Here is a 42,678-nt window from a genome sequence, read left to right as displayed (position 1 = left end):
ATAAGCGACTTGCGAGGGCAAGTTGCCGGGTGCTTGCACCCGGCTTTTCTATTCGATGGCGGCGGGCAACACTCGCGCGCCGCCGCTCCGCTTATTTCCCACCCAGGCGCTGCTTCAATTCCGTCGACTCGATCCGCGCGATCTCGACCACCTTGCCGTCGCGTACCTGCGTGACGATCACCGGCAGCAGGATCTGCTGCGACGTGCCGTACTGGCTCTTGCCGCCAAACGCGCTCGGACCGAAGCTCGAATCGAAGACGATGGTCGGCAGCACCTTGGCGACGGCGGTTGCATCCACACGGCCCGCTTTTTCGAGCCCCGCTTTCAGCGCCATCACGCCGTCCCAGGCGGACAGGTCCGTGAGGTTCAACGGTTCGTGGAAAATCGGCTGGAAGCGCGCGTCGAGGTCGCGCTGAATCGGTGTCGCGCCGGATGACGAGAACACCGCGTCGAGCCCCATGTAGAGTCCCTCGAGCGTTTTTCCTCCGGTGTGAATCAACGCATCCGATACCGTCCCCGCGGAAGCGATCCGCACGCCGTTCCAGCCTTGATCCGATAACGCACGATACAGCACGCCTACATCGCCCGGCGGCGCGCCGAGCGTGTCGATCACATCGGGCTTCAGTTGCGCGGCGCGCGTGGCCACGGGCTGGAACTCCGTCGTGCCACGTTCATACGTGAACTGCCCGACGATCTTCGCACCGAGCTTTTCCCAATGCGCGGTCGCCGCCTTCGCGACTTCCTGATCCGCGCTATCGTTCGGGCTGATCAGGGCGACCGTGCGGATCGTCGGATGCTGCTTCATGACCAGTTGATAGAGCGGCTCCAGAAACTCCGTCGGCGTGTTCATGGTCGTGAACGTGAGCGGGTATTTGGGGCCTTTGATCGCATTGGACCAACTGATGGTGAACATCAGCACGTTCGATCGCTCCGAGATGCTTTGTGTGGCAACGACAGCCTGCGTCGACATGCCAAGTATGATGAACTTGATGCCGTCGCGATTGAGCATGGTCTGCGCGACCTTCACGCCGTCCGCGGCGGTGTATTTGTTGTCGTAGGACGTCAAGGCCAGCTTGTACGTCTTGTCGCCGACATGAACGCCGCCATGACTGTTCACGTACTGCACCGCCTGCTTGCCGACCCACTCGGAGCCCAATCCCCAACTGGCTCCCGCGCCCGACATCGGCACGGTCATGCCGAGCGCGATGGTGTCTTCCGCCTGCGCGGCGTTCACCAGCCCAAAGCCAAGTCCCGCCGATAGCGCGCATGCCGCGAGCAGGCGCGGTAAGCGCGGCAGGTGACGCGGCAAAAACGGAAAGTGTTGCGTTCGCAACGATGTCATGTTCAACGCCAGTTCATCAGCCATGTCTTCCTCCAATGTGTCGGCCACGCTTCGTGCTTTTTCGGCGCGAATCGACCGCTTTGTTGTCATGCACCGGCGACCACGGCGCTCAAGCTGATTGCACTCGCCGTTTGCCTACTCTGTCGATACTTCGACATCTAATATTATTCGAAGTTAAGTTGCAAACGGCACAATGTCAATACGGCGGCGCACCTATAATTCCGCGCACTTCGTCCCGACTGGAGGCGACCGGACTGTACGGGCCGGCTGCGTTGACTTGGGGAGCAAACGGGCGGTGTATGCTATGCGCTTTGCTCACTTCAATCGACCAAGATGGCAACCACGAAAAACGATCGAGAAAAGCCGCCGCTACCGATGCCGATCAACTGGCGCGACGCCGTCCCGAACGATCGCCTCGCCCACGTCATCAAGGACGCGCAACGCGCCATGGCGCGCGGACTGCAGATCCGGCTGATGGAGCATTCGGTCTCGTTGGGACATTGGCCGTTCCTGCGCATCCTGTGGGAGCGCGACGGCCTCACGCAACGTGAATTGAGCGAACTGGCGGGCTTGCGGGAACCGACCGCCTATAGCGCGTTGCAGGCCATGGAAAAGCTCGGCTACATCACGCGCCGCAAGCTGCCCGACAATATGCGCAACATCTGCGTCTACCTGACACCGAAGGGCAAGGCGCTGCAAAAGACGCTGATTCCTCTCGCCGAGGATCTGCACGAAGTGGCGGTACGGAATATTCCACCGAGAACGCTTGCCCAGTTTCGCAAGACGTTGCACACCATCATCAAGAACCTCGAGGACGACGAGATCGAAAAGGAACGCCGCATGCCGCCGTCCCGCAAGCTCGGGTGATGGAACTCAGCGCACGCAACCGACGCTGAGCCGCGCCTGGGTGTCTGCGTTGGCCGCATACAAGGTATGGTCGCGCACGTCGGTCAATCCGAATGCGCGTGCCAACGCCTCGCGCGCCGAGGCCGTCTCGCCGGGTATTCGGCCCTGCACGATGACGACGGCGTCCGGCGCGCAATAGCGCTGCGCCTGGTACAAGGCGAGGTTTGCGTCGTCGCGCAATTGCGAACTGTCGCAGGTCGCCGCATCGCGCACTAAAATCGACACGAGGCCGCTGGCGCTGCGAGCGAGAATCCAGCCGGCGTGGTATCCGCATGAACCCGCCGGCTCGGCGAACACGCGAATCAATCCACTCAGGTGCTGGAAGCGCGGATCGGCCGCGAGCATGTCGGTTGCCTGCGCCGGTAGCCCGTCGCCATCCGTCCAAACCGCAAGCGTCGAATCCGCACGGTGCGTCGCGCGCATCGTCATGCCTGTTTCGCCGATCAGGAACAGCCCTTCGCGGCCCTGCGCGTGCGCGCGGACCGTCAGATAGTCTTGCATGTCCATCGCGTCTCCCGTCTCCTTGAACTGACTCTGGCCGAATGGCTGTGGCGGCACTTCGCGCGGCACGATCACAGATCGAGTACGAGCAACTCGCTTTTCGCACGCGATACGCACGCCGTCAGAAACTCCTGCTGTTCGTCGGCGCCGAGAATGCAGTCGCGATGATCAACCTCGCCTTCCAGATATCGCATCTTGCATGTGCCGCACAGCCCGGCTTCGCACGAGGTCTGAATCGGCAGATGTGCTTCCCGTAACACGTCGGCGATGCTCAGGTTCGGCGCTACCGTCAACCGTTGACCTGTGCTCGCGATCTGGATTTCAAAGCTGCCGCTGGGGTCATGCGCCGCGTCCGATACCGCCGATTCGAGCACCGGCGGCGCGCTGAAATGCTCGCAATGCACGCGTTCACGCGGCCAGTGCGCGGTCGCCTCGGCGCAAGCCCGCATGAAACCCGCTGGACCGCAGTAGTACACGTGCGTGCCGCGCGTCGCTTCTTCGTCGAGCAGACGCCGCAAGTCGAGTCCTTTCGATGGATCACCGCCGTCGAAGTGCCAATGCAACTGATCCGCGTCGAGCATGGCTTCGAACTCGTCGTAAAACGGCGCGGCACTCCGCTCGCGGGCACAGTAATGCAGCGCGAAGTCAGCGCCATCGAGCGCGAGCCGATGCGCCATCGACTTCAACGGCGTCACGCCGATGCCGCCAGCCAGCAGCAGAACGCGGGTAGCCCGTCCGTCGAGCATGAAATGATTACGCGGCCGGCTGATGCGCACGCGCTCTCCGGCGCGCAAGCGCTCATGCATCGCTTTGGAGCCGCCCCGCCCGCGCTCGTCGCGAAGCACCGCGATGACGTAGCGCCCCCGCTCATCCGGCGGGTTGCACAGAGAGTATTGCCGCACGAGGCCGTCGCCGAGATGCACGTCGATATGCGCGCCCGCGTCGAACTGCGGCAGATCGCCATCGTCCGGATCGACGAATTCGTACGACAGGACGTTGCGCCCTTCGTAGCGAATCTGCCGGACAAAGACGGTCAGCGTCGTCGATTCCAGGGTTTGTTCGAAACCGCCTTCTGCCATGATGTCTCCGCTTTGCGGCACCGAGTGCCGCATGCTGCGCTGGTTTTCGCGTTAGGTGGTGCAATGGCGCTTACGACTCTGCCCGTGCTGCCTGATTGGCGGGCGCGCCAGCGGTTCGCCCGTTGACCTCCAGTTCGAGCGCCGCCATCTTGTCGCGCACGAACGCGGTCCGCGTTTCGCCTTGCAGCTTCTCACTTTCGATCAGGATCGCCACCACGCCCTTGGACAGCTTGCGCCGCCGCGCAATTTCCTCTTCGACGGTCGCCGCTTCCGGCATGTCGAACACATTGCCCGAGCAAAAGCTGTTGGGCGCCCCGCCGACCGTGCGCAGCCACTCGGCAAACTGCTGCGGCCCGGCGGCCGGATTGCTGCCACGCACGGCGTCGCGCAGCATCTTGCGGAACAGATAGAGGCCAGCGTCGAGCTTGGTGGGATGTTCGAGCGTGTGCACGGCAATGGGACGCTGGCTGATGATGGCCTCGTAATCGCCAGGCGCGTATTGCGCTTGCTTGTAATGCTCGCGTTCACGGTGGTTAGTCGGGATGGGCGGCATTTCGTCTATCGAATATTTGCCGAAACGCTCCGGACGGCGCATTGCCACCTGTCCTTCGAGAAAGTCGATCGACTCGTAGCCGACCCATTCTTTTTTCCCGACGCCGCGCGTGTCGATGCCGGGGCCCATCACGCGCCAGCCGATCATCTTGCTGTTCTCGTCGTCCACGGGCACGGTCCAGCGCACGATATGAAAGCGGCTGAAGAGTTTGCGTGCCGAGCCGTCTTCCGACGTATACGCATGCAGGCTCAGGTTCGGCAACACCTGATGCTGCACGCGCACGAACATCCGTTCCTTGTCGACGCGCCGCGCGCCCGCACAGGCCAGACTGCGGCCCTGTTGCACTGGGATGAATTGCATGTCAGGCGCGACTTCCATCGACGCGGCGCCGACCTCGTCGAACGTGGTGCCCTGGAAGCGGCCGTCCACCACGTTTTTGCCGGCGTGCAAGGCGGCCGTGTGGAAATTGTCGGCCGCATTGTCCTGCACCTGCAACCAGTTGCAATGCTGGAAGTTGCTGAACGGCACCAACTCGTCGCCAGGCAGCACGGTGAAGTCGCCTTCCCATTCGGGAAACGGCGGCTCTTCGTCCGGCGGTCCCATGTAGGCGAAGACGAGCCCATTGCGCTCGACAGCCTTGTAAGCGCCCTGCCGGATCGAGCAGGCGTACTTCTCGGCCTCCGCTTCCTCGCCTTTGGGAAACGGCACGTGCAAACAGGTTCCGTCCACGTCGAACACCATGCCGTGATAACAGCAGCGGATGCCGTGTTCCTGGATCGCGCCATATTCGAGCGATGCGCCGCGGTGCACGCAGTGCGCATGCAGAACGCCGACCCGCCCGCTGCCGTCGCGGAAAGCCACCAGTTCCTCGCCGAGAATTTTCAGGAAGCGCGGCGTATCGGTCAGTTCCATCGCCATGCAGACGGGATGCCAGAAGCGCCGCATGTATTCGCCCGTGGGCGTGCCTGGGCCGGTTTCGGTCAGTTCGGGATCGTGATCGGGCACCTTGTTGGTGTAGTAGCCACCATAGGGCACGAGTTTCTTCACCACAGCACCGCCGCTGCTGCCGCCATCGTCCATCTTTTCCGACTTGATCGCCATGGGAACCCCTCCGATTATTGACGCCGCGCCAGACGGCAATCTGCCTGGCTACTGAACTCCGAACTCTGTATACAGAGATTAGAAGCGTTGTAATCAGATGCCTATACGGGTTAACGCGCTGTCCAGCGCTTCGCGCTTCGACAGACACCGGCGCACCATGCGTTGACCACGTCAGGCCGGCACTGTAGTCTGTATCCAAAGTACAGAGAGCGCCATGCCCATCAAATTCGACAAAATTCAGGTTCGCCCCGACTTCGTGGACGAGGTCTATCGCGTGCTGCTCGATGCCATCAGCGACGGGTCGCTTGCACCCGGCGTGCGTCTCACCCAGGAGGAGATCGCCGAGCAGTTCGCGGTGTCGCGCTCGCCGGTATTGCAGGCGTTGCGTTTGCTGAAAAAGGACGGCCTCGTGCAGGATGCGCCGGGCCGCGGTGTAGTCGTCGCGCCGCTCGACGTCGAGTGGATCGGTCACCTCTATGAAATACGTGGCGCGCTTGACTCGCTGGCCGCGAAACTCGCCGCGCTACGCCGCAGTACGATCGATCCCGCGCTGATCGCCCAAGGGCGGCGCGCGTCTAAAGGCAAGGACGTCAAGGCCATGATCGATGCCGACGCCGCTTTTCACAATGCCATCTATCAGGCGTCCGGCAATCCGCTGATTGGCGAAAGCGCCCTTCTGCATTGGGTCCACTTGCGGCGTGTGATGGGTGCGGTGCTGCAATCGTCGAACCTGCGCGACGCGATCTGGGACGAGCACGCCGCGATCGCGCAGGCCATCGCGGCCGGCGACGCGGCGCGAGCGGTCGAGTTGACCGAGCATCATACGAGCCGCGCGCGCGCCAATCTCATCGAGCGACTGGAACACGTGCTCGCCGCGGGCCAGGCCTCCGCCTGATTCAGCGCGGCGGAGTCCGGTGGCGCCGCGACGCAGGAATGAATCAACGAACGCATCGCGATAGACGTTTCCTGCTGACCGTTATGCTCCGTCCGGACCCGACGCTTCCGACAATACAGGTGTCCTATCGTCCCCGGTGCGCAATGACACCATCACGCGCCCGCATACTGTCCTCTCACGCCCTTCATTGCGCTACAAATCGCGCTGACATGGCGGTGATCCGTGCCACAGCATCCGCCCACCACGTTCATGCGCGGCAACAACGCGTTCAGCGCCCGATACTGTGCGCCGAGCTCCTCCGGGTTGCCGTCGTCGAGGTCGGCGGATTCGTCGAGTTCGGCGTGACTGCGCCGTGACGCGTTCGCCCGGATGCCGTGAATGCGCTCGAGCCACCCGCCTCCATCGCCCAGCACGGTTTCGAAGTGCGATGGGTGCGCGCAATTGATCATGTAATACGCGGCATAGGCGCCGGTTTCCGCGTCGGCGCGCTCGATAACATCGCGCAGCGCATCGCCCGACGGCAAGCGTCCGTCCATTTCGAGCGTGAACGAAATCGCCACGGGCATGCGGGCTTGCCTAGCGGCATCGATCACGCCGATGCCTTCTTCCGGATAGGTGATCGTGAAGGCCGCGACCATGTCCGCCTCGGTCGCCGCCAGCGTGTCGATCTGTGGCTGGTGATAGGCTCGCGCCTCGTCGCGGGTCATGCGTGTATCGATCCGGTAAGCATCGCCGCGCGGGCCTAGACAACCGCTGATGACAATCGGCGTATCCGGCGTTTCGAACTCGGCGCGCACGTGCACGAGCAGTTCGATCGCCTTCCGGTTCGCCTGCGCGAGCGCGGCCTCGGAATAGCCCAGCTTGCGGCCCCAGTCCGCATTCGCGCGCCAGGTCGGCGCTTCGAGCACGAGACCGATACCCTCCCTGCTCGCAAGACTCGCATAGCGCCGGAAATAAGCGTCGAGGCGCGCGGTGCCCGCGGCGTCCTTCAGCAGATCGAACGCGGCGAAGCAAGGCAACTCCATGCCATCGTGAAAGATCAGCGTCGTCTCGATGCCGCCGTCGGTCATGAAAAGCGCGTCATCGAGTTGCGGAAGATGAGTGCGGTACTGGCTCATGGTCATGCTCCGTCAATGAAGTCCACGTCAGGGAAGTCGTCGGCAAGGCATCGGCGGGGCATCCGCCGAGTGAAAGAAGGAGATAAAACATGAGCGTCCGGGCCCCCGCTCCTGCGGGGAGTGCTGGCGCCAGCGCCTTCCTTACACTTTAATAACATTGCGACGGAGCCACGATACGGCGAGCGTGCGCCCGACGCCAAAGCCATTTCGGCAACTTACCGGACAAAACGGCCATGAACGACCGCTCACCCGTGCGCATCTGCATCCTGGCGCTGCCCGAGACGTCGGCATCCGTCGTGTACGGCATGTACGACATGTTCATGTCGGCGGGGCGCGACTGGGGTCTCATCGTCGAGGGCACGCCGGGGCGCGCGCCCATCGCGCCCTGCGTCGTGTCGCGCCACGGAGCCTCGTTCGTCGCCGCCAATAACGTGCGCATCACGGCGGACGCGCCGCTCGATGCCTGCGCGGATGCCGACGTCATCTGCGTGCCCGAGCTGCTGGTCCCGCCCGGCGAGCCGCTCGCGGGCCGCTTCGACCACGAAATCGCCTGCCTCAAAGGCTGTTACGCGCAGGGCAAGATTCTCGCAACGGCCTGCTCGGGCGCGATCCTGCTCGCAGAAGCCGGCCTGCTCGACGGCCTCGACGCGACGACGCACTGGGCGTACTGCGATTTCATGGCACGGCGCTATCCGTCGATCAAGGTACGCGCGCATCGGGCGCTAGTCGCATCGGGCGATGGCGAGCGGCTCATCATGGCCGGCGGCGGCACGTCGTGGCTGGATCTGGCGTTGTATCTGATCGCGCGGCTGGCGGGCATCGAAACCGCAATGCAGACGGCGCGCATCAATCTCGTCGACTGGCACGATGTCGGCCAGCAGCCGTTCGCGCGGCTCGCGCGCACGCGGCAGGCGGAAGATGCCGTCATCGCGCGCTGTCAGTCGTGGATCTCCGATCACTACGCCCAGCCCTCGCCCGTCAGCAAGATGATGGAAATGAGCGGCTTGCCCGAGCGCTCGTTCAATCGCCGCTTTCAGCAGGCGACCGGCATGTCGCCGCTCGCTTACGTGCATACGCTGCGGCTGGAAGAAGCCAAGCAGATGCTCGAAACCGACACCCAGCCGATTGAAGCCATTGCCAATGAAGTCGGCTACGAAGACGCGGGATTCTTCAGCCGCCTGTTCAGACGCAAGGTGAGCCTCACACCGGCGCAATACCGCCGACGTTTCGGCGCCATGCGTGAAGCAATCACCTACGTCAAGGAGAATCGATGACGATCGCGACGTGCCGGACGTGGACTTGCGATTCACCGTTTATGCTTCTCATCGGCGTTGACCTGACGCACCTCGCGGCCGGCTCGCGTCCTGCCGACGTGCTTACGCCAGTCCGCCCTGGCAGACATATTTCAGCGTGGTGTAGTCGTCGAGACCGTAGCGTGAGCCCTCGCGCCCGTAGCCCGATTCCTTGACCCCGCCGAATGGCGCCGCTTCGCTCGAAATGGCGCCCTCATTCACGCCGACAATGCCCGCCTCCAGCAGTCGCGAAACGCGATCGATACGCCGTACGTCCTGGCTATAAAAATACGCGGCGAGGCCGAATGGCGTCTCGTTGGCAGCCTTGAGCGCGTCGGCTTCGGTGTCGAAGCGGAACAACGGCACGACCGGCCCGAACGTTTCCTCGCGAAACAGCAGCATGTCCGCGGTCGCATCGGCCAGCACGGTCGGCGCGAAATAGTTGTGCCCCACGTCGGTCAGGCGCTTGCCGCCGGTCAACGCGTGCGCGCCCTGAGCAAGCGCATCCTCGACATGGCGCACGATCTTGTCGATCGCGCGGGCGTTGATCATCGGGCCGATCTGCGCGGCCTCGTCCGTGGCTGGCGCGACCTTGAGGGCGGCCACGCGCGTGCTCAACACGTCGGCGAAACGATCATAAATGGCCGACTGCACGTAGACCCGATTCGGACACACGCAGGTCTGTCCGCCGTTACGGAATTTCGATGCCATCAGGCCCGCCACCGCGGCCTCGATATCCGCATCGTCGAACACGATGAAGGGCGCATTGCCGCCCAGTTCCATGGAAAGCTTCTTGAGCGTGCCCGCCGATTCGCGAGCGAGGTATTTGCCCACCGCCGTCGAGCCGGTGAACGATATCTTGCGCACCCGTTCGTCGGCGAGCCAGTCGCCCACCGCCGGGGCTGCATGCTCGCGCGATGCGGTGACTATGTTGATCACGCCGGCCGGCACGCCCGCCTCCTGCGCCAGCTTCAGCAGCGCCAGCGCGGTGAGCGGCGTATCCTCCGCCGGCTTCGCGACGACGGTGCAGCCCGCCGCCAGCGCCGGCGCAATCTTGCGGGCGATCATTGCGAGCGGAAAATTCCACGGCGTGATGGCGGCGACCACCCCTACCGGCTCCTTCAGCGCAGTCATCCGTTTGCCGCGCTGCTGCTGCGGAATGATGTCGCCGTAAATGCGCGACGCTTCCTCGGCGAACCACGCGACGTAAGACGCGCCATACGCCACCTCGCCGCGCCCTTCGGCCAGCGGCTTGCCCTGCTCGAGCGAAATCAGCCGCGCCAGGTCCTCACCGTTCGCAACGATCGCGTCGTACCACTTGCGCAGGATCGCGCCGCGCTCCTTGGGCAGCTTTTCGCGCCAGCCGGGAAATGCGCGGCTCGCGGCATCGGTGGCCGCGCGGGCATCCGCGGGTTGGCTGTCGGGCACATTGGCGATCACCTCGCCCGTTGCCGGGTTGTGAACCGCGAATGTTTCGCCGGACAGCGCGCTTTGCCATTCGCCGTCGATGAAATTGAGCGGGCTGAGCAGCGCCGGACGATCGAGGCTTGACTGTAGATCCTTCATGGCGGATTCCTGGAGTGGATGAGGGAGATGCATTGCTGCGACCGGCAACTGAAGTGCGCCAGATGTTTCGCTGCGCGGCGGCAGGCATGATCAGTGACGCACGGCATCGACGAAACGGTTCGTGTAGGTGGACGGTATGTCGATCCGCCCTTTCGCATCGGCTAGTTCCTTGTCAAACTTCGACAGGATATTGAACACCGCTACCGGGCCGGCTGGATCGAAACGGCCGTCGGCGGAGAAGATCGGTTGCGAGTTTTTGTAGGCCGCGACGAAGGTCTGGCGATTGCCGAGTTGATAGGCGGTGGGCAGCGCGTCAGTCACTTCATCGGGTGTCGCCGTTTGCAGGAATTTCTCGGCGCGCACGATCGCGTTGACGACAGCCTGCACGGTATGCGGATTCTTTGCGATGAAATCCGCCGTGGTCAGGATCGCGGCTTCCGGATATTGCGCGCTGCCGAGCGCGGCCTGCACGCCACTGGCGGTGCGCATGTCGGCGACGACGTTGAGGTCGTGGCTGTCGGTCAGCATCGTAATGACCGGATCGACGCTGATCAGTCCATCGATCTGGCCTTGCCGAACCGCGGCCGCGGCGCCGGCCTCGGCACCCACGCCGATTACCGAAAAACTCTTCAGATCGACGCCGGCCTTCGACGCCAGATAATCGAGCACCAGATTATTGCTGGAGCCGGGCGAGGTCACGCCGAGCTTCATGCCGCTCAGGTCCTTCATCGACTTGAACTTCGCCGCGCTTTTGCTCGAGATGCCGAACACGTAGCCCGGATAGCGCGCCATCAGTGCAACCGCGACGACCTTCTGGTTTTTCGCGGCCATGGTCAAGGTGTTCGAATACGCGCTGGAGCCGAAATCGGCCGTGCCGCCGAGCATCGACTGCAGCACTTTCGGGCCGCCCGGAAACATGCTGCGCTCTACGTCGAGCCCCTCGTCCTTGAAGTAGCCTTTGCTGATCGCGATGTCGACCGGCAGATAACCCATCACCGCGCCCACCGTGGCGATGTCGATATGCGTCTTCTCCAGGGGCGGCGCGGCTTCGCCGGCGGCCGATGCCAATAGCGCGGTCAGCAGCAGCGTCATCCGTGCGGCCGACACTGCGGCCGCCGGAATGGCAAAGCGGCCCCGGCTCATGATGCGCTCTCCTGCCCGGCCAGATCGAGCTTATAGGTCGCGGCCGCCGTCTCGCTGAAGAGTGCGCGTTTTTCGTCCTCGGACGCGCTGCTGGCGATTCGCTTGAACGCATTCCACAGCACGTGGTAGCTGAACATCCCTTTGTCGACGGGGAAATTGCTCTCGAACATACAGCGTGTCACGCCGAACAGTTCGATACAGGTTTCCACGTAGGGCCGCAACGTATCGGCGAGCAGCGCGGAGGTGGGCGGCAGGTCATCCTGATCCAGGTGAAAGCCCAGCACCGGCATGCCGCCGCCACCAAGCTTCACGCGGGTATTCGGCAGCGCGGCGAGCCGCCGCATCGACTCACGCCACTCGCTCAGCATGGCATTGCGCGCCTCCGGGCTCGACGCGTGGCGCCCCACGCCCACCGGTCCGCCGAAATGATCGATGACCACGATCACATCGGGAATCGCGCGCGCCAGCGCGTAGCATTCGTCCAGTTGCGTGTGATAGATCCACATGTCCAGCGCGAGCCCGTAGTCGCCCAGCCGCGCGGCGCCCTGCTGAAACTTCGGATCGAGCATCATGTGGGCGGTCGTCCGCGCGGTGGTCGAGGTCACTGCGGGATCGTCGTGCCAGACCAGCGAATTGCGGATCCCCCGCAGCCGTCCGCCGGAAACCGCAAGCATCGCTTCGAGCACCGGCGCCACGTTATCGCCGAGCGCGAGGCTGGCCGCGCCCACGATTCCCGCACACAGTTGCGTGCTGCCGTAGGTGCCCGACGCTCCCATCGCCGCCACGCCGTTCGCGAACTCGACTTCGCCGAGCGTGGCGAAGGCCGGGTCGCCCTGCGCACGCAGCATCGAGCGGCTCTGGATAAAAACCGTCGCGGCGATCCGGTGGCCACTCGTCACATCGTCGAGCAGATCGTGCGCCAGGTAGCGCGCGCCTGGCCGGTCCCACAAATGATGATGCGGGTCCACGATCAACCGCTCCGGCTCGATGATCGTTTCGTTGCGCAGCGCGAGCCACGCAGGACGAACCGGCGCGTGCGGATCCGTGGGTAAGCGGGAAGAAGGTTTGCTGGCATTCATGACGGGGACCCCGCTCATTGCAATGGCTTCTTGAAGCGGTTTATCAGCGCGCGGGTTCCATCGGCCAGAATCGCCGCGTCGGCGCCGACCGCGACGAACATCGTGTCCAGATCGATGAACCGCTGCGTATCGTCGGCGTTGAAAGAGACGATGCCCGCCGGCTTGCCGGCCGCGGCGATTCTGCGCAACGCGTCTTCGACCGCGGCGCGTACTTCGGGGTGGGCGGGATTGCCGGGATGCCCCATCGACGCCGCCAGATCGGATGGTCCGACGAAAATGCCATCGACACCCTCCACTGCGGCAATCGCTTCGATCTGCCTGAGCGCGCCGGCTGTTTCGACCTGCACCAGCAGGCACATCTCGTCTTTGGCCTTCGCGATGTAGTCGCTGCGCGCGCCGAATCGGGAAGCGCGCGCCATGCGTGCGCCGACGCCGCGAATGCCATGCGGCGGATAGCGCGTCATTGAAACCAGTTCGCGCGCCTGCTCCGCCGTGTCGACCATCGGCACGAGCAACGAGCGTGCGCCCGCATCGAGCAACTGCTTGATGATCCACGCCTCGCCAACCGGCGGACGCACCACCGGCTCGACCGGAAACGCCGCGAGCGTCTGCAACTGCGCGAGGATCGTGCGTAGATCGTTCGGCGCGTGCTCGCCGTCGATCAGGAACCAGTCGAAGCCGGCGGTCGCGCAGATTTCAGCGGCCACGCTGTCGGCCATGCTGAGCCATAAGCCGATCTGCCGCTGGCGTGCCGCGATGGCGGTCTTGAATGCGTTCGGATGCTGCATGTCGAATGGTCTCCAATGAGTTACGGTTTCTTGACGGTGGCGGCTTCCACAAAACTATTCGTATAGGTCGACGGCAAATCGATCCGGCTACGCGCCCCCGCGATCAGCGGGTCCGATCCGGCCAGCACGTCGAGTACCGCCGCGGCGCCCTTCGGGTCGTAGCGGCCGTCCGTGGAATAGACGGAACGGGTATGCTCGATGGCCTTCAGATACATGGCGCGGTCGCCCACCTGATACGACTTGGGCAACGCATCGGCAATCTGCGCGGGGGTCGCGGTCTGCAGGAATTTCTCCGCACGCAGCATGGCGTTGACCACCGCCTGAACGGTATGCGGATTCTTCTTGATGAAATCGGTGGTGGATATCACCGAGCCTTCCGGATAGGTGCTGCTGCCGATCGAGGCCATCACGCCCTCGCCGGTGCGCAGATCGGCGACCACCTTCAGTTCATTGCTCTCGGTCAACATCGTGATGGTCGGATCGATACCCACGAGCGCGTCGAGCTGTCCTTGCTTCACCGCGGCCGCCGCGCTGGCTTGCGCGCCGACGCCGATCACCGCATACGATTTGCGGTCGACGCCGTTACGAGCCGCAATGGCATCGAGAATCATGTTCGTGCTCGAACCCGGCGAGGTCACGCCGATCTTCATGTTGGCGAGACTTTTCAGCGACGTATATTTCGCCTGCCCCTGCCTGGTGATGCCCAGCACGAACGCGGGATATTTGATCATCAGCACGAACGCCTGCAGGTGCTGGCCGTGCGCGGCCATGGTGAGCGTGTTCGAATAGGCGCTCACCACCATGTCAGCACTGCCGCCGAGAAGCGCCTGCAAAGTTTGCGGACCGCCCGCATACATGCTGCGTTCGACGTCGAGTCCTTCGTCCTTGAAATAGCCCTTGGCGAGCGCGATTTCGAAAGGATAGTAGGAAATCACGGAACTGGTGGTCGCGATGTCCAGATGGGTTTTCTCCAGACCGCCCTGGGCGTGGCTGAGCGTGGCAATGCCGAGCGTCAATAGCGCGCAGCACAGCGTACGGAAAGTGTTTTTCATGTCGGTGTCTCCTTGTATTTGATATCGGCCTGTCTACCGCTTTGCATATGTCAGGGCGGTGCGCTTGTGCGTGCCTCGAACGCGGCGATCCGGTCGGCGAACTGCAAGGTGTAGTCCACGCCATCGATCCCCAGCAGCAGGCATTTGCGATTGAACGGATCGACTTCGAGCCGGTAGTCGGCATCCCGCGTGCCGACGATCTGACGCTCCAGATCGATCGACAGCGTCGTACCCGGCGCGTCTTCCAGCATCGCGAGCAGGCCGGCGACCACCTCCGGCGGCAGCACCACGCACAGAACACCGTTTCTGACGCAGTTGTTGAAGAAGATATCGCCAAAGCTCGCGGCAATCACCGCGCGAATACCGTAGTCCGCAATCGCCCAGACCGCCATTTCGCGCGACGACCCGCAACCGAAGTTCGGTCCGGCAACCATGATTTGCGCGTCGCGATAAGCGGCCTGGTTCAGCGCAAAATCGGCCCGCTCGTTGTCGTGGTCGTCAAAACGCAAGTCGTGGAAAAGATACTGGCCGAAGCCCTCCGCGCGTTGCTTGCGTAAAAAGCGCGCGGGAATGATCTGATCCGTGTTCACGTTCGAACTGGCAATAGGCAGCGCGACGGCTTCGACGCGCAAGAACGGTTGCATGCACGGCTCCCTAAAGAAATTGACGCACGTCGGTCAGATGCCCGGCGATCGCAGCCGCCGCGGCCATGGCCGGGCTCATCAGATGCGTACGCGATTCCGGCCCCTGGCGGCCGACGAAATTGCGGTTCGAGGTGGAGGCGCAACGTGCCCCTGGCGGCACGGTGTCGCCATTGGTCGCGAGGCACATCGAGCAGCCCGGCTCGCGCCACTGGAATCCGGCCGCCACGAAGATGCGATCGAGGCCTTCGGCTTGCGCTGCGAGCTTTACCTGCGCCGAGCCCGGCACGACCAGCGCCGTGACGTGGGCGGCGATGGTTTTGCCCTTCACGATCGCCGCCGCCGAGCGCAGGTCCTCGATGCGCCCATTGGTGCACGAACCGATGAACGCATAGTCGATCTTCACGCCGTCGAGCGGCTCGCCGGCGCGGAGGCCCATGTAGTCGAGCGTGCGCTCGATCACCGCGCGACGTTCCGGCTCGCCGGCGCTTGCCGGGTCCGGCACCGCGCCGCTGATCGGTAACGCATCCTCGACGCTGTTGCCCCAGGTGACCATGGGCGCGATGCGGGTGGCGTCGAGCGAAACCTCGGTATCGAAGGCGGCGTCCGGGTCGCTGAAAAGCATGCGCCATTGCGCCAGCCGAGTGTTCCAGTCTTCCCCCGCTGGTGCGAACGGCCGGCCTTTTATGTAGGCGAAGGTGGTCTCGTCGGGTGCGATGATGCCCGCCCTCGCGCCTGCTTCGATCGAGAGATTGCACAACGTCAACCGCCCTTCCATCGACATCGCCGCAATCGTGCTGCCGGTGTACTCGATCACATGTCCCGTCGCGCCCGAGGCGCCGATCTTCGCGATCAGCGCGAGCGCCACGTCTTTCGCGCTGACGCCGCGTCCGAGTTCGCCGTCGATCGTCACACGCAGGGTGCGCGGCATGCGTTGCCATACGCTTTGCGTCGCCAGCACGAGCGCGACGTCCGACGCGCCGACACCGAACGCCAGCGCGCCGAGCGCACCGTGCGTCGAGGTATGGCTGTCGCCGCACACAATGGTCATGCCCGGCAGACTCAAACCTTGCTCGGGCCCGACGACATGCGTAATGCCATGCCGCGGATCGTCCATGCCGAATAGCGTGATGCCTTCGCGCTGCGCGTTGCGGGTCAGCGAGGCGACCATATCACGCCGTTCGGGGCCGTCGACGTCGTCGAGCGTGCGCCCCGTGGTCGGCGCGTAATGATCGGGCGTCGCGAACGTACGGTCGGGACGGCGCACGGTGAGGTTCTTCGCGGCGAGCACCTGAAACGGGTTGCGCGAGCCTTCGTGAATCAGATTCCTGTCGATATAAAGGAGACTCTGGCCGGTATCGTCGCGCACGACTTCATGGCTGCTCCAGATCTTTTCGAACAAGGTCTTGCCTTGCATGATGGACACAATCCGTCTCCGTTAGTTGTCGGCGCGCGCTTTGGCCGATGCGCCCGAGGCCGGTTGCCAGATCAGCAGGCGCCGCTCGATACGCGTCACCAGTGTGTCGATCAGCAACGCGAAGACGGTCAGCACCACGATGCCGGCGATCACCGCATTGATGTTGAAGGACCCTTCGGCCTCCAGAATCAGATAGCCGATGCCGCGCGCCGAACCGAGGTATTCCCCCACCACCGCGCCGACGAACGCCATGCCGACCGCATTGTGCAGGCTCGAAAAAACCCAGCTGGCCGCCGACGGCAGATACAGATAGCGCAGCATCTGGCTGCGGCTCGCGCCCAACATCCGCACATTCGAATGCACCACCGGACTGACTTCGCGTACGCCCTGAAAGACGTTGAAGAACACGATAAAGAACACCAGCGTCGTACCCAGCGCGACCTTCGACCAGATGCCGAGGCCGAACCACAGCGCGAAAATCGGTGCGAAGATCACCCGTGGCATCGCGTTGGCGGCCTTGATGAACGGATCCAGCAGACGCGCCAGAAAATCATTCAACGACAGCAGTAAACCCACTACCACCGCCGCGCCGGTCCCGACCAGAAACGACAGCACGGTCTCCACCAGCGTCACCCATAGATGCGGCAGAATTTCGCCGCTCTGGAACCATCGCCAGACCTGTACGAACACCGGCCCCGGATCGCCGAAGAAGAACACCGGCATCACGCCGAGGCTCACCAGCAGTTGCCACAGGCCGAGCGTTGCAGCGAGCAGCAACAGACGCCACAGCAGCATCAGATCGCGCGGCGCACGCGTGTTTGTCGGGCGCTTCGTCATGCGCATGGCGCCTTCGATCGGTTCAGCGTTTGCTCTGTTCATAGCCTTTCAGCACCTCATCACGAAGAACGTCCCAGATCTGGGTATGCAGCGCCACGAAACGCTCGGAATTACGGATTTCGGACACCTCGCGCGGGCGCGGCAAATCGATCGGAAACTCTGCGATCGGCCGCGTGCCCGGTCCCGCCGACAAGACGACGACGCGGTCCGACAGCGCGATGGCTTCATCCAGATCATGGGTAATGAACAGCACCGACTTGCGGTCCGCCTGCCATAGCGCGAGCAGTTCGGATTCCATCAACTGGCGCGTCTGGATGTCGAGCGCGCTGAACGGTTCGTCCATCAGGATGAGCGGCGGATCGAGAATCAGCGCCTGGGCGAGTGCGACGCGTTTGCGCATGCCACCCGACATCTGATACGGAAACTTGTGGCCGTGCCCCGCGAGGCCGACGCGCGCCAGCCACAGTTCGGCGCGCTGTCCGGCTTCGGCGCGGCTGACGTTGGCGAACTGCAGGCCCGCGGAGATGTTGTCGATCGCGCGCCGCCACGGCATCAGCGCTTCGCCTTGAAACAGATAGGTCGCGTGACGGTTGATGTCCGTCACCTCGCGGCCGAAACTGAGCACCCTTCCCGACGATGGAAACAGCAGACCCGCCGCCATGTTGAGCAAGGTCGACTTGCCGCAGCCGGTCGGACCGACCACAGACACGAACTCGCCGGGCGCGACGCTCAAGCTCGCGTTGTCGACTGCCGTATAGCATTGCTTGCCGGACGCATGCGAAAACGTGCACGTGACGTTTTCGAACGCGAGCGCGGCACCGGCCTGCGCGGCCGCCGGTGTCGGCAACGCATCTGCGCGTCGCGTGCCGGATGCGCCTGATTGGACACCCGGCAGCGCGGATTGGATCAACGCGGAACGAATCATGGCCGTCAACCCGCGAGTGCCGCGACCACCGCATCGCCCATGGCGCGCGTGCCGACCTGGGTGCAACCCGTTTCCATGATGTCGCCGGTACGCGTGCCCGCCGCGACGACCCGGCGCACCGCCTCCTCGACGAGCACCGCTTCCGTCTCGCGTTTGAGCGTGTAACGCAGCAGCATTGCCGCGGAAAGAATCGTGGCGAGCGGGTTGGCGATGTCGCGCCCGGCAATGTCGGGCGCCGAGCCGTGGATGGGCTCGTACAGCCCCTTGCCGCCGGGCGCCAGCGAAGCCGACGGCATCATGCCGAGCGAGCCCGCGAGCATCGCCGCTTCGTCGGAGAGAATGTCGCCGAACATGTTGCCCGTGACAATCACGTCGAAGCGCGTCGGTGTGCGCAATAGCGCCATCGCGGCAGCGTCGATATAAAGATGCGTGAGTTCCACATCCGGATATTCGCGGCCCACTTCCGTCATGACGTCGCGCCATAGCTGCATGGTCTCGAGCACATTGGCTTTGTCGACCGAACATACCCGCCTGTTGCGCTGCTGCGCTGCTTTGAATGCGACGTGGGCAATCGCCCGCACTTCAGATTCGCGGTAACGCATGGTATTGATCGATTCGCGCTCGCCATTCGCGCTTTCCACCGGACCGCGCGGTTCGCCGAAGTAGATATCGCTCGACAGTTCGCGCACGATAAGCATGTCGAGTCCGTCGATCACTTCGGGCTTGAGCGTCGACACGGACGCGAGTTCCCGGATCGGCCGGACCGGCCGTAAATTCGCGTTCAGACCGAGTGTCCTGCGCAGTTGCAGCAACCCTGAGCGAACCTTATTCTTGCGCAGCCACTGTTCATACTCGGGGCCGCCTACCGAACCGAACAGGATGGCGTCGCAGCGTTGCGCCATCGCCAGCGTTTCGTCGGGCAGCGGCTTGCCGGTCGCCTCCACACCGCTCATGCCGATGGCCCCATACTCGAGTTCGAGTTCGAAGCGCCCGTTCGAGACCGCTTTCAGAACCTTGACGGCCTCGGGAACGATCTCCCGGCCCACTCCATCGCCCGGCAATACGGCAACCTTCATTGCGTGTCTCCATGATTAGTTGGGTACAGCGGCGCAATGCATCGAGCACGCCGCTGTTCTGGCCTCGATATTAGGAACAGCGGCACGGGCTCGCTATTTCTGTTTGACGAAGGGGGCTTGTCGATCGGCGACGCTCACAGCCGGCGTCAGCGATCCGGCGGGTGCCGCGAGGACCGGCGAAAGGACGCCAACGCCTTACGTCATCGGAGCGCGGCGTAAAATGACACAGGCTGTACGCGCGAGCCGCGCAGAGGATGCGCGGCGACCATGGCGCTCCTTCAACGCGATATTCCTGGGGAAAGCACTAACGCCGGCTGTGCTTTGATGTGTCGAAACAAACCGGACGCGATCACCTCGGCGGTCAACGTTCGGGCAGGGAACCTGTATGAGAATCGATCTTTACACGCTGCAACTGTTTGTCGCCGTCATGGAGACCAAGAGTCTCACGCAGGCCGCCGCGCGCGAGCACATAGCGGTGTCGGCCATCAGCAAGCGCATGTCGGACCTGGAAGCGATGCTCAATCAGCGTTTGTTCGAGCGTCGTCCCACCCGGCTCGAACCCACGCGGGCCGCCCATGTCCTGCTCCGTCACGCCAACACGATTCGCCGCAACATCCAGCAGCTTGAAGTGGAGATGACGGATCTGTCGGAAGAAGTACGCGGTACCGTCCGGATTGCCGCGAGCATCGCGGTGGTCACACAATATCTGCCGCAGCAATTGCGTACATTCTCCGGATTGCATCCCGGCGTCAGTGTCGAACTCACTGACAGTCTGAGTCCGCACGCGATCAAGCTCGTTGCCGACGGGCAGGCGGACATCGGCATATTCGGCGATCCGTTCGCGGCAAACGGCTTGAGCACGCTGCCTTATAACGAAGAGAGGCTAGTTGCGGTGCTGCCCGTGGGACATGAACTGCTAGCGCGGCCGAGCCTGAGCTTCGCCGAGATGCTGCCGTTCGAGTTTGTTTGCCTGCGCAGCGAAAGCTCGTTGAGCACACTGCTTTTCGCAGCGGCGGCCCGGCTTGATCGGCAGATCAGCCGGCGCGTCCAGGTAAGCGGCAACGAAGCGGTCTGCTGCATGGTGGAGATGGGCATGGGCATTTCGGTGTTGCCTGCGCCGTGGCTCGAGCGCCACCCGAGTTTCGCCGGTATCGAAACCCGGACGCTCGATGAGCCTTGGGCGCAACGTCACCTTCACCTATGTTTCAATGGCGACCGGCATACGTTGAATGTTCCGACGCAACTGCTGGTCGAACATCTTCGTAAGGCAGACTAACCAGCGCTTGCTGCAGCACATCTTGCTCGAAGCACGCGAATCATGTGCAGGCCAGTGCCAGATTGATGGACCGGCGTCGTGAAGCGGTGAGCAAGACGAGATCGCTTTGTCACGGCCACCGCTTTGCTGCCGTCGTTATCAGCTTTCCGCTTCGCTGATATTTCCGGTTGAGCCTGAGCCTGCGCGACGTTGAGGCGTTATTGCTCAAGCGTGGTGTCGTGGTCACGTACGACACGGTCCGCCGCTGGGCGAGCTTGTCGCCCAGACGGCCAGCAAACTCTCCAACTGCGCCCTTCGCCAAACCGGGCATGATCATCAAGGGAATAAATCTGCGGCACTGGCTGTTTTACCAAGACTCTCATAGTCTAACGAGCTAACTACATGCCATCCATTAGGATCCCGCGGTTTCTTCACAATCCGTCGCAAGCGAACGCGCAGCCAGGTTTCCAGTGGACGTCGACCCAATACCATGGCTCTGCCGTACAAAGTCGCGATCATCCCGTCCGGCGACGGTCAGCGCGTCTCCATAGCTCCTGGTTCATTCGGAGCGCGGGTGTACGCTGGCACGAACGGCGCAAGTGCGTCGAACCTCGTGCGCGCGCAGGGCGCCCAACAGGTTGGAAGGACAAGCGCACCCGTTCCATTGACAGGCAACGTGTCCAACTTCAATGCGGCCGCGTGGGCAACCGCCCAGATGCGGTTTCTCGATGGCGATATCGGTTCGCCATCCATGATTCGTTGGAATCCGGGCAAGTACGACTCGCCGGACGGACATCGCCCTCCCTTCATTGGACTAGCCCATGAACTGATTCACGCACTGCGCAGCCTGAAGGGCGCGACCGCCGTCTATGCTGAAGCCGACGAGCGCGCGGTGACCGGCCTTCACCCGTATCCGGCAGGCCCGATCACGGAGAACGCGATCCGCGCCGACCACGGCATCGCGCCACGAACCCGGTATTCAGGCCTCCAACCGGGCGCACTGACCACGTGAACACGGTTAAAGTCGAACTGCCTGTGCCAGGTTTTCATGGCTTGATTAGGAAGCGATCTCTTCCTATTATACAACCCATGGACAAATCAGTCACACCTTCTCCGGGACCTCGCAGCCCCGGACGCCCACGGGAGTTCGATCTCGATCACGCGCTGGACAAGGCCATCGGCACGTTCAGCGAGAACGGCTATTACGCCACCTCGCTCGGCAAGCTCACGGCTGCGATGGAGATCGCCGAGGGCAGCCTCTACAAGGCCTTCCGGGACAAGCGCGGCGTCTTCCTGGCCGCATTCGAGCGCTACGTCATGCTGCGCAGCGAGCGGCTGGCGCAGGAGCTGGCAAACACACGAACCGCACGCGACAAGGTCAGGGCCATGCTCGCCGTCTATGCCGAAGCCAGCCACGGCAAGACCGGCCGGCGCGGCTGCCTCGTCGTGGGCAGCGCTGTCGATCTCGCAAGCACCGATCCCGAAATGGCGAAGCGCGTCGCCGCCGTGCTCGCGAGCCAGGAAAGGCGTCTCGTCGAGTTCATTCGAGAGGGACAAGAAGATGGCTCCGTTTCCTCGCTGGTCGATGCTGCCGTCACCGCCCGCCTGCTGCTGTGCGTGGTGCAGGGAATGCGCGTCCTGGGCAAGACCGGCCGCTCCCGTGAGGAGATGGCAAGTCTCGTCGATAGCGCGTTGAAGCTGCTCGACTGAGCATTTGCCTAATTTGGAAGAGGTCTCTTTCTATATGAAACCGGCCACGCCAACCGACCTCCGCGAAACCAGTCCCACCAGGCGGTTGGACGCGACCGCTGATCACCCAGACTCGACCAGGAGTACACCATGTCGCATGACGTCGTTCAAACCTCCGCCGCGGACACGTTGCCGCCCTTCGACCCTGCGACGTTCTGGACGCAGTTCCACCACGATACCGTCGTTATCAAGGGCGTGCGGCTGCATTTCGTCGAAGGCGGCCGCGGCGCGCCGATCCTGCTGCTGCCCGGCTGGCCGCAGAGCTGGTACGCATGGCGTTATGTGATGCCGCTGCTTGCCAAGGCCGGCCGACGCGTGATCGCGCTCGACCCGCGCGGCATGGGAGACTCCGATCGGCCCGCCTCTGGCTACGAGATGCGTACCGTGGCCGCCGAGCTTCATGGTTTCGTCGAGGCGCTGAAACTGACCGCCGACGGGCCTGTCGACATCGTCGGTCACGATCTTGGCACCTGGATCGGCTATGCCTATGCGGCCGAATGGCCGGGCGACGTGAAGCGGCTCGCCGTGTTCGACGCGGCGCTGCCCGGCATCACCCCGCCGCCTCCGGCCGGCATTCCCTCGGCGGAGGCGAATGTCAAGACCTGGCACCTGGCCTTCAACCGGCTCGATGATCTGCCGGAGATCCTGCTGCAGGGACGCGAGCGGGAGTTACTGACTTGGCTGTTCAGGGCCAAATCCACTCGTCCCTGGACGATCACGCCGGCGGATCTCGGTGAATATGTGCGCGTCAACGCCGCCCCTGGCGCGACGCGGGCGGCGCTTTCCTACCAACGACACAATCTCGGGCCCGAAGGAATCGCGCACACTCGGGCCCGCGCCGAGCGCATGCTCGCCATGCCGGTACTCGCTGTCGGCGCGGAGAGCGGAGTCGGAGCAATGCTGCTGGACACGATGCGCTTAGTCGCGGTGGATGTGCGGGGTGCTGTGTTTGCTGGCTGTGGGCACTATATGCCCGAAGAAGCCCCTCGCGCAGTCGCCGAGCAAATCATCAGGTTCATGGGTAAATGAATGCGGCCGCAAGCCCACTCGCGACGGCGCTGTCAAGTTGACGAGCGTAGGCTACATGTCTGAATCAAGAGTAGTTATCCTTATCAGATAACTAGGTTGGCTGCGGTTGGGACAGGCCTGTCTTGCCATGTGGCGATGCGTTCTTTTAGTATGGCGCGATGACAATCCGCGTTCATCTGATGTCTGGGCAGCGCGAAGTGCTGCCGGATCGGGCCGAAGCATGCGAGAAACGCCTGCGTGGGACGCGCGTCGCGAAAGTCGCACATCTGGCGCTCGCGCCTGCGGGTTGGTTGGTGGCTATTCTCGGCGCGGTTTTTCACGCGAGCAGCCGCTTTGATAAAGACGTGCTTTACCTGAGCGAGTTCAGGAATATCAGCCTCCAGCGAGGCTGCGCTGTAGCAACTATCTCGAAGCGGAAAATCTCAGGAGCGGTGAGCCTCGGCCGTGAACCGACCGATCGCGTGCGGAGCCGCGTTGATGAAGGCGTCAATTGTTACATCGAGAACGGTTTGGCTTAGCTCGTGGTCCGTTGACGTGCCAAAGGCGCAACGCCGAATTCCATGATAGAAAATCCCACCGTGAAAGGACCATACGTAGTCAAGTTCGTCTTCCGTAATGGGAATGTCGACCCCAGACGCCATCCTGTACTCCGCGCGTAATTCCTCGCACAGCGGCATCAGAATGCGCTGCTCAAGGATACGAAAGTACCTGCGATTTATTTCCACGCCCGAAAGACCCGCGAAGACATAAAGTCTCATCCAATCTCGATTGAAGACCACCTTCAGGTATGAGTTATAAAATCGGACAAGCCGTTCCCGAAGCGGAAGTGACCGGTCACGGATCAGCTTGGGCCATTGACTGTCCCAACGTTGGGTGAACACGGCGTTGAACACCGCATCAATCAGATCATCTTTCGATTGGAAGTAACGAAACATGAGTGGCTGAGTGACTCCAATCTGTTTCGCCAGGTCATGGGTCGAACCAGCAAAGCCATGCTCGGAAAAGAAATTGATGCTCTCCCGGATTATCTGCGCCCGCCTCTCGTCTGGCGATTGCCGGCGCCGCTTTTCTGGCACCGCAGCGACAACAGCGCTGGTGCGGGTCGATTTCGCTCTGCCGTTCACGTTACCTTGCATCCTCTCGAAAGTCCGTTGCCATTTTGGGCTGTCCCGTGACTTGGATCTTGGGCATTGGCCGCCTGCTACGTTGTCAACTGGCTACCGACGTCCGCGATAGGCGTGGGTGCGTCTTTCACGGCTACTGGCAGTAATCCGGATTGCGCTGCCAGTTCATGGCGAACAAGCCGCTGCATTGAAACCAAGTAGCTCACACGCGGTGCACCGTCGACGCCGCGCCCTTAGCTATTATATCGACAATGTGCACAGTAGGCCCGGTATTGGGCGATAGCAGACCTTCTTCACGGGCTCCCACTATGCGTCGACGTTCGTTATCACCGTGTGCCACACACCGCACGGTATATTGTTCAAAAAGGCCCACGGTCGTTACTCGCCGATGACCATTTCCAGTCTCAGTCGTCGACAAAATAGACTGCCTCCGCTTGGCCGCGTAGCCGGATCGCCTCGTCAAACCACCGACGCCATCCTGCAGAGATTCTTCGCCATACACCAAGCATTGCGACCCAGTTAAAGTTCATTTCCGCCTCCTGCTCTGTTTGCTCCTCGGAGGGTGACTTTTCCCAGACCCGCGCGATGCTCTGGAAAATCGTCACGTCCATTGCGTTTCAGGCGGCCGTGTTCGACGATCCACCTGCATTGCCGCCTGCATGTTGATGTCCCTTGTGGCCGCTGGTCGACGGTACTCCGCAGTCCTTTTCTTCAAGAAAGGAAGCCACCGCTTGAGACGCTGTCTCCCGCTGGGTGCATTCGTCGAAACGTGGAACGACCAGATGTGGTCAAGCTCGTCATTGGTAATCGGACGTGCGTCAGCTCCGATCATGCCGAATTCCGCCCGCACCTCCACGCAAAGCGGTCGCAAAACCGCTGTTCTATGATCCGGAAATAACGCCTGTTGATGCGAGTGTCCGAAAGACCAGCAAATACGTACAGGCGCATCCATTGCCTGTTGAAAACCACTGGCAGATAGACGTCGTAAAGGCCAACAAGCGCTCGCGCAACGGACGGGAACGGTCGCAGACCAGGCTCGACCATTTCACCGCACCATAGACCTGAAAAGACTTTGTCAAAGACCGCGTCGAACAGATCTTCCCAGGACTCGAAATACCGGAGCAGCAACGGCTGTGGCACGCCAATCTGCCTCGCCAACTCCCGGGCCGAGCCAGCGAATCCATGCTCGAGAAAAAACTGCGCAGCCTCGGGAAATCGGCGAGGAACAACACCGGCCGAAAACAGCGCTTATCATTGTTTATTACATGATAAGTTATATGTCAAAATGCATGAAGTCAAGCGTCCCCGGCTAGGGGTTTCCCCATCAGGATATGATCTGGGTTTACTGCATCCCGAGCCGCTGCACGCCGGCGATACACAGCAACGATTCAATGGAAAAGCACTGATGAATCTCGGTCCGGTCAATAGGGAAGTCGAACCCGAACGACGCCCCGCTACGGCCTATGAGGTCGCTGAACTCGCGGGCGTGTCCCAGTCCGCGGTATCTCGCGTCTTTACTCCTGGTGCCAGCGTGTCGGCGACCATGCGCGCAAAAGTCCTGGATGCAGCACAGCAGCTTGGCTATCGTCCCAACCTGGTTGCCCGCTCGCTAATTACCAGACGCTCGAGTCTCATTGGCGTCGCGGTACCTAGTACCGCCAACCCTTTCTACCAGGCAGCCCTTGACGCGCTTTCCGCCTCCTTTGCCAGAATCGGCTACCGGGTATTGCTATTCACCTCCGATCCTATGGCGGGCTCCGACCCGCTCCTTGACGAGGTACTGCGGTACCGGGTGGATGCGCTCGTTCTCATATCGACAAGCCTTTCATCCCATTTCGCGGACGAGTGCCTGCAACTGGGTCTTCCGGTGGTCATGCTAAACCGCAAGACCGACAGCGATTCGGTTTCCAGTGTTACCGGCGATAACCGGCGAGGGGCAAAGGAGCTTGCCGCCTTCCTGCTCGCCGGTAAACATCGGCGTTTCGCGTACGTCGCTGGACTTGAACATTCATCAACCAGCCGGGACCGGGAGGCCGGATTCCTGGAAGGTCTGGCCGAACGCAGGGTCCGTCGTATTGAACGCGTGGTCGGAAACTATTCCACTGCTGACACAGAGTCGGCCGTACGCACGCTGCTGTCGTCGGCAACACCTCCAGACGCCATCTTCTGCGCCAACGATTACATGGCACTTGTGGCTATCAATCTTGCCCGCACGGAATTCGGACTCCAGGTCGGTACCGACCTTTCCATCGTCGGGTTCGACGACATTGAGATGGCGCGATGGCCCATCTTCGGGCTGACCACCTATTCGCAGCCCGTTGATCTAATGGTCCGGCGAGTCGTCCAGGTTGTGGAGCGTCAGCTTTCCACAGCAGTGGCGCCCACTGTGCAGCACATCATCGACGGAGAATTGATCGTGCGTGGATCCGCGCGCATACCACAGACCGGCGTCGTGCGGTCCGCAGACCACTGGATCTGGCGCTCGCGGAAGCGCCCGGACACATCGCAATGAGCAGCGTCCGGTTTCACACCAAACTTACACTTATCAACTGATAACTTGAAATTTTTCCGAGACGGGCCTATCCTTATGGTGCGTTTGCATCCGTATGCAAACGTACGTTGCATTCGAATGCAATCCACAGATTAAACATGAAGGAGAACGCCAAATGGCCAAATGGCTCAAGCACGGCGCAGAAGCCGAAGTGATCAAGTCTGCAGCGAAAGAAGTACGCGATACCGTGGAAGCAACCCTCGCGGACATCGAGACGCGTGGGGATGAGGCAGTGCGCGAACTATCGATCCGGTTCGACAAGCTGGATCGCGAGGATTACCGGCTGTCGCAGCGTGAAATCGACGATTGCCTTTCCCAATTGACCAAACGCGACATCGCGGACATCGAATTCGCGCAGAAGCAGGTGGAAAACTTCGCACGACACCAACGGGAATCGATCCGCGACATCGAAGTGGAAACGCTTCCCGGCGTAATCCTCGGGCACAAGAACATTCCAATCAACGCCGCGGGATGTTATGTGCCGGGCGGCAAATACCCACTACTGGCTTCCGCGCACATGTCGGTAATCACCGCTCGTGTTGCCGGTGTACCACGCATCATTACCTGCGCGCCGCCCTTCCACGGCAAGCCAGCTCCCGCCATCGTCGCTGCACAACATATGGCAGGTGCGAACGAGATCTATTGCCTCGGAGGCATCCAGGCGATCGGTGCCATGGCAATCGGCACAGAGAAGATTGCACCTGTGGACATTCTGGTCGGACCGGGTAACGCCTTCGTCGCAGAAGCCAAGCGGCAGCTTTTCGGTCGCGTCGGCATCGACCTCTTCGCGGGTCCGACAGAGACGCTCGTGATCGCGGACGAATCGGTTGACGGTGAGATGTGCGCGACTGATCTGCTCGGACAGGCGGAACACGGTCCGGACTCACCCGCCGTATTACTGACAACCTCCGAAAAGCTCGCGCGTGAGACGCTGACGGAGATCGAGCGGCTGCTTAAGATCCTCCCGACCGCCGAAATTGCCCGCAAGTCGTGGGATAAATACGGCGAAGTCATTGTTGCGGACAGCGACGAGGAGATGGTCAAGATCGCCAACGACATCGCCTCCGAACATGTTCAGGTGTTGACCAGCGACCTTGATTATTTCCTGAAAAATATGACCAACTACGGTGCGCTCTTTCTCGGCCCGCGCACAAACGTTGCGTTCGGCGACAAGGCCATCGGCACGAACCATACGCTACCCACGAAGAAGGCGGCGCGCTATACCGGTGGGCTTTGGGTGGGCAAATTCCTGAAGACCTGCACGTATCAGAAAGTTATCACCGACGAAGCGTCTGCCCTGATCGGTGAATACTGTTCCCGCCTGTGCGCGCTGGAGGGGTTCGCCGGGCATGGCGAACAGGCTAATCTGCGGGTGCGCCGCTACGGACACAAGGAGGTGCCATACGGCGGCGCTGCGGTCTGAAAAACTTTCAGACCGCCCAGTTGCGGCAACGAGTGCGGAGCGACTCGCGGGTGGCTCCGTACACCGCGTGCCATAACGTACCTTCACTACCGATGAGCAGTTCGACGACAATGCAAAATGCGCCATCTAGCCGGCCGCCGTCCTTGCACCTGGAGCGTCGACAAGCGTCACCCTTCTCGGTCATCACCGCGTGAACGCTGCCGGTATGACACGCGGATTGCCTGCGGCGAAGCTGCGAACACCGCCCACGGCGCGGCTTCCCTCTCCCAACGTTCTGACGAAGCGGTGTATTGTGTCCGGCGCCGAACATCCGCGCGACCACTCTATGCCATTGCCAATAGAGGGCCGGCCATTGCCACCGAAAGGATACCCAGCAGCTGATCGTAGTGCATCTGTATCTCGGCATAGGTGACATCCGCCCGCCCGTCGTGCAGGGGAACATCAGCCACAATAACTGGCTCCGGCCAAGGGAAGATCGTTATGTCCGATGCCACCTCCCGGCAACGCTCCAAATGCCGGTTAAAGTTTTCGGCCGACTCAGCGTCTATCATGCGTCGACTCTCTCGGCGCCGCAAGCGTACAGCCTTCCTGGCCGTCTTGACCTCGACATATAACTGCGCGAGCGTGCATCGCATCTCTGCCTCCAGAGCTTCGCTCGTTAAAGTTTTGCTGATCGCTCGGAACGAGGCGTGCGCACTGCGTCGGCCTCAACCACGAGAAGCCTGGGACGAACAACACGGATCTGGTTGCCATCCGGTGAAGACTCCCGACACCGCATGAATCGCGATGCTGCAACGCTTTGCCAATCTCTTAGTATGCTCGGTAACACTGTGGGGTCGCGCGGTCCGTCACACCGGACCAAAGACCGGTAAGACAGACCGCGCGAGCGTGCCGAACAAGGCGGATCTGCTATTTCACCTTTGGCACTATCGGCAAGAGCACGTAGTTTTCACGTCCGCCGCCCAGGTGCAGTGTCGTTGTACCACCGAACACGTCGGCAGGCCGGTCACGAGGATCGTCGTGGAGAAACGGGCCACAGCCGGTGAACTCATTCTTCATGTTCGACAACTTGCCACCGCTCCCGCCTGGGTAGACGTAATCCTTGCCGCGCACGCTCAGGGCGATGCGCGCTCCCGGCGGCACAACGATTGACGTCGGCCAGAGCTCAATATCGAGTTCGTAGATCTGGCCAGGCGTGAGTGGTTGGATCTCATCGTGAGTGTGATACGGCCGGAAAGGCAGCGATTTATCCTGGTCGAGCTTCCGGTGGGACGCGCGCAGCCACCCCTGTGCGATCGGCGTGTGAGGGTCCAAGGCCCCGACGAATACCACCTCATTGAAGTCGGCAGAAAATACACGCAAGACCAGAAACAGATCCGCGTCCTTTGTCGTAGACGATACATGAAGTCGCGCTGCGATAGGCCCGGTCACCTCCACCTCCTGCTCGACCGGTGGCGTAACAAACGTAAGGCCGTCACCCAGCGCGTCGAACGGCAGTCTCGCAACTTGTTGCTGCTGCACGGTATCCAGCACGTGACCGTCAGCGTGAAGGTGGTAACGAGTCCACTGCGTGTGCGGGATCGGCCAGTTCTCCTCGAAGCGCTCGACGAATCTCTCCCCCGGGTGGCGAACCTGTAAGCGTACCTTCGGTTCCTGATCCCAGCCGTTGCTCTCACCCTTCAGGAAGTAATCGAAAAAACGCTTCTGGATGGCGATGCCGTAATCGGTGTAGTAGTGCGTCCAGTGCTCGATACCGTGAACCTCGAGCCACTTCTGCTTCGAGGCGGCGAGCATGTAACCCTCAAAATTGCCACGCGGGTGGAGCCCCTGGCCGCCCCAATTGGCAGCCGACAGCACAGGCACTTCGATATCGTTCCAGTCGGGCGTGCGGCACGTGTGAAATTCGTCGATCAATGGATGCTTGATGATTTCGTCCCACATGTCGAATCTGTTGCTACCGAGTTCCTCCTCGGTCAGCGTCGCGGGGCCCGACACCCATTCGCCATTCAACCGGCTACGATAACCGCGCTTGCCGAGGCCGTGTTGTACGGTCTTCACCTGCATGTCGTACCAGTTCTGAGCGAACGTGCAGTAGATTCCACCGTGGAAAAACATCTCCCGGTAGTAATCCTGAAAGCCTTCCCAGATACAGATCGCAGCGAGGTGCTTCGGCTTTTCCGCAGCAACCTGCCACTGATTGTTTGCATAGTACGAGATACCGCTTAATCCGACCTTTCCATTACACCAGGGTTGAACACCTGCCCAGTCGATGCAACGCGCGAAGTCCTTGATCTCCTGAGCCGACCAGGTCTCAAGGTAGCCCGGCGAGCGACCCGCGCCGCGGCTGTCGACGCGGATGCAGATGTAATCGTGCGGCACCCATTTCTCCGGGTCCGCTACCTCCCAGCTCTGATACGCGTTGGAGGAGCCAGCTGCCACGTCGGGATGTTCGTCCACCATGCGGTCCCACGCCGTCTTGTAGCCGTCTTCGAAATGCAACAGCTTTCCATAGGGTCCGTGAGACATCAGGACTGGAAATCGACCCTCTTTGGCAGGCCGGAAAATGTCCGCCCTCAGCACAACGCCATCACTCGTTCTGATCGGCACATCCCATTCGATAATCATACCCAGCCGGGTCTCGGTCCTCAGCGCCCGTGATTCGTCAGCCGGCGCATCGTCGGGCTCAAGTCTCGTTGAAGTCATTTCGTTTCTTCCTCTTTCAGGTTAATCCTGGGGTCGCGGGCGGGGCAGTCCCTCTATCTCGACCGTCTTCAATGGGCGATACGGTTGACCGCTTGTCCTGGTGTATCTGATAGCGGTTCAATGCCGGTTTCGCCTCGTTCAGAAGCGTCAGCGGGAGCCAGCACGGCAAACAGAATGCCGATCAGAAGGCCACAACCCGCAAGAAACAGAAACGCGGGAAGAACCGCATCTGTTGTTGCGCGCGGTGTGATGACGTTGCCCGTTCCCGCAATAACAGCGAGGCACAACGGACCGAGAATCTTGCCGATGCCGTTCGCGGCCTGGCCTACTCCGATGGCGCGGGCTGCAAGCCGCGTGGGGAATATTTCCGCCGAATAAGGGCCGATCACGCACCAGCCACCGTCGAAAAATAGAGCACCAACCGCAACCATGGCCACAAACAGCGGGAATCCCGCGACGGTTTGCTGGGCACCCAGCCCGGCGACACCAAGCGAGACCGCGATGCCAAAGCCGAAGATCGCGCAAACCCTCCTACGCGTGATCCACATAGGTAGCAAGGAAAGAAGCAGCCGGCCGGCAATTCCCGCGAGCGCTACGACGATGAAGTATCTTGCAGCTTCTGAAGGCGATATCTTTAGCAGCAACGCGACGATCGTTGGCCCCCAGAGATAGACTCCGTAGCCAGCCGTACTCAGTGCGGCCCACGTCACAATCACCAGTAGTGTGCGACCAGGAAACAGCAATAGCTCGCTGATCCGCCCATTGGGCGCAGGCGCATTTGTAACGCTCGTTGCTGTAGTCATCGTGGGTAGGTCATCGGCATCCATGCCGAGCAAGAGCGCGAATACGTTGCGTGCCTCGCCAAGCCGCCCTTTGCTGATTAGCCACTGTCCTGATTCGGGGACATACAGCGCAGCAAACAACGTCACGAGTAGCGGTGCAAAACCTAGGGCTGCAACGCCTCGCCAGCCGAATGCGTGCAGAAGGGTCGCGGCGGAAATCGAGGCAATCAGCGATCCGACAGAAGCGGCGATGAACGGAAAACCCGTCAACCGCGTGCGATAGCTCGCGGGTGTGTGCTCGACGAGCAGAACCGTCTGTGTCGTCGCCGCGCCTGCAAGCCCGCAGCCGACGAGAAAGCGCAACGCAGCGAACCCCAGCCACGCCCCTTCCGGTAAGAATGCAACTGCGCCTGCACCGAACCCGCAGATCGTTGTACTGATCAACAACACGCGCTTTCGGCCAAACGCATCCGCCAGAGAGCCGCTGAATAGCGAACCCACGATCGCGCCGGCCCCAGCGCTAAGGAGAATCAGCGACGATTCTCCGTAGGTCAGGTGCCATCCTGGACCGAGAACAGCGAGCAGGAAGCCGACGAGATAAAAGTCAAAGAAGTCGAGTGTAAAGCCGAGGCAAAACACGGAGAACGCGCCGAAGTAGCGCTTTGTGGGTCGCGAACTCGCGTATAGATTCAGCAAGTCCCGCCGCTGCGTGAAAGGTTGCATGAGCTGTCTCCATCTGTAATTTAGTCTGTGTAGCGATAACGTCACTGCTAGCGGTTACGGCATGCAGCGCGCCACCTGCTGCTTCCGTCACTGCGCAGTCCAGCCTCCGTCTATCCTCAGACTTGTTCCTGTCACCATCGCTGCAGCGGGCGACGCCAGGTAACAAACGGCCGCGGCGACATCCTCCGCCTGCAACAGCCGCCCCATCGGCAATCGCTCCATGACCCAGCTATGAAACCTGGCGTCCTCGAAAAAAGATTTCGTCATTGGAGTCTCGACGAATGTTGGCGCTACCGTGTTAACGCAGATACGGTACGCGGCGAGCTCCAACGCCATGGCCTTGGTAAGCCCCTCGATCGCATGCTTCGTCATGCAGTACACCGACCGACGGATCGCACCCACATGCCCCATCTGAGACGACATGTTGATAATCGATCCTCTGTCTGTGCTGCTCGCAATCATCTTGCGAGCACATGTCTGCGCTACCGTAAACATTGACCGCACGTTGAGCATCAGCATGGTATCGAGCTGCTCCAAAGTAACGTCAACGAATTCGGTCGGGAAATTCGTTCCCGCGTTGTTCACCAGGACGTCCAGCCGATCCATGCGGTCGACCACCGCAGCAAACGCATCGACATCTGTGACATCGCATACGAGTGCGGAGGCCTGACCGCCGGCGTCGTGGATTTTCCTGACTACCTCGTCAAGTTCGTTCGCACTGCGACTTAGTGCGTAGACCTTGGCGCCACGTTGTGCGAGAGCGCCCGCGATCTCTGCACCGAGCCCTCTTCCGGCTCCCGTCACGAGAGCCGCCAGGCCATCAAGGTCCGAAGACGATTTCTGCGACCGCATCATTGTTCCCGTGGAGGTATCTTCCGCATCTTGCTCTTCCGATGTACCGTTCAAGGAACTACTTGATGGCGAGCGGATTGAGAGGCGAGCCAACTGCTTTTGTAATCGGCAATGGCGGCGCGGTGAACATGAACTCGTACACGCCATCTTTCGCGCAGTCCTCCGCGAGTTCCTTGACGTAGAAAATCTCCCCCATGCTGATCCCAATCATCGGGATCACGACCCAATGCCACGGCTGCGTGCAGTCGTCGGTTTCATTCGGGCGTACTTCACATCCCCATGTGTCAGTGCAGATTGCCGCGATCTGTTTGTCGTGCACCCAGTTCGCCGTCTCGAAGGCGAGACCAGGAGCTGAACCACCGGCGTATCCACCCCAGTCCCCCTCGTGAAGACAACGCTCCATATGACCAGTCCGCACGATCACAAAGTCGCCTCGACGTACGGTCACACCCTGAGCTCGCTGAGTCGCCTCGAGATCCTCGATTGAGATCGCATCGCCGTCCTGCAGCGAATGGACACCAAGATGGCGCGCGACGTCGAGCAACACGCCGCGACCTACCATCTTCGCTTTCGTCTTCTCGATTCCGTTCTTCTGAGCGCCATCGCTATCCACAAGTCGTGCGTCGTAGCCGTTCCACATCTTGTCGTCAAAAAAGATGTGACTAAGGGCGTCCCACTGTGTGCCGCACTGCAGTGGCAGCGACACGGCGTCATCCGCATATCTAAGGCCGCCAGCGTCCTGGTTTCCGGCAACCGCGTCGGTCCCGGTGGCGAGCATCGTGTGGATCGGATTAAAGCGATTGCCCCAGTGCCCCTTCTGGGGACCGTCGCGATCGAAGTTCAAACCGAGGGAGAACACCCTGCCTTTGCGAACAAGCTTCGCAGCGGCCTGAATGTCCTCTTCCGCGACGTAGTTGAGGGTTCCAATTTCATCGTCGGGGCCCCACTTACCCCAATTCCTGCAGCGCTCGGCGGTGCTACGCACGTGGTCCAGAGTGAATTTGTTTGCGTCGTAACGATGTACCATTTCCATCTCCTTGTTTATTATTTGATAAATTATAAGTCGCCGAGTCAAATGTCAAGGGACTCATGTGGCGCCAGCTAATGTTTTTTGCAGAACCTGGGGTACTTCCTGATCCACCATACAGGGCAGAATGCATCGTCCCCCCGGCGTCGCTGCGGCCGCATCATGGAGCCGGACCGGCCGAGCGATACCGGCACCTGGTACGCTCAACCGGTCAGACGCCTCGTCACACCGCTTTACGCCTGGATGAGCTTGTCAGGTGTGATTGGCAGATCGCGTACACGTACTCCGATTGCGTCGAATACAGCATTCGCTACGGCCGCTGCGACGCCCGTCGCGCCGAGTTCACCGATCCCCTTGGCACCGAGCGGACCGGAGTTCGCGTCAAATTCGTCGACAAACGCCACGTCTATGTCAGGCGGGATGTCCGCGTTCACCGGAATGGGGACACCGGCAAGATCTTTTGCAAGCCAACGCCCGAGTGTCGGCTCGTAGTGACTGGCCTCCATGGCGGCCATACCCCATCCCCAGACAATGCCACCAATCATTTGTGATCGGGACGTCATGGCGTTGATGATCCGGCCCGCGCTGTAGACACCCGTTGCCCGGCGAAGTCGCAGCAGTCCCAGCTCGGGATCAACAGCGACTTCCACGAAGACAACCCCGAAAGATCGCGTGGGGAATCCCGGAGAGCCCATATCTACCGGCGCGTTGCCAGGCAAATCAAATGCTCCCTCCGATGCGAGTTCAGCCACGCCAGCTTCGCCCAATATGTCCTGGATGGTGCGCGACGTACTGCCGTAAGCGATACGTCCGCCCTCTAGCGAAACCTGGTCCGCGGGCCAGCCGGCCAGCTTCGCCAGTTTGGACCGGACATCCTGCGCAGCCTTTTGCACTGCGGCACCCGTGCTTATCGTGGTGCTTGAGCCGTAGGTGGGCCCGGCATACGGCAGGTTCGTGTCCCCCGATAGGGCCGTCACGCGCGCCGGGTCCAACCCGAGCACGTCAGCAACGATCTGGGGAAACACCGTGGCAGGCCCCGTGCCAATGTCGCAGAAGCTTGATTCAAGTTGAGCCGTCCCGTCAGCACGTAGCCTCACCTTCGCGGTCGAGTGAAACCGTGCCTGCCCCTGACTGCAGTCCGCCATCCCGCATCCGATCCGCCAGTGACCGTCAAGCGTTCCGCCTTTCGGACGTTCGCGCCACCCGAAGCGTCTTGCACCTTCGTCGTAGGCCTCCCGAAGCTTTTTCGACGACCACGGTTTGCCGCTCTCGGGGTCAAGCTCCGTGTAGTTAGCCAATCGCAGATCGAGAGGATCGACGTTTAACGATCTCGCCAGTTCATCCATGGCCGAGCCAAGTGCCCAAGATCCCGGACCATCCCAAGGTGAACGCATGAAGGTCGGCAAAACGACGTGACCACGGCGGATTCGGTGAGTAGCAGAAACGTTCTCGCAGGCGTAAAAGGACTTTGCGGGTACCGCACCAAATTCCACATAGTCGTCGGTCATACCTGTCACATTCACGGCCTGATGGCTAACACCGAGAAGCCTACCCTGCGCATCCGAACCAAGGTGTACTTCATGGGTCATCTGAGGTTGATAGCCGACCATGCCGTATTGCTGCTGGCGGGTCAGCACCATCTTGACTGGCCGACCCGCGACGCGGGCAGCCATGCTGACCAGGATTTCATGAGGCCATACAAAGGCTTTGGTGCCAAAGCCTCCGCCCGTATGCGGGGCGACGACGCGAACTTTGGAATTATCGATTCCGAATGCTGCCGCCAGCGTGTTCTGCACCGCCGGAAGATGCTGCACAGCATCGTACACAGTCAGCCTCCCACCCTCCCAAACTGCGAGAATGGCGCAAGGCTCCATCGGGTTGCCATGACGAGAGGGTTGCGTATATTCGCCGCCTGCGCGGAACGCCGCACCAGCAATTGCACCAGCGGCGTCACCCTTGTGGAATTCGAGTGCATTCGCTTTCGAATAATTACCCTTCTCTGGAGCAACGTCTGTGGCAGGCGCGGTGTCAGGTACGACAAACGGGCGCCTTTCATAGCGCACGCGTACGACAGCAGCGCCCGCTTCGGCTGCCTGCAGACTCTCTGCCAACACCATGGCGACCGGCTGTCCCTCGTAGACGATGTCGTCCGATTGCATGGGAATGAATCGCGTCGCAAGCGGCGGCACACTGATTTCGTCCAGCTTTCGATGCGCTCGAGGCATGTCGGACGCCCTCAACACTCTGACCACTCCGACTCGTGCCAAGGCGGCGCTCGTCTCTATCGAGACGACACGTCCTGCTGGAATCGTCGCATTGACGAACACCGCATAGAGTTGAGACGGGAGGTTCCGATCGCCCGAATAGAGCGCGGCACCCGTTACCTTGATGGGGCCGTCATGCCGGGGAATGGATTGACCCAGATTGCTCATCATGTCCTCGCTGCCGTATCGATGGTGCGCAATACTGCGTTGCGTGCGATAACAACCTTATAGCCGTTGCGCGAAAGTGGGCGCGCGTCGACCAGACCTGCGTCGACGGCTGCATTGATACCTGCGGAGCCTAGACGCTGACCGACCAATCTGCGCTCAGTTTCGTCCAACCTCCATGGCCGCATCGCCACCGAACCCAGCGCGATCCGCGCGTTCGCGATGACATCACCGTCAAGTTCGAGCGCCACGGCTGTCGACACTGTCGCGTACTCGTAGCTTTCGCGCTCGCGAATCTTCAGGTAGGCGGACTTTGGCCAGGCTCTCGGCAGTTCAACCGCGGTAATCAACTCCCCGCCCGCGAGTCGGTGATGCGCCGCCGGGTTTTCGCCCGGCAGCACGTGGAAATCGCGAGCTGGAATTCGCCGGCCTCCCCCGGGACGGTCTGTTATGAATACCGCATCGAGGGCCGCAAGCGAGACCGCCGGGTCCGATGGCTGTACAGCCACGCAGTCCTCGGTCCAGCCGAAAATGGCGTGCTTCTCGTTGAACCCGTGCAGCGCAGCACAGCCCGAACCCGCAACGCGTTTATTACAGGGTGTCGGCTCATCCGCGCGGAAATATGGGCATCGCACACGTTGTAGCGGATTCCCACCTATCGTCGCCAGATTCCGGATTTGCGCCGATGCAGCCTTCAGTATCGACTGCGAGAGGACAGGATAGTCACGCATGACCTGAGGATGCTGGGCGATATCGTTCAGCTTGCTCAACGCGCCGATGGTCAGCCCGCCAGACGATGTCTCTCGGATCTCCGACAAGCCCTCGATTCGACCGATATCAATGATCTTCGTTGGCCTCTCGATCCCAATGCGCATCCAGTTCAATAGCTCGGTGCCTCCTGCAAGGAACGCTGAGCCGCTGGAATTGGCAAGTGCGAGTGCTTCATCGGTCGATGACACCCGCTCGTATTCAAACGGCTCCATGGGCGCCTCCGTGCATTTCGACCGAAGCCGTCTCGACTGCCTCGGCGATTTGAGGATAGGCCGAACACCGACAGAGGTTTCCGCTCATCCACTCCCGAATTTCCGCATTGGACCGTGTGTGTCCCTCTTCAATGCAGCCGACCGCGGACATGATCTGCCCCGACGTGCAGAACCCACACTGGAAAGCATCGCATTTTATGAAGGCACGCTGCACCGGATGCAACGAATCGCCAGTTGCGAGTCCCTCGACCGTCGTCACGCGGCGGCCCTCCAGTGTGGCCGCTAGAACGAAACAGGAGTTGACTCGTCTTCCGTCCAACATAACCGTACAGGCGCCGCACTCCCCACGGTTGCAACCTTTCTTGGCACCGGTGAGGTGCAGCTGCTCTCGCAGTAGATCGAGCAACGTCACGTCGGAGCGCACTTCTACACGATGCGCAACTCCATTGATCGTGACCGATATGCGAACGATGCTGTTTGCACGCGCAGCGTGAGACCTGCGCTCCGTCGACGTAGGGACGGGTGCAGCCTGGACGCCATTTAACGCCACTGACGTCGCGGCGGCGAGAGTTGACCGGAATAGACCGCGGCGGGTCATCGTAAGGCCGCCCCCGACTTGATGTTCATCGCCGTCGGCCAGATCTGATTTTGCTTCCTGTTCGTCTTTCATATGTATTCCTAAATATCTGCATAACATTACGAACACAAAGCGTGCCTCGATTTCATGGAAGACAGCTACTCAAGAGCGCTTTGAGACACTTTCAAACCGGGGACAGGGTTTATTGTGCGCGCACGACACCGAAGGCTCGATAGCGTTTATGTCATTTTTAAAATGACAATTTGTCATTGATATGGCCGGCGAATTGCTTGTTCCCCGTCTAAGAGCTTCGTACAACCGCGACTTCACGTACGGCTAGAGCGAACTCTCATTCTTTCAAGTCGAAAGAACCAGCGACGACTGACAACTTTACCAAGGTAGAATTTCATTGCGGTAGTTCGCAAATACAAGTCCGTGCGTCCCGCGGCGTCTTTCCAGCGCTTCTACGACACCGGGAATACTCGTGTCGATGTCCAGAAACGCTTCCGGGCCGCCCATTTCAGTGCGGACCCATCCTGGCGCGACCACGTAGAAGGTGCGCGTATCCCCCGCACGCCGCGCGACCAGGGATCGCATCAAGGTATTGAGCGCCGCCTTGCTGCCGCGATATACCTCCCAGCCTCCAGTGGTATTGTCGGCGACACTGCCGAGCTCCGATGACATAACCGCGACCATACCGTCCGGACGCACATATTCGACCATCCGCTCGACGACCCGCATCGGACTCAGGGCATTCGTCACCATGACCCGCACAAACTCTTCCGTCGAAACCTCGCCGATCGTTTCCTGCGGGTCATTGGTCACGCCGGCATTCACAAAGAGCAGATCAAAACTTCTGTCCCCGCAACGCACGCATAGGTCTTCCACTTCGTCCGGCTTCGTAATATCCACGTATTCAATTTCTAGTGCGTCGCTGGCCTTTTGCAATTCGTGCAACGCTGTTTGACCGCTTCCGCGGCGCACAGTGGCAAGCACGTTCCATCCGCGATGCAGATACTCACGCGAAAGTCCCAGTCCCAACCCGCGGGACGCGCCAATAATCAGAACAGTTGGTTTCTCAGACATGACATAACTCTCCTAGGGGAATTTAACTAGCCGGTCTCGCGTTACGAGTGGGATGTCCGGCCTGCAACGCCGGAACAGCCGTACAGTCGGACGGATTCGATCAGACGGTTTCAGCCATACGCTGGATCATCCCGCGCACGACCGTTTCCAGCGGAACACTGCCTTTGACCGTACTTGCCGGGCATTCGAATTCGATCCACCCTTCGTTGAAGCCGTCCAACATCTGGATACGCGGCAACGGATTTTTCATTCCATGCGACGCGAACAGACCTTCCCACGTATCCCGAGCCACAGGCTCCATCCGAACATCCCTACCCAGTAACCGGGAGAACACTTCGGCGACTTCGTTCGGCGTCGTCCGACGCGGTCCCTCGAGTTCTATGATCCGGTGATCGGTCCAATTTTGGCGGAGCAGGCTCGCCGCCATCCGACCTACATCGGCGGTTGCTACCATAGGAACAGGCCTGTCTAACGGATAAAGGAAACTGGGAATTACGCCAGACGCAAGCGCCGGCTCCAGGTCGAAGGCGGTGTTTTCCATGAACCATCCCGCGCGAAGGCACGCGACTGGCATTGGCAGCAAGCCGAATGTTCGCTCCATCATTCCTGATTGCTGCAGCAAGCTGGGCTGCGTTGCCTGGGCACCGATAGTGGACAGGCAAACTACACGCTTGGGCATTGATACGGCCAGCGCGTCGCTCACTGCGGCGATTGTGGTCCTCGCCTCTGGAAACCCGGGTGCCGGATCGAAATTCGGAGGTAGCAAAATGAAGACTGCTTCCGCCCCGTCAAAGGCACGCGCCAAGGCGACTGCGTCGTTCATTTCAGCTGCTGCCACCTCGCATCCCTGGTTTGCCCAGTCCTCTCCTTTTACTGGATCACGAACGACTCCACGCACTTCCAGGCCCGCAGCAAGCAGAACACGTGCAACGACACCTCCTACTTGCCCGGTAATTCCAGTAACCGCAAACATCTGCCCCTCCTGATTCGCATCGTTCGATGGGGCAATTTTGTGCGCCGACACGTCTTTTCGCGATAACATCAGTGTCATTTGATATATGCTGCGGGGGCATTGATGGCCGGCTTCGACGAACGAATTCTGAACGGGATGGGTGTTCTGTCCGCGATAGTCGACACCGGCAGTTTCGCTGCTGCGGGTGACATGCTCGACATGTCTCAGTCGGGTGTCAGCCGCTGCATAGCACGGCTTGAAACGCGCCTAGGGGTCCGTCTCCTGGACCGCACGACGCGTTCTGTCACACTGACGGATGAGGGCCGCCGCCTTTACGAGCAAGTGATACCACTGCTTGCGGCGCTTGAAGAGGCCGCGACGTCCGCTACCGAGGGAGCGACAGCGGTACGCGGTCGCCTGAGGGTCAATGTCGATCCATTTTTTTCCCGCCTGCTCCTTGCCCCGAAGTTAGGGTCATTTATCGATCAGTATCCGGAGCTCCGACTGGAATTGGTCACAAGGGATCAGCTCGGCGATATGATCGCCGACGGCTTTGACCTAGCGGTCCGATTTGGTGAACCGCGACCTTCCAGTCTTGTGGCACGAAAGCTCCTCGATACGCGCATCCTGACCGTTGCAGCGCCCGCCTATCTCAAGCGCAAGGGCCGCCCCGAGCAACCCTCCGAGCTCGAAAATGACGCTCACCAATGCATAAGGTTCCGGGATCCCGAAACAGGGCGACCCTTCGACTGGGAATTTCACCGCGGGCGCAAGAAAATTTCCATTGAGGTGGCTGGGCGACTCACTGTCAACGATGTCGGCACAATGCATAGCGTCTGCGTGGCCGGGCACGCCATTGCTCAGGTGATGGAGCTCGGTGTAGAACAACTACTCGCGGATGGCCGGCTCGTGGAGCTGTTCCCCGACTGGCCCGACGATCGATTCCCACTTTACGCACTCTATCCGTCCCGCCATCATGTTCCGGCAAAGGTGCGCATGTTTCTCGATTTCATTGTGTCGCTCAGCGCAGCCCCAGAAAAGATGCTCGATAGGCGAACCAAGGCTAGCCGTCCCTAACGGCCAAGTCGCTCACTATCTTTTGGCTCAAAAGGTGGTCGCGTGTAGATGAGCGGTTCACCCGTCCTCCCGTGACCCTGCACTGACGAGTTTGGATCTCCCGGCTGCTAAAAAAACCGGCGCATTTCCGAGACTTTAACGACACACGTCCCCTATCGCGGTAGACAGTAGCGTCCGGCTCCCAGCTAAACCGTCGTCCGTCGCGACCTCAAGACGTAGCGGGGACGTCGTAACCCCAGCCCGTCTCCCAACGACGCGGATACATGCCGAGCATTTTGCCAGCCGCACTGGCCGCAGAAATTTGCCGCGCCGCGTTTCGGTAGCGCGATTCACTTCAGCCTGTCAGTTTCCCGGCGATTCGTTCATGACAATCCGGCATCGATTAAATGACTGCGATGCTATTTCAGTTTCATCTCCTTTTGTCCACAATCCATTCCACACCATACGTTCTTCTCTTAACCCAAACCGAAGGAGATTTGCCATGAACTTCCGCCAACTCACCCTGGTCGTCGCAACTGCCCTCGTCTTTCCAATCGCGAGCCATGCCCAGGAAACCGCTTCCACTGTAACCCGTGCCCAGGTCCGCGCCGAACTCGTTCAGCTTGAAAAGGCCGGCTACACGCCTGGCCGCGCCAACGATCCCCACTACCCGGACGACATTCAAGCCGCTGAGGCCAAGATTAGCGCACAGCGCAACACCGATGCCAACGTCGAAACCAGTTTCGGCGGCGTACAGGACAGCCGCACGGAATCGGGCAGCCGCACTGTCGTTAAAGGGCTCGGTTCAATTTATGCGCATCGCTGAGCCACATGCCGTCCGGCGCGAAAGTATCTACACTCTGCCTCGCCGGACGGGCGGCTTTCAGGCTGGACTTTCGTCCGCCCGAACTATATGTAGTAAATCGCCCGCACGCTTTACTACGTACCAAATGCCGCATGCGCAGCCCTGCTACTGTCACAAGTCTTGAATCCACTCGTGATCTTTAATGACATTGCGTCATATCACTTCTGACGTGACGGATATTCATTTACCAAGTCGTCCAAC

The 42,678-nt window shown here is 61.0% G+C and carries 39 protein-coding genes and 2 pseudogenes; 12 read left to right on the top strand and 29 right to left on the bottom strand.

Going from position 1 to position 42,678, the window contains the following annotated elements; all coding sequences use genetic code 11:
• Positions 1-91: 91 nt before the first annotated feature.
• Positions 92-1,366: an ABC transporter substrate-binding protein gene (locus tag P0D96_RS32190; protein WP_408317522.1), complete on the bottom strand. Its 1,275-nt coding sequence runs from the start codon at positions 1,364-1,366 to the stop codon at positions 92-94.
• A 309-nt stretch (positions 1,367-1,675) separates the two neighbouring features.
• On the opposite strand from P0D96_RS32190, the gene P0D96_RS32185 reads away from it, so the two are divergent.
• A complete protein-coding gene (locus tag P0D96_RS32185; protein ID WP_408317520.1) occupies positions 1,676-2,209 on the top strand; it encodes a MarR family winged helix-turn-helix transcriptional regulator in 534 nt (177 codons plus the stop codon).
• A 6-nt stretch (positions 2,210-2,215) separates the two neighbouring features.
• Here P0D96_RS32185 and P0D96_RS32180 read toward each other — a convergent pair whose 3' ends face one another.
• The 3 genes from P0D96_RS32180 to P0D96_RS32170 form a co-directional block, all read right to left on the bottom strand.
• The gene (locus P0D96_RS32180) at positions 2,216-2,755 is read right to left on the bottom strand and encodes a hypothetical protein (RefSeq protein ID WP_408317518.1); all 540 of its coding nucleotides are present in this window, start codon (positions 2,753-2,755) and stop codon (positions 2,216-2,218) included.
• A gap of 65 nt (positions 2,756-2,820) precedes the next feature.
• Entirely contained in the window at positions 2,821-3,828 is a 1,008-nt protein-coding gene (locus P0D96_RS32175; RefSeq protein WP_408317517.1) for a PDR/VanB family oxidoreductase, read from the bottom strand.
• A 70-nt stretch (positions 3,829-3,898) separates the two neighbouring features.
• On the bottom strand, positions 3,899-5,482 hold the full coding sequence (locus P0D96_RS32170) for a Rieske 2Fe-2S domain-containing protein (RefSeq protein WP_408317515.1): 1,584 nt from the start codon (positions 5,480-5,482) through the stop codon (positions 3,899-3,901).
• 214 nt (positions 5,483-5,696) lie between these two features.
• Between P0D96_RS32170 and P0D96_RS32165 the strand changes: the two genes are divergently transcribed.
• The gene (locus tag P0D96_RS32165) at positions 5,697-6,377 is read left to right on the top strand and encodes a GntR family transcriptional regulator (RefSeq protein WP_408317513.1); all 681 of its coding nucleotides are present in this window, start codon (positions 5,697-5,699) and stop codon (positions 6,375-6,377) included.
• A gap of 152 nt (positions 6,378-6,529) precedes the next feature.
• Here P0D96_RS32165 and P0D96_RS32160 read toward each other — a convergent pair whose 3' ends face one another.
• Positions 6,530-7,495 (bottom strand): homocysteine S-methyltransferase family protein, encoded by a 966-nt coding sequence (locus P0D96_RS32160; RefSeq protein ID WP_408317511.1) that lies wholly within the window; start codon positions 7,493-7,495, stop codon positions 6,530-6,532.
• A 233-nt stretch (positions 7,496-7,728) separates the two neighbouring features.
• On the opposite strand from P0D96_RS32160, the gene P0D96_RS32155 reads away from it, so the two are divergent.
• Positions 7,729-8,769 carry a GlxA family transcriptional regulator gene (locus P0D96_RS32155; RefSeq protein WP_408317509.1) on the top strand — a complete coding sequence of 347 codons (1,041 nt, stop codon included), beginning with the start codon at positions 7,729-7,731 and terminating at the stop codon, positions 8,767-8,769.
• 102 nt (positions 8,770-8,871) lie between these two features.
• Here the strand turns inward: P0D96_RS32155 and P0D96_RS32150 are convergent, their stop codons facing one another.
• The 10 genes from P0D96_RS32150 to leuB form a co-directional block, all read right to left on the bottom strand.
• Positions 8,872-10,353, bottom strand: a complete 1,482-nt coding sequence (locus P0D96_RS32150; RefSeq protein ID WP_408317507.1) for an NAD-dependent succinate-semialdehyde dehydrogenase — start codon at positions 10,351-10,353, stop codon at positions 8,872-8,874.
• A 90-nt stretch (positions 10,354-10,443) separates the two neighbouring features.
• Positions 10,444-11,496, bottom strand: a complete 1,053-nt coding sequence (locus P0D96_RS32145) for an ABC transporter substrate-binding protein (RefSeq protein ID WP_408317505.1) — start codon at positions 11,494-11,496, stop codon at positions 10,444-10,446.
• On the bottom strand, positions 11,493-12,593 hold the full coding sequence (locus tag P0D96_RS32140) for an amidohydrolase family protein (RefSeq protein ID WP_408317503.1): 1,101 nt from the start codon (positions 12,591-12,593) through the stop codon (positions 11,493-11,495). The genes P0D96_RS32145 and P0D96_RS32140 overlap by 4 nt, the downstream gene beginning before the upstream one ends.
• Positions 12,590-13,363, bottom strand: a complete 774-nt coding sequence (locus P0D96_RS32135; RefSeq protein WP_408317501.1) for an aldolase/citrate lyase family protein — start codon at positions 13,361-13,363, stop codon at positions 12,590-12,592. Before P0D96_RS32135 ends, P0D96_RS32140 begins: the two co-directional genes overlap by 4 nt.
• Before the next feature lie 20 nt (positions 13,364-13,383).
• Entirely contained in the window at positions 13,384-14,415 is a 1,032-nt protein-coding gene (locus P0D96_RS32130; protein ID WP_408317499.1) for an ABC transporter substrate-binding protein, read from the bottom strand.
• Between the two features lie 50 nt (positions 14,416-14,465).
• Entirely contained in the window at positions 14,466-15,059 is a 594-nt protein-coding gene (gene leuD / locus P0D96_RS32125) for a 3-isopropylmalate dehydratase small subunit (protein ID WP_408317497.1), read from the bottom strand.
• A 10-nt stretch (positions 15,060-15,069) separates the two neighbouring features.
• On the bottom strand, positions 15,070-16,473 hold the full coding sequence (gene leuC, locus P0D96_RS32120) for a 3-isopropylmalate dehydratase large subunit (protein WP_408317531.1): 1,404 nt from the start codon (positions 16,471-16,473) through the stop codon (positions 15,070-15,072).
• 21 nt (positions 16,474-16,494) lie between these two features.
• Positions 16,495-17,310, bottom strand: a complete 816-nt coding sequence (locus P0D96_RS32115; protein WP_132381225.1) for an ABC transporter permease — start codon at positions 17,308-17,310, stop codon at positions 16,495-16,497.
• A gap of 22 nt (positions 17,311-17,332) precedes the next feature.
• Complete coding sequence (locus P0D96_RS32110) at positions 17,333-18,235, bottom strand: ABC transporter ATP-binding protein (protein WP_408317495.1); 903 nt, start codon at positions 18,233-18,235, stop codon at positions 17,333-17,335.
• Positions 18,236-18,240: 5 nt separating this feature from the next.
• Positions 18,241-19,311: a 3-isopropylmalate dehydrogenase gene (leuB, locus tag P0D96_RS32105; protein WP_132379932.1), complete on the bottom strand. Its 1,071-nt coding sequence runs from the start codon at positions 19,309-19,311 to the stop codon at positions 18,241-18,243.
• A 385-nt stretch (positions 19,312-19,696) separates the two neighbouring features.
• On the opposite strand from leuB, the gene P0D96_RS32100 reads away from it, so the two are divergent.
• From P0D96_RS32100 to P0D96_RS32085, 5 genes and pseudogenes are all read left to right on the top strand, one after another.
• A complete protein-coding gene (locus tag P0D96_RS32100; protein WP_408289203.1) occupies positions 19,697-20,587 on the top strand; it encodes a LysR family transcriptional regulator in 891 nt (296 codons plus the stop codon).
• A gap of 86 nt (positions 20,588-20,673) precedes the next feature.
• Positions 20,674-20,835: pseudogene (locus P0D96_RS48750) on the top strand (IS6 family transposase); the annotation flags it as partial.
• A 407-nt stretch (positions 20,836-21,242) separates the two neighbouring features.
• Positions 21,243-21,578, top strand: coding sequence for a M91 family zinc metallopeptidase (locus P0D96_RS32095; protein WP_408317493.1), 336 nt, complete (start codon positions 21,243-21,245; stop codon positions 21,576-21,578).
• Positions 21,579-21,655: 77 nt separating this feature from the next.
• Positions 21,656-22,276: a TetR/AcrR family transcriptional regulator gene (locus P0D96_RS32090; protein WP_408317491.1), complete on the top strand. Its 621-nt coding sequence runs from the start codon at positions 21,656-21,658 to the stop codon at positions 22,274-22,276.
• A 129-nt stretch (positions 22,277-22,405) separates the two neighbouring features.
• On the top strand, positions 22,406-23,344 hold the full coding sequence (locus P0D96_RS32085) for an alpha/beta fold hydrolase (protein ID WP_408179613.1): 939 nt from the start codon (positions 22,406-22,408) through the stop codon (positions 23,342-23,344).
• Positions 23,345-23,427: 83 nt separating this feature from the next.
• On the opposite strand, the pseudogene P0D96_RS32080 reads toward P0D96_RS32085, so the two are convergent.
• The 4 genes and pseudogenes from P0D96_RS32080 to P0D96_RS32065 form a co-directional block, all read right to left on the bottom strand.
• A pseudogene (locus tag P0D96_RS32080) lies at positions 23,428-23,721 on the bottom strand (IS6 family transposase); the annotation flags it as partial.
• 45 nt (positions 23,722-23,766) lie between these two features.
• On the bottom strand, positions 23,767-24,480 hold the full coding sequence (locus P0D96_RS32075; protein WP_408179611.1) for a TetR/AcrR family transcriptional regulator: 714 nt from the start codon (positions 24,478-24,480) through the stop codon (positions 23,767-23,769).
• Positions 24,481-24,872: 392 nt separating this feature from the next.
• Positions 24,873-25,079 carry a hypothetical protein gene (locus P0D96_RS32070; protein ID WP_408289211.1) on the bottom strand — a complete coding sequence of 69 codons (207 nt, stop codon included), beginning with the start codon at positions 25,077-25,079 and terminating at the stop codon, positions 24,873-24,875.
• A gap of 217 nt (positions 25,080-25,296) precedes the next feature.
• A complete protein-coding gene (locus P0D96_RS32065; protein WP_408317530.1) occupies positions 25,297-25,713 on the bottom strand; it encodes a TetR/AcrR family transcriptional regulator in 417 nt (138 codons plus the stop codon).
• A 160-nt stretch (positions 25,714-25,873) separates the two neighbouring features.
• Here P0D96_RS32065 and P0D96_RS32060 point away from each other — a divergent pair, with 160 nt between their 5' ends.
• Both P0D96_RS32060 and hisD read left to right on the top strand, forming a co-directional pair.
• Positions 25,874-26,980, top strand: coding sequence for a LacI family DNA-binding transcriptional regulator (locus tag P0D96_RS32060; RefSeq protein WP_408179609.1), 1,107 nt, complete (start codon positions 25,874-25,876; stop codon positions 26,978-26,980).
• Positions 26,981-27,134: 154 nt separating this feature from the next.
• The gene (gene hisD, locus P0D96_RS32055) at positions 27,135-28,442 is read left to right on the top strand and encodes a histidinol dehydrogenase (RefSeq protein WP_408289218.1); all 1,308 of its coding nucleotides are present in this window, start codon (positions 27,135-27,137) and stop codon (positions 28,440-28,442) included.
• 323 nt (positions 28,443-28,765) lie between these two features.
• Here the strand turns inward: hisD and P0D96_RS32050 are convergent, their stop codons facing one another.
• The 10 genes from P0D96_RS32050 to P0D96_RS32005 form a co-directional block, all read right to left on the bottom strand.
• The gene (locus P0D96_RS32050; protein ID WP_408317489.1) at positions 28,766-28,993 is read right to left on the bottom strand and encodes a hypothetical protein; all 228 of its coding nucleotides are present in this window, start codon (positions 28,991-28,993) and stop codon (positions 28,766-28,768) included.
• Positions 28,994-29,351: 358 nt separating this feature from the next.
• Positions 29,352-31,145, bottom strand: a complete 1,794-nt coding sequence (locus P0D96_RS32045) for a CocE/NonD family hydrolase (RefSeq protein WP_408317487.1) — start codon at positions 31,143-31,145, stop codon at positions 29,352-29,354.
• A gap of 68 nt (positions 31,146-31,213) precedes the next feature.
• Positions 31,214-32,650 carry an MFS transporter gene (locus tag P0D96_RS32040; protein ID WP_408179604.1) on the bottom strand — a complete coding sequence of 479 codons (1,437 nt, stop codon included), beginning with the start codon at positions 32,648-32,650 and terminating at the stop codon, positions 31,214-31,216.
• Between the two features lie 87 nt (positions 32,651-32,737).
• Entirely contained in the window at positions 32,738-33,556 is an 819-nt protein-coding gene (locus tag P0D96_RS32035; protein WP_408289226.1) for an SDR family NAD(P)-dependent oxidoreductase, read from the bottom strand.
• A gap of 4 nt (positions 33,557-33,560) precedes the next feature.
• Entirely contained in the window at positions 33,561-34,529 is a 969-nt protein-coding gene (locus P0D96_RS32030) for a cyclase family protein (RefSeq protein ID WP_408317485.1), read from the bottom strand.
• A 233-nt stretch (positions 34,530-34,762) separates the two neighbouring features.
• On the bottom strand, positions 34,763-36,964 hold the full coding sequence (locus tag P0D96_RS32025) for a xanthine dehydrogenase family protein molybdopterin-binding subunit (RefSeq protein WP_408317483.1): 2,202 nt from the start codon (positions 36,962-36,964) through the stop codon (positions 34,763-34,765).
• Positions 36,961-37,941 carry an FAD binding domain-containing protein gene (locus tag P0D96_RS32020; protein WP_408317481.1) on the bottom strand — a complete coding sequence of 327 codons (981 nt, stop codon included), beginning with the start codon at positions 37,939-37,941 and terminating at the stop codon, positions 36,961-36,963. Before P0D96_RS32020 ends, P0D96_RS32025 begins: the two co-directional genes overlap by 4 nt.
• Positions 37,928-38,611, bottom strand: a complete 684-nt coding sequence (locus P0D96_RS32015; RefSeq protein WP_408317479.1) for a (2Fe-2S)-binding protein — start codon at positions 38,609-38,611, stop codon at positions 37,928-37,930. The genes P0D96_RS32020 and P0D96_RS32015 overlap by 14 nt, the downstream gene beginning before the upstream one ends.
• A gap of 297 nt (positions 38,612-38,908) precedes the next feature.
• Positions 38,909-39,604 carry an SDR family NAD(P)-dependent oxidoreductase gene (locus P0D96_RS32010; RefSeq protein ID WP_408317477.1) on the bottom strand — a complete coding sequence of 232 codons (696 nt, stop codon included), beginning with the start codon at positions 39,602-39,604 and terminating at the stop codon, positions 38,909-38,911.
• A 100-nt stretch (positions 39,605-39,704) separates the two neighbouring features.
• Positions 39,705-40,577, bottom strand: coding sequence for an NmrA family NAD(P)-binding protein (locus P0D96_RS32005; protein WP_408179674.1), 873 nt, complete (start codon positions 40,575-40,577; stop codon positions 39,705-39,707).
• A 102-nt stretch (positions 40,578-40,679) separates the two neighbouring features.
• Here P0D96_RS32005 and P0D96_RS32000 point away from each other — a divergent pair, with 102 nt between their 5' ends.
• Together P0D96_RS32000 and P0D96_RS31995 are read left to right on the top strand one after the other, a co-directional pair.
• On the top strand, positions 40,680-41,633 hold the full coding sequence (locus P0D96_RS32000) for a LysR family transcriptional regulator (RefSeq protein WP_408179596.1): 954 nt from the start codon (positions 40,680-40,682) through the stop codon (positions 41,631-41,633).
• Between the two features lie 481 nt (positions 41,634-42,114).
• Entirely contained in the window at positions 42,115-42,438 is a 324-nt protein-coding gene (locus tag P0D96_RS31995; protein ID WP_408317476.1) for a DUF4148 domain-containing protein, read from the top strand.
• The last annotated feature ends 240 nt before the right edge of the window (positions 42,439-42,678 follow it).

Origin of the sequence: Paraburkholderia sp. RL17-347-BIC-D (genome assembly GCF_046027915.1) — a bacterium.
Classification (GTDB): domain Bacteria; phylum Pseudomonadota; class Gammaproteobacteria; order Burkholderiales; family Burkholderiaceae; genus Paraburkholderia.
The sequence above is the reverse complement of the archived record's forward strand: the minus strand, read 5'-3'. Positions and strand labels throughout refer to the sequence as shown.

Excerpts from the sequence above, each read along its gene's own strand:
- P0D96_RS32020 (WP_408317481.1), bottom strand. The coding sequence starts at position 37,941 with ATGGAGCCGTTTGAATACGAGCGGGTGTCATCGACCGATGAAGCACTC.
- P0D96_RS32045 (WP_408317487.1), bottom strand. The coding sequence starts at position 31,145 with ATGACTTCAACGAGACTTGAGCCCGACGATGCGCCGGCTGACGAATCA.
- P0D96_RS32180 (WP_408317518.1), bottom strand. The coding sequence starts at position 2,755 with ATGGACATGCAAGACTATCTGACGGTCCGCGCGCACGCGCAGGGCCGC.
- P0D96_RS32085 (WP_408179613.1), top strand. The coding sequence starts at position 22,406 with ATGTCGCATGACGTCGTTCAAACCTCCGCCGCGGACACGTTGCCGCCC.
- leuD (WP_408317497.1), bottom strand. The coding sequence starts at position 15,059 with ATGCAACCGTTCTTGCGCGTCGAAGCCGTCGCGCTGCCTATTGCCAGT.
- P0D96_RS32145 (WP_408317505.1), bottom strand. The coding sequence starts at position 11,496 with ATGAGCCGGGGCCGCTTTGCCATTCCGGCGGCCGCAGTGTCGGCCGCA.
- P0D96_RS32175 (WP_408317517.1), bottom strand. The coding sequence starts at position 3,828 with ATGGCAGAAGGCGGTTTCGAACAAACCCTGGAATCGACGACGCTGACC.
- P0D96_RS32185 (WP_408317520.1), top strand. The coding sequence starts at position 1,676 with ATGGCAACCACGAAAAACGATCGAGAAAAGCCGCCGCTACCGATGCCG.
- P0D96_RS32165 (WP_408317513.1), top strand. The coding sequence starts at position 5,697 with ATGCCCATCAAATTCGACAAAATTCAGGTTCGCCCCGACTTCGTGGAC.
- P0D96_RS32030 (WP_408317485.1), bottom strand. The coding sequence starts at position 34,529 with ATGGTACATCGTTACGACGCAAACAAATTCACTCTGGACCACGTGCGT.
- P0D96_RS32160 (WP_408317511.1), bottom strand. The coding sequence starts at position 7,495 with ATGAGCCAGTACCGCACTCATCTTCCGCAACTCGATGACGCGCTTTTC.
- P0D96_RS31995 (WP_408317476.1), top strand. The coding sequence starts at position 42,115 with ATGAACTTCCGCCAACTCACCCTGGTCGTCGCAACTGCCCTCGTCTTT.
- P0D96_RS32190 (WP_408317522.1), bottom strand. The coding sequence starts at position 1,366 with ATGGCTGATGAACTGGCGTTGAACATGACATCGTTGCGAACGCAACAC.
- P0D96_RS32070 (WP_408289211.1), bottom strand. The coding sequence starts at position 25,079 with ATGGACGTGACGATTTTCCAGAGCATCGCGCGGGTCTGGGAAAAGTCA.
- P0D96_RS32150 (WP_408317507.1), bottom strand. The coding sequence starts at position 10,353 with ATGAAGGATCTACAGTCAAGCCTCGATCGTCCGGCGCTGCTCAGCCCG.
- P0D96_RS32155 (WP_408317509.1), top strand. The coding sequence starts at position 7,729 with ATGAACGACCGCTCACCCGTGCGCATCTGCATCCTGGCGCTGCCCGAG.
- P0D96_RS32000 (WP_408179596.1), top strand. The coding sequence starts at position 40,680 with ATGGCCGGCTTCGACGAACGAATTCTGAACGGGATGGGTGTTCTGTCC.
- P0D96_RS32090 (WP_408317491.1), top strand. The coding sequence starts at position 21,656 with ATGGACAAATCAGTCACACCTTCTCCGGGACCTCGCAGCCCCGGACGC.
- P0D96_RS32025 (WP_408317483.1), bottom strand. The coding sequence starts at position 36,964 with ATGATGAGCAATCTGGGTCAATCCATTCCCCGGCATGACGGCCCCATC.
- P0D96_RS32170 (WP_408317515.1), bottom strand. The coding sequence starts at position 5,482 with ATGGCGATCAAGTCGGAAAAGATGGACGATGGCGGCAGCAGCGGCGGT.
- P0D96_RS32140 (WP_408317503.1), bottom strand. The coding sequence starts at position 12,593 with ATGAGCGGGGTCCCCGTCATGAATGCCAGCAAACCTTCTTCCCGCTTA.
- P0D96_RS32100 (WP_408289203.1), top strand. The coding sequence starts at position 19,697 with ATGAGAATCGATCTTTACACGCTGCAACTGTTTGTCGCCGTCATGGAG.
- P0D96_RS32050 (WP_408317489.1), bottom strand. The coding sequence starts at position 28,993 with ATGATAGACGCTGAGTCGGCCGAAAACTTTAACCGGCATTTGGAGCGT.
- P0D96_RS32135 (WP_408317501.1), bottom strand. The coding sequence starts at position 13,363 with ATGCAGCATCCGAACGCATTCAAGACCGCCATCGCGGCACGCCAGCGG.
- P0D96_RS32005 (WP_408179674.1), bottom strand. The coding sequence starts at position 40,577 with ATGTTTGCGGTTACTGGAATTACCGGGCAAGTAGGAGGTGTCGTTGCA.
- P0D96_RS32110 (WP_408317495.1), bottom strand. The coding sequence starts at position 18,235 with ATGATTCGTTCCGCGTTGATCCAATCCGCGCTGCCGGGTGTCCAATCA.
- P0D96_RS32075 (WP_408179611.1), bottom strand. The coding sequence starts at position 24,480 with ATGCAAGGTAACGTGAACGGCAGAGCGAAATCGACCCGCACCAGCGCT.
- hisD (WP_408289218.1), top strand. The coding sequence starts at position 27,135 with ATGGCCAAATGGCTCAAGCACGGCGCAGAAGCCGAAGTGATCAAGTCT.
- leuC (WP_408317531.1), bottom strand. The coding sequence starts at position 16,473 with ATGCAAGGCAAGACCTTGTTCGAAAAGATCTGGAGCAGCCATGAAGTC.
- P0D96_RS32010 (WP_408317477.1), bottom strand. The coding sequence starts at position 39,604 with ATGTCTGAGAAACCAACTGTTCTGATTATTGGCGCGTCCCGCGGGTTG.
- P0D96_RS32060 (WP_408179609.1), top strand. The coding sequence starts at position 25,874 with ATGAATCTCGGTCCGGTCAATAGGGAAGTCGAACCCGAACGACGCCCC.
- leuB (WP_132379932.1), bottom strand. The coding sequence starts at position 19,311 with ATGAAGGTTGCCGTATTGCCGGGCGATGGAGTGGGCCGGGAGATCGTT.
- P0D96_RS32040 (WP_408179604.1), bottom strand. The coding sequence starts at position 32,650 with ATGCAACCTTTCACGCAGCGGCGGGACTTGCTGAATCTATACGCGAGT.
- P0D96_RS32115 (WP_132381225.1), bottom strand. The coding sequence starts at position 17,310 with ATGACGAAGCGCCCGACAAACACGCGTGCGCCGCGCGATCTGATGCTG.
- P0D96_RS32130 (WP_408317499.1), bottom strand. The coding sequence starts at position 14,415 with ATGAAAAACACTTTCCGTACGCTGTGCTGCGCGCTATTGACGCTCGGC.
- P0D96_RS32015 (WP_408317479.1), bottom strand. The coding sequence starts at position 38,611 with ATGAAAGACGAACAGGAAGCAAAATCAGATCTGGCCGACGGCGATGAA.